The sequence below is a fragment of the Geobacillus uzenensis genome, from assembly GCF_002217665.1.
Taxonomy (GTDB): domain Bacteria; phylum Bacillota; class Bacilli; order Bacillales; family Anoxybacillaceae; genus Geobacillus; species Geobacillus subterraneus.
On sequence record NZ_NEWL01000001.1, the window covers coordinates 173,015 to 230,685 of the forward strand.

The 57,671-nt window shown below is 49.5% G+C and carries 54 protein-coding genes, 1 other RNA gene, 4 pseudogenes and 1 riboswitch (2 of these 60 running past the window's edge); of the genes and pseudogenes, 39 read left to right on the forward strand and 20 right to left on the reverse strand.

Annotation, left to right across the window (positions count from 1 at the left end; genetic code table 11):
• The 3 genes from B9L21_RS17815 to B9L21_RS00785 form a co-directional block, all read left to right on the forward strand.
• Positions 1-21, forward strand: partial view of a hypothetical protein gene (locus B9L21_RS17815; RefSeq protein ID WP_225995609.1) — the end only. 150 nt of this gene lie to the left of the window's left edge; only the last 21 of its 171 coding nucleotides appear in the window; the start codon falls outside the window, past its left edge; the stop codon is at positions 19-21.
• Positions 22-109: 88 nt separating this feature from the next.
• Positions 110-343 carry a hypothetical protein gene (locus tag B9L21_RS00780; protein WP_063164799.1) on the forward strand — a complete coding sequence of 78 codons (234 nt, stop codon included), beginning with the start codon at positions 110-112 and terminating at the stop codon, positions 341-343.
• A 101-nt stretch (positions 344-444) separates the two neighbouring features.
• Positions 445-1,944: a carboxylesterase/lipase family protein gene (locus tag B9L21_RS00785; RefSeq protein ID WP_063164800.1), complete on the forward strand. Its 1,500-nt coding sequence runs from the start codon at positions 445-447 to the stop codon at positions 1,942-1,944.
• Positions 1,945-1,976: 32 nt separating this feature from the next.
• Here B9L21_RS00785 and B9L21_RS00790 read toward each other — a convergent pair whose 3' ends face one another.
• Entirely contained in the window at positions 1,977-2,192 is a 216-nt protein-coding gene (locus B9L21_RS00790) for a hypothetical protein (protein ID WP_031407171.1), read from the reverse strand.
• Positions 2,193-2,637: 445 nt separating this feature from the next.
• Between B9L21_RS00790 and secG the strand changes: the two genes are divergently transcribed.
• From secG to ssrA, 5 genes are all read left to right on the forward strand, one after another.
• Entirely contained in the window at positions 2,638-2,874 is a 237-nt protein-coding gene (secG, locus tag B9L21_RS00795; RefSeq protein ID WP_063164801.1) for a preprotein translocase subunit SecG, read from the forward strand.
• A gap of 74 nt (positions 2,875-2,948) precedes the next feature.
• On the forward strand, positions 2,949-3,689 hold the full coding sequence (gene estA / locus B9L21_RS00800) for a carboxylesterase (RefSeq protein WP_063164802.1): 741 nt from the start codon (positions 2,949-2,951) through the stop codon (positions 3,687-3,689).
• Positions 3,690-3,712: 23 nt separating this feature from the next.
• On the forward strand, positions 3,713-5,983 hold the full coding sequence (rnr, locus tag B9L21_RS00805; RefSeq protein WP_063164803.1) for a ribonuclease R: 2,271 nt from the start codon (positions 3,713-3,715) through the stop codon (positions 5,981-5,983).
• A gap of 79 nt (positions 5,984-6,062) precedes the next feature.
• Positions 6,063-6,530, forward strand: a complete 468-nt coding sequence (gene smpB / locus B9L21_RS00810; RefSeq protein ID WP_063164804.1) for an SsrA-binding protein SmpB — start codon at positions 6,063-6,065, stop codon at positions 6,528-6,530.
• A gap of 223 nt (positions 6,531-6,753) precedes the next feature.
• Positions 6,754-7,105, forward strand: a transfer-messenger RNA (tmRNA) gene (ssrA, locus tag B9L21_RS00815).
• Positions 7,106-7,893: 788 nt separating this feature from the next.
• Here the strand turns inward: ssrA and B9L21_RS17820 are convergent.
• The 6 genes and pseudogenes from B9L21_RS17820 to B9L21_RS00840 all read right to left on the reverse strand — a co-directional run.
• Positions 7,894-7,992: pseudogene (locus tag B9L21_RS17820) on the reverse strand (transposase); the annotation flags it as partial.
• A gap of 248 nt (positions 7,993-8,240) precedes the next feature.
• A pseudogene (locus B9L21_RS00825) lies at positions 8,241-9,428 on the reverse strand (IS701 family transposase).
• Positions 9,429-9,636: 208 nt separating this feature from the next.
• Positions 9,637-9,879: a hypothetical protein gene (locus B9L21_RS17180; RefSeq protein WP_043968622.1), complete on the reverse strand. Its 243-nt coding sequence runs from the start codon at positions 9,877-9,879 to the stop codon at positions 9,637-9,639.
• Positions 9,880-10,559: 680 nt separating this feature from the next.
• Positions 10,560-11,519, reverse strand: a complete 960-nt coding sequence (locus B9L21_RS17825) for an RHS repeat domain-containing protein (protein WP_063164806.1) — start codon at positions 11,517-11,519, stop codon at positions 10,560-10,562.
• A gap of 163 nt (positions 11,520-11,682) precedes the next feature.
• Positions 11,683-12,636: a hypothetical protein gene (locus B9L21_RS00835; RefSeq protein WP_006324175.1), complete on the reverse strand. Its 954-nt coding sequence runs from the start codon at positions 12,634-12,636 to the stop codon at positions 11,683-11,685.
• Between the two features lie 242 nt (positions 12,637-12,878).
• Positions 12,879-18,584, reverse strand: a complete 5,706-nt coding sequence (locus tag B9L21_RS00840; RefSeq protein ID WP_082816510.1) for a DNRLRE domain-containing protein — start codon at positions 18,582-18,584, stop codon at positions 12,879-12,881.
• 292 nt (positions 18,585-18,876) lie between these two features.
• On the opposite strand from B9L21_RS00840, the gene B9L21_RS17830 reads away from it, so the two are divergent.
• Positions 18,877-19,221 carry a hypothetical protein gene (locus B9L21_RS17830; RefSeq protein WP_021321748.1) on the forward strand — a complete coding sequence of 115 codons (345 nt, stop codon included), beginning with the start codon at positions 18,877-18,879 and terminating at the stop codon, positions 19,219-19,221.
• Between the two features lie 139 nt (positions 19,222-19,360).
• Here B9L21_RS17830 and B9L21_RS00850 read toward each other — a convergent pair whose 3' ends face one another.
• The 3 genes from B9L21_RS00850 to B9L21_RS00860 all read right to left on the reverse strand — a co-directional run bounded on the left by B9L21_RS00850 (position 19,361) and on the right by B9L21_RS00860 (position 21,078).
• Entirely contained in the window at positions 19,361-19,810 is a 450-nt protein-coding gene (locus tag B9L21_RS00850) for a staygreen family protein (protein WP_025039239.1), read from the reverse strand.
• A gap of 245 nt (positions 19,811-20,055) precedes the next feature.
• The gene (locus tag B9L21_RS00855) at positions 20,056-20,472 is read right to left on the reverse strand and encodes a DUF6114 domain-containing protein (RefSeq protein ID WP_225995603.1); all 417 of its coding nucleotides are present in this window, start codon (positions 20,470-20,472) and stop codon (positions 20,056-20,058) included.
• A 15-nt stretch (positions 20,473-20,487) separates the two neighbouring features.
• A complete protein-coding gene (locus tag B9L21_RS00860; RefSeq protein WP_063164807.1) occupies positions 20,488-21,078 on the reverse strand; it encodes a DUF6230 family protein in 591 nt (196 codons plus the stop codon).
• Positions 21,079-21,676: 598 nt separating this feature from the next.
• Between B9L21_RS00860 and B9L21_RS00865 the strand changes: the two genes are divergently transcribed.
• From B9L21_RS00865 to B9L21_RS00880, 4 genes are all read left to right on the forward strand, one after another.
• On the forward strand, positions 21,677-22,678 hold the full coding sequence (locus tag B9L21_RS00865) for a TAXI family TRAP transporter solute-binding subunit (protein WP_063164808.1): 1,002 nt from the start codon (positions 21,677-21,679) through the stop codon (positions 22,676-22,678).
• Positions 22,679-22,755: 77 nt separating this feature from the next.
• Positions 22,756-23,256, forward strand: coding sequence for a DUF1850 domain-containing protein (locus tag B9L21_RS00870; RefSeq protein WP_063167272.1), 501 nt, complete (start codon positions 22,756-22,758; stop codon positions 23,254-23,256).
• The gene (locus B9L21_RS00875; RefSeq protein ID WP_063164809.1) at positions 23,249-25,201 is read left to right on the forward strand and encodes a TRAP transporter permease; all 1,953 of its coding nucleotides are present in this window, start codon (positions 23,249-23,251) and stop codon (positions 25,199-25,201) included. Before B9L21_RS00870 ends, B9L21_RS00875 begins: the two co-directional genes overlap by 8 nt.
• A gap of 660 nt (positions 25,202-25,861) precedes the next feature.
• Positions 25,862-26,329: a flavin reductase family protein gene (locus B9L21_RS00880; RefSeq protein ID WP_063164810.1), complete on the forward strand. Its 468-nt coding sequence runs from the start codon at positions 25,862-25,864 to the stop codon at positions 26,327-26,329.
• A gap of 180 nt (positions 26,330-26,509) precedes the next feature.
• Here B9L21_RS00880 and B9L21_RS00885 read toward each other — a convergent pair whose 3' ends face one another.
• Positions 26,510-27,073, reverse strand: a complete 564-nt coding sequence (locus tag B9L21_RS00885) for an FAD-dependent oxidoreductase (protein WP_063164811.1) — start codon at positions 27,071-27,073, stop codon at positions 26,510-26,512.
• 410 nt (positions 27,074-27,483) lie between these two features.
• Here B9L21_RS00885 and B9L21_RS00890 point away from each other — a divergent pair, with 410 nt between their 5' ends.
• The 6 genes from B9L21_RS00890 (at position 27,484) to B9L21_RS18020 (ending at position 32,944) form a co-directional block, all read left to right on the forward strand.
• Complete coding sequence (locus B9L21_RS00890; protein ID WP_063167273.1) at positions 27,484-29,280, forward strand: pyruvate kinase; 1,797 nt, start codon at positions 27,484-27,486, stop codon at positions 29,278-29,280.
• 479 nt (positions 29,281-29,759) lie between these two features.
• The gene (locus B9L21_RS00895) at positions 29,760-30,323 is read left to right on the forward strand and encodes a biotin transporter BioY (protein WP_063164812.1); all 564 of its coding nucleotides are present in this window, start codon (positions 29,760-29,762) and stop codon (positions 30,321-30,323) included.
• A 6-nt stretch (positions 30,324-30,329) separates the two neighbouring features.
• Positions 30,330-31,046: a dethiobiotin synthase gene (bioD, locus tag B9L21_RS00900; RefSeq protein WP_063164813.1), complete on the forward strand. Its 717-nt coding sequence runs from the start codon at positions 30,330-30,332 to the stop codon at positions 31,044-31,046.
• Positions 31,036-32,415 (forward strand): adenosylmethionine--8-amino-7-oxononanoate transaminase, encoded by a 1,380-nt coding sequence (gene bioA, locus B9L21_RS00905; RefSeq protein WP_063164814.1) that lies wholly within the window; start codon positions 31,036-31,038, stop codon positions 32,413-32,415. The genes bioD and bioA overlap by 11 nt, the downstream gene beginning before the upstream one ends.
• A gap of 116 nt (positions 32,416-32,531) precedes the next feature.
• Complete coding sequence (locus B9L21_RS17500; protein ID WP_168157865.1) at positions 32,532-32,708, forward strand: hypothetical protein; 177 nt, start codon at positions 32,532-32,534, stop codon at positions 32,706-32,708.
• A gap of 101 nt (positions 32,709-32,809) precedes the next feature.
• A complete protein-coding gene (locus B9L21_RS18020; RefSeq protein ID WP_020961144.1) occupies positions 32,810-32,944 on the forward strand; it encodes a hypothetical protein in 135 nt (44 codons plus the stop codon).
• Positions 32,945-32,989: 45 nt separating this feature from the next.
• Here the strand turns inward: B9L21_RS18020 and B9L21_RS00915 are convergent, their stop codons facing one another.
• The 5 genes from B9L21_RS00915 to B9L21_RS00935 form a co-directional block, all read right to left on the reverse strand.
• Positions 32,990-34,057, reverse strand: coding sequence for a Ger(x)C family spore germination protein (locus tag B9L21_RS00915; protein WP_063164815.1), 1,068 nt, complete (start codon positions 34,055-34,057; stop codon positions 32,990-32,992).
• Positions 34,054-35,142, reverse strand: a complete 1,089-nt coding sequence (locus B9L21_RS00920) for a GerAB/ArcD/ProY family transporter (RefSeq protein WP_063164816.1) — start codon at positions 35,140-35,142, stop codon at positions 34,054-34,056. Before B9L21_RS00920 ends, B9L21_RS00915 begins: the two co-directional genes overlap by 4 nt.
• Positions 35,143-35,163: 21 nt before the next feature.
• Positions 35,164-36,633: a spore germination protein gene (locus tag B9L21_RS00925; protein ID WP_063164817.1), complete on the reverse strand. Its 1,470-nt coding sequence runs from the start codon at positions 36,631-36,633 to the stop codon at positions 35,164-35,166.
• A gap of 89 nt (positions 36,634-36,722) precedes the next feature.
• Complete coding sequence (locus B9L21_RS00930) at positions 36,723-37,058, reverse strand: spore coat protein (protein WP_063164818.1); 336 nt, start codon at positions 37,056-37,058, stop codon at positions 36,723-36,725.
• A gap of 15 nt (positions 37,059-37,073) precedes the next feature.
• A complete protein-coding gene (locus B9L21_RS00935) occupies positions 37,074-37,331 on the reverse strand; it encodes a hypothetical protein (protein ID WP_063164819.1) in 258 nt (85 codons plus the stop codon).
• Between the two features lie 164 nt (positions 37,332-37,495).
• On the opposite strand from B9L21_RS00935, the gene B9L21_RS00940 reads away from it, so the two are divergent.
• Positions 37,496-38,413, forward strand: a complete 918-nt coding sequence (locus B9L21_RS00940) for a proline dehydrogenase family protein (protein ID WP_063164820.1) — start codon at positions 37,496-37,498, stop codon at positions 38,411-38,413.
• A gap of 87 nt (positions 38,414-38,500) precedes the next feature.
• On the opposite strand, the gene B9L21_RS00945 is transcribed toward B9L21_RS00940, so the two are convergent.
• Positions 38,501-38,650: a YuzL family protein gene (locus B9L21_RS00945; RefSeq protein ID WP_082816511.1), complete on the reverse strand. Its 150-nt coding sequence runs from the start codon at positions 38,648-38,650 to the stop codon at positions 38,501-38,503.
• A gap of 184 nt (positions 38,651-38,834) precedes the next feature.
• Here B9L21_RS00945 and B9L21_RS00950 point away from each other — a divergent pair, with 184 nt between their 5' ends.
• From B9L21_RS00950 to B9L21_RS01005, 12 genes are all read left to right on the forward strand, one after another.
• Positions 38,835-41,222, forward strand: coding sequence for a 3-hydroxyacyl-CoA dehydrogenase/enoyl-CoA hydratase family protein (locus tag B9L21_RS00950; protein WP_063164821.1), 2,388 nt, complete (start codon positions 38,835-38,837; stop codon positions 41,220-41,222).
• 28 nt (positions 41,223-41,250) lie between these two features.
• On the forward strand, positions 41,251-42,423 hold the full coding sequence (locus B9L21_RS00955; RefSeq protein WP_063164822.1) for an acetyl-CoA C-acetyltransferase: 1,173 nt from the start codon (positions 41,251-41,253) through the stop codon (positions 42,421-42,423).
• A gap of 75 nt (positions 42,424-42,498) precedes the next feature.
• Complete coding sequence (locus B9L21_RS00960) at positions 42,499-44,283, forward strand: acyl-CoA dehydrogenase family protein (RefSeq protein WP_063164823.1); 1,785 nt, start codon at positions 42,499-42,501, stop codon at positions 44,281-44,283.
• Positions 44,284-44,416: 133 nt separating this feature from the next.
• A complete protein-coding gene (locus B9L21_RS00965; protein ID WP_063164824.1) occupies positions 44,417-44,794 on the forward strand; it encodes an arsenate reductase family protein in 378 nt (125 codons plus the stop codon).
• A gap of 93 nt (positions 44,795-44,887) precedes the next feature.
• Positions 44,888-45,271 carry a glycine cleavage system protein GcvH gene (gene gcvH, locus B9L21_RS00970; protein ID WP_063164825.1) on the forward strand — a complete coding sequence of 128 codons (384 nt, stop codon included), beginning with the start codon at positions 44,888-44,890 and terminating at the stop codon, positions 45,269-45,271.
• Between the two features lie 75 nt (positions 45,272-45,346).
• Positions 45,347-45,583 (forward strand): YusG family protein, encoded by a 237-nt coding sequence (locus tag B9L21_RS00975; protein ID WP_063164826.1) that lies wholly within the window; start codon positions 45,347-45,349, stop codon positions 45,581-45,583.
• Positions 45,584-45,677: 94 nt separating this feature from the next.
• Positions 45,678-46,037 carry a toprim domain-containing protein gene (locus tag B9L21_RS00980; RefSeq protein WP_063164827.1) on the forward strand — a complete coding sequence of 120 codons (360 nt, stop codon included), beginning with the start codon at positions 45,678-45,680 and terminating at the stop codon, positions 46,035-46,037.
• Positions 46,034-46,348, forward strand: a complete 315-nt coding sequence (locus tag B9L21_RS00985; RefSeq protein ID WP_063164828.1) for a thioredoxin family protein — start codon at positions 46,034-46,036, stop codon at positions 46,346-46,348. Before B9L21_RS00980 ends, B9L21_RS00985 begins: the two co-directional genes overlap by 4 nt.
• 152 nt (positions 46,349-46,500) lie before the next feature.
• A complete protein-coding gene (locus tag B9L21_RS00990) occupies positions 46,501-46,848 on the forward strand; it encodes a sterol-binding protein (protein WP_063164829.1) in 348 nt (115 codons plus the stop codon).
• A 73-nt stretch (positions 46,849-46,921) separates the two neighbouring features.
• A riboswitch (SAM riboswitch) is annotated at positions 46,922-47,031 on the forward strand.
• Positions 47,032-47,121: 90 nt separating this feature from the next.
• Positions 47,122-48,150: a methionine ABC transporter ATP-binding protein gene (locus B9L21_RS00995; RefSeq protein ID WP_063164830.1), complete on the forward strand. Its 1,029-nt coding sequence runs from the start codon at positions 47,122-47,124 to the stop codon at positions 48,148-48,150.
• Positions 48,140-48,808, forward strand: coding sequence for a methionine ABC transporter permease (locus tag B9L21_RS01000; protein ID WP_063164831.1), 669 nt, complete (start codon positions 48,140-48,142; stop codon positions 48,806-48,808). Before B9L21_RS00995 ends, B9L21_RS01000 begins: the two co-directional genes overlap by 11 nt.
• A gap of 15 nt (positions 48,809-48,823) precedes the next feature.
• Positions 48,824-49,675, forward strand: a complete 852-nt coding sequence (locus tag B9L21_RS01005) for a MetQ/NlpA family ABC transporter substrate-binding protein (RefSeq protein ID WP_063164832.1) — start codon at positions 48,824-48,826, stop codon at positions 49,673-49,675.
• A gap of 174 nt (positions 49,676-49,849) precedes the next feature.
• Here the strand turns inward: B9L21_RS01005 and B9L21_RS01010 are convergent, their stop codons facing one another.
• Positions 49,850-50,035: a hypothetical protein gene (locus B9L21_RS01010; RefSeq protein WP_063164833.1), complete on the reverse strand. Its 186-nt coding sequence runs from the start codon at positions 50,033-50,035 to the stop codon at positions 49,850-49,852.
• A gap of 238 nt (positions 50,036-50,273) precedes the next feature.
• Between B9L21_RS01010 and B9L21_RS01015 the strand changes: the two are divergent.
• Both B9L21_RS01015 and B9L21_RS18235 read left to right on the forward strand, forming a co-directional pair.
• A pseudogene (locus B9L21_RS01015) lies at positions 50,274-50,595 on the forward strand (transposase); the annotation flags it as partial.
• 14 nt (positions 50,596-50,609) lie between these two features.
• Positions 50,610-51,048 (forward strand): annotated as a pseudogene (locus B9L21_RS18235) (RNA-guided endonuclease TnpB family protein); the annotation flags it as partial.
• A 170-nt stretch (positions 51,049-51,218) separates the two neighbouring features.
• On the opposite strand, the gene B9L21_RS01025 reads toward B9L21_RS18235, so the two are convergent.
• Positions 51,219-52,310, reverse strand: coding sequence for a class II aldolase/adducin family protein (locus tag B9L21_RS01025; RefSeq protein ID WP_063164835.1), 1,092 nt, complete (start codon positions 52,308-52,310; stop codon positions 51,219-51,221).
• Positions 52,311-52,334: 24 nt separating this feature from the next.
• Entirely contained in the window at positions 52,335-52,589 is a 255-nt protein-coding gene (locus tag B9L21_RS01030) for a hypothetical protein (RefSeq protein WP_063164836.1), read from the reverse strand.
• A gap of 277 nt (positions 52,590-52,866) precedes the next feature.
• Here B9L21_RS01030 and sufC point away from each other — a divergent pair, with 277 nt between their 5' ends.
• The 5 genes in view from sufC to sufB are tightly spaced (at most 21 nt apart) and all read left to right on the forward strand, a layout consistent with a single transcriptional unit that may run on beyond the window.
• Positions 52,867-53,646: a Fe-S cluster assembly ATPase SufC gene (gene sufC, locus B9L21_RS01035; RefSeq protein WP_063164837.1), complete on the forward strand. Its 780-nt coding sequence runs from the start codon at positions 52,867-52,869 to the stop codon at positions 53,644-53,646.
• Positions 53,647-53,663: 17 nt separating this feature from the next.
• Entirely contained in the window at positions 53,664-54,977 is a 1,314-nt protein-coding gene (gene sufD, locus B9L21_RS01040; protein WP_063164838.1) for a Fe-S cluster assembly protein SufD, read from the forward strand.
• Entirely contained in the window at positions 54,974-56,194 is a 1,221-nt protein-coding gene (locus tag B9L21_RS01045; protein ID WP_063164839.1) for a cysteine desulfurase, read from the forward strand. The genes sufD and B9L21_RS01045 overlap by 4 nt, the downstream gene beginning before the upstream one ends.
• On the forward strand, positions 56,184-56,618 hold the full coding sequence (sufU, locus tag B9L21_RS01050) for a Fe-S cluster assembly sulfur transfer protein SufU (protein ID WP_063164840.1): 435 nt from the start codon (positions 56,184-56,186) through the stop codon (positions 56,616-56,618). Before B9L21_RS01045 ends, sufU begins: the two co-directional genes overlap by 11 nt.
• Positions 56,619-56,639: 21 nt before the next feature.
• A protein-coding gene (gene sufB / locus B9L21_RS01055; protein WP_063164841.1) for a Fe-S cluster assembly protein SufB crosses the window boundary here: on the forward strand, positions 56,640-57,671 show its 5' portion. Its footprint extends 366 nt past the window's final position; only the first 1,032 of its 1,398 coding nucleotides appear in the window; the start codon lies at positions 56,640-56,642; its stop codon lies off the right edge, out of view.

Consider the following 57,671-nt stretch of genomic DNA (forward strand, 5'->3'; position numbering starts at 1 on the left):
CAAAGAATAAGGATTGCTTGAAGCAGTCAAACTTCTTTGGAAGCCCCCACTTCAAATTTTCGCTAGAAAATTAAGTGGGGGTAGTTCACTAGGAAGAGTGAATAGTATTATGATGGCGATTTCAATGCTATCAACGCCAGTAGCCCAGTTTATTTTTGGGGTCAGTGTTGATTATTTCAATATAAAATATCTTTTCTTCATTGCAGGTGCTTTGGGTATAGTTACTAGTTTATGTTCGTTATTAATTAATGAGAGAAAAGGTGCGCCAAGAGAAACTGTAATGGTGCTGACGGTTTCGGCCGCGGTGATCTTTGCTTTTCGGCATGGGGCCTCTCTTTTTTAAGCGGCATGAGCCCCTCTCATGCGGGCGCAAAACGATGGACGTGGGAGGGGTGGTGGTTTATAATATTTCTTGAATCATTTGAATATTCAGGAGGTAGGGGGATGGAGCGAACCGTTGTTGAAACAAGGTACGGACGGTTGCGTGGGGAAATGAATGAAGGCGTTTTCATTTGGAAGGGAATTCCGTACGCGAAAGCGCCGGTCGGTGAGCGCCGGTTTTTGCCGCCGGAGCCGCCTGAGGCATGGGATGGGGTGCGGGAGGCGACATCGTTCGGGCCGGTTGTCATGCAGCCGTCGGATCCGATTTTCAGCGGATTGCTCGGGCGGATGAGCGAGCCGCCGAGCGAGGATGGGCTGTACCTGAACATTTGGTCGCCCGCGGCTGATGGGAAGAAGCGCCCGGTGTTGTTTTGGATTCACGGCGGCGCCTTTTTGTTTGGTTCGGGCTCGTCGCCGTGGTATGATGGCGCGGCGTTTGCGAAACGCGGTGATGTCGTTGTCGTGACGATCAACTACCGGATGAATGTGTTCGGCTTTTTGCATCTCGGTGATGCGTTTGGTGAAGCGTACGCCCAAGCGGGCAATCTCGGCATTTTGGATCAAGTGGCGGCATTGCGCTGGGTGAAGGAGAACATTGCGGCGTTTGGCGGCGATCCGGACAACATCACGATTTTCGGCGAATCGGCCGGAGCGGCGAGCGTTGGCGTGCTGTTGTCGCTTCCGGAGGCCAGCGGACTGTTTCGGCGCGCCATTTTGCAAAGCGGGTCGGGTTCGCTTCTTCTTCGTTCATCGGAGACAGCGATGGTCATGACCGAGCGTATTCTCGAGCGCGCCGGCGTCCGTCTAGGCGACCGTGATCGGCTGTTGTCGATTCCAGCCAACGAACTGTTGCAGGCGGCGATGTCGCTTGGCCCAGGAATCACGTATGGCCCGGTGATTGACGGACATGTGCTGCGCCGCCATCCGATCGAAGCGCTCCGCGATGGGGCGGCCAGCGGTGTTCCGATCTTGATTGGCGTGACGAAAGACGAGTACCATTTATTTACGTTGACCGATCCGTCTTGGACAAAGCTTGGCGAAAAAGAACTGCTTGACCGGATCAACCGTGAAGTCGGGCCGATTCCGGATGCGGCAATCCGCTATTACAAGGAAACGGCGGATGCGTCAGCGCCCGCCTGGCAAACGTGGCTTCGTATCATGACGTACCGCGTTTTTGTCGAGGGGATGCTGCGGACGGCGGACGCCCAAGCGGCGCAAGGGGCGGATGTGTACATGTACCGCTTTGACTATGAGACGCCGGTGTTCGGCGGCCAGCTGAAAGCATGCCACGCGCTCGAGCTGCCGTTTGTGTTTCACAATCTCCATCAGCCGGGCGTCGCGAATTTCGTCGGCAACCGGCCGGAGCGCGAGGCGATCGCCAATGAAATGCATTACGCTTGGCTCTCGCTTGCCCGCACCGGAGACCCGAACGGTGCTCACTTGCCGGAAGCATGGCCGGCGTATACGAGCGAGCGCAAGGCGGCCTTTGTCTTTTCGGCCGCCAGCCATGTCGAGGACGACCCGTTCGGCCGCGAGCGGGAAGCGTGGATGACGCGCGCATAAGGAAAAAGGAACGGCCAACCGCCGTTCCTTTGTTATTCGTTTGCTCCCGGTGAAGGAAGCCCGAACTGTTCCGCCAGCGCCGGGTCGCGGTCGATCGCCTCAAGCAGCTTCCGCATGACGTTGACGTCAAACGTAAAGTTCGCCCCGATCGGCGACGTGACGAAAATTTTCCCTTCCTTCGCCTCCCGCGCCCGTTTGAATTGATAGCCGTCAATCGCGATGACGACTCGTTCGTCTGGTCTTGCCATTGGAGTCCCTCCCGTCGTTGCCGATTTGCTTTCATTGTAACTCATTTCGGCTGCGGACGACAATGATCATACCGCGCCCGAGGCATGGAGCGTCAAGCAGATGGAGGACGAAGCGTTCCCCCATCTATGCAAAGGGGTAGGGGCGAAGAATTTTTTTGGCCCCTGCTCTTCGATTCAGCTGTCTTGCAAAGACAGGAAACGCAGTCTTTCCTTCAACACCGTTCCATTCTTCCGTTGCCACCAGGCCGATCAAGTCAGATACGTTGCGATTTTTGCCAAGCATTCGTCAATGATTTCATCGATTTCCTCCATTTCAGCATCTTCCGGATTTAAAAAAAGTGAATCTATGCCTTTCGGCGTGTTGAGACAGGCTCGCCAGTTGCCGCCAACGGCGATCTATGGTATAGTAAAACTATTGCAACGTAGGTCGTTGGAGGTGTCAAGCATGCATGCCTTGCTTGTGACGCTGCTTGTGATTGTGTCGATTGCGCTGATCGTCGTTGTGTTGCTGCAGTCAGGCCGAAGCGCCGGGCTGTCGGGAGCGATTACCGGCGGTGCCGAGCAGCTGTTTGGCAAACAGAAAGCGCGCGGGCTCGATGCCGTGTTTCAGCGCGTAACGGTCGTGTTGGCCATTTTGTTTTTCGTATTGACGATTCTCGTCACATATGTCCAACCATCATAAGCGAAAAGCGGGGGCGGTCCTGATAAGAAACGGGCTGCCTTTTCTATTTCATCCAGAGAGGAAGGAGAACGATGATGAAAATTGTTCCGCCAAAACCGTTTTTCTTTGAAGCTGGGGAGCGCGCCGTTTTGCTTTTGCACGGGTTCACCGGCAACTCCGCAGATGTCCGGATGCTCGGACGCTTTCTCGAATCAAAAGGCTACACGTGCCATGCGCCGATTTACAAAGGGCACGGCGTGCCGCCGGAAGAGCTCGTCCATACCGGTCCGGACGATTGGTGGCAAGATGTGATGAACGGGTATCAGTTTTTGAAAAACAAAGGCTACGAAAACATCGCGGTCGCCGGGTTGTCGCTTGGAGGCGTATTTTCCTTAAAATTAGGTTACACTGTACCTATAGAAGGCATTGTGACGATGTGCGCACCGATGTATATCAAAAGCGAAGAAACGATGTATGAAGGTGTGCTCGAGTATGCGCGCGAATACAAAAAACGGGAAGGAAAATCGGCAGAACAAATTGAACAGGAAATGGAGCAGTTCAAACAAACGCCGATGAACACATTGAAAGCGTTGCAAGAGCTTATTGCTGATGTGCGCGGCCACCTTGATTTGATTTACGCGCCGACGTTTGTCGTTCAGGCGCGCCATGACGAAATGATCAACCCAGACAGCGCCAACATCATTTACAACGAAATTGAATCGCCGATCAAGCAAATCAAATGGTATGAACAATCCGGCCATGTCATTACGCTTGATGAAGAAAAAGACCAGCTGCATGAAGATATTTATGCGTTTCTTGAGTCGTTAGATTGGTAACGGCGGAAAGGAGGAGATGGCTGATGGATCACGCATTGGCCGAACGAATTTTAACGTTTATGCGCGATGAGGCGTACAAGCCGCTCACCGTGGAAGAACTCGAAGAAGCGTTTGGCATTACGGATGCTGAGGAATTTAAAACGTTCGTCAAAACGCTCGTCGCCATGGAAGAGGAAGGGCTCGTCGTCCGGACGCGCAGCAACCGCTACGGTGTGCCTGAGCGGATGAACCTCGTGCGCGGCAAAGTGACGGGCCATGCGAAAGGATTTGCCTTCGTCACGCCGGAAGAGCCGGGAATGGATGATATTTTCATCCCGCCGTCCGAATTGAAAAACGCCATGCACGGCGACACGGTGCTTGTTCGCGTTCAGGCCGACTCCGCCGGAGCGCGCCGCGAGGGGACGATCGTCCGCATTTTGGAGCGCGGGGTGAAAGAAGTCGTCGGTACATACACGGAAAGCAAATATTTCGGCTTTGTCATCCCCGATGACAAACGGATCGTCAACGACATTTTCATCCCGAAAAACGCGGCAAACGGAGCGGTCGAAGGGCATAAAGTCGTCGTCCGGCTCACATCATACCCACAAGGGCGAATGAGCGCTGAAGGGGAAGTCGTCCAAATTCTCGGCCATAAAAACGACCCGGGCGTCGATATTTTATCGGTCATCTATAAGCACGGTTTGCCGCTGCAGTTTCCGGATGACGTCATCGAGCACGCCAACCGTGTTCCGGACGTCATTACGGAAAAAGATTTGGAGGGGCGCCGTGACTTGCGCGGCGAGATGATCGTCACAATTGACGGGGAAGATGCGAAAGACTTGGACGATGCGGTGACCGTGACAAAACTTGAGAACGGCAACTATAAACTTGGCGTCCATATTGCCGATGTGAGCCATTATGTCGAGGAAGGCTCGCCGATTGACCGCGAAGCGTATGAGCGCGGCACGAGCGTCTATTTGGTCGACCGCGTCATTCCGATGATTCCGCACCGGCTGTCGAACGGCATTTGCTCGCTCAACCCGAAAGTCGACCGGTTGACGCTGTCGTGTGAAATGGAAATCACCCCGCAAGGCGAAGTCGTCCGCCATGAAATTTTCCAAAGTGTCATCCGCACCGTCGAGCGGATGACGTATTCCGACGTCAATAAAATTTTGGTCGATAAAGACGAGGCGTTGCGTGAAACATACGCGCCGCTCGTGCCGATGTTTGAGCTGATGGCCGAGCTCGCCGACATTTTGCGGACGAAACGGATGAAGCGGGGGGCCATCGATTTCGATTTTAAAGAGGCGAAAGTGCTCGTTGATGAAAACGGCAAACCGTACGATGTCGTCTTGCGCGAGCGGTCGGTCGCCGAGCGGCTCATCGAAGAGTTTATGTTGGCGGCAAACGAAACGGTCGCCGAGCATTTCCATTGGCTGAACGTGCCGTTTATGTACCGCGTTCACGAAGACCCGAAACCGGAAAAACTGCAACGCTTTTTGGAGTTCATTACGAACTTCGGCTACGTCGTCAAAGGAACGGGCAACCAAATCCACCCGCGCGCCTTGCAGCAAATTCTCGAAGCAGTGCGCGGCGAACCGGAAGAAATGGTCATTTCGACCGTCATGCTCCGGTCGATGAAGCAGGCCCGCTATGACGCGGAAAGCCTCGGCCATTATGGGCTGTCGACCGAGTTTTACACCCATTTTACGTCGCCGATCCGCCGCTATCCGGACTTGATCGTCCACCGGTTGATCCGGACGTATCTCATCAACGGGCAGATGGATGCTGACACCCAGCAAAAATGGGCGGAAAAGCTGCCCGATATCGCCGAACACGCGTCCAACATGGAGCGGCGCGCCGTCGAGGCCGAGCGGGAAACCGATGATTTGAAGAAAACGGAGTTTATGGAAGACAAAATCGGGATGGAATTTGACGGCATCATCAGCTCGGTGACGAACTTCGGCTTGTTCGTCGAACTCCCGAACACGATCGAAGGCTTGGTGCACGTCAGCTATTTAACGGACGATTATTACCGCTACGACGAGCGCAGCTACGCGATGATCGGCGAGCGGACGGGGAAAATGTACCGCATCGGCGATGAGATTACCGTCCGCGTCATCAACGTCAACAAAGACGAGCGGATCGTCGACTTTGAAGTCGTCGGCATGAAAGGACGCCGCCCGTCGAAAGCGAAAGCCGCTCCGGTCGTCATCGAAGGGAAAAAGCAAAAGAAAGCAAAAGCAGAAGCGAAAAAGAATCACAACACGAATCGCGGCGCCAAAGCAAAAAAGAAGAAAAAGAAAAAACGGTAAGGGAAAGCCGAGCAGGCGGCTTTTCCTTCTTTTTCGTTTTTGGTACAATAAAAGCGCTACGATGAGGAGGAGGACGTGTATGCCAAAAGGGGAAGGAAAAGTGATCGCGCAAAACAAAAAAGCGCGCCATGATTATTTTATTGAAGAAACGTATGAAGCGGGTCTCGTTTTGCAAGGGACGGAAATTAAATCGATCCGCAACGGGCGCGTCAACTTAAAAGATTCGTTCGCCAAAGTGGAAAAAGGGGAAGTATTTCTCCATAATATGCATATCAGCCCGTATGAACAAGGCAACCGCTACAACCATGATCCGCTGCGGACGCGCAAGCTCCTCCTGCACCGCCGTGAAATCAACAAGCTGATCGGCTACACGAAAGAGCAAGGGTATACGCTCGTGCCGCTGAAATTGTACATCAAAAACGGCTTCGCCAAAGTGGAGCTTGGCGTCGCCAAAGGGAAGAAAAAATACGACAAACGGGAAGACATGAAACGGAAAGAAGCGCAGCGCGAAATCGAGCGGGTGTTCCGCGAGCGGCAAAAGCTGTAGGGAGCAAGCGACGTATAAAAAAGTCAAAACCGATGTTTCTCAAGTGGGGAAGCCTTGAAACATCGGCTCTTCTTTCCTAGCGAATTCCATCCTTTTGGAAAAAACCATTGGTTTTCACCGACGTTGAAAACATTCCCATTGAAAATGCGCAAAACCATGGTATAATAAAAAGTGCAACAGCCAGTTATCCATGGCTTAAGCTGTTCCGATCTCTTCGCACCGCGGGGACGATCCGGATTCGACAGGGGTAGGTCGAGCTTAAGCGGCGAGCCGAGGGGGACGTCCTCGTAAAAACGTCACCTAAAGATAACTGGCAAACAAAACTACGCTTTAGCTGCTTAATTGCTGCAGCTAGCTCCTCCCGCCATCGCTCGCGTGGCGTTCGAGGGGCTCATATGAAGCGGGCTACGCCCAAATCCGCCGCCTGAGGATGAGGGAAGAGACGAACCAGGCTAGCCGCCGGGAGGCCTGTCGGTAGGCGGAACGGACGGCGAAGCGAAATATACCGACTACGCTCGTAGATGCTTAAGTGGCGATGCCTCTGGACGTGGGTTCGACTCCCACCGTCTCCATTTCCAACATCCGAACGGTTCGGATGCGAAATCGTGAAACCCTTGATGCGACCGTGTTTGCGGTCGTTTTTGCTTTTACAAGAATCCGAAAGAAGCCAGCGAATGGGCGAAAATTTTGCGCGGATTTTGCACCGTGTTTTTTGCCTTGCATTGTATACAAGTTCGACAGTGACCAAGTAAACAAAATGCCTCTCATCCCTTGAGGCCAAAGGGACGAGAGGCATTTGGGCATTCTTCCGGCGTGTATCTAGGCGCGAGGATGGATGCCTACAATCTTCGGAGGCGGCCTCAACTCTAGCGCCGCCAAGAGCTGCACTTGTCTATTCTAACCAAGGAATCGAGTCCATGTCGCTTTTTTGGTTCGGCTGTAAATTTATGTTAGCGAATTTGCTCATCTACAGTAAGTAATACGGTATCGTTTTAAAAACAGATCCATGATGCCAATACTAGCATCATGGATACTCATTACTTAGAGAAATGGACGAGCCATTCCATATATTCCAACTACAACACATAATAATCCGCCAACAAAATACAAAATTTTAATAAGCCAAAAATTAAAAGATATAGGCAATGGGGTTATATATTTAAGACGACTAAAAGTTTTGCTATGAAAAAATCTTTGTCGTGTTGTGTAAAAAAACATCCAAATCCCAAAAATTCCAACTGAAAAATTAAATATAGACCAGTAAAAATCCTCCTCCATTAAATTCTACTCCTTTATTTCATTATATTTTATAACCATTTTTTATATTTTTCAGGTTCATCACCAAAAGATGTACTTGCACCTGTCATGAAAGTATGTTAGCTGTTTCCAGCCGAACCCGCAGTGCAAAACGCTGGATATTTCGGTATCCGTATCCCCGACGTTTCATCAGCTTGATCTTAGAGTACATGCGAATTTCCCTCCATGGTTTGGTTTGGTCACCTTTACCATACAGGAAAATTCGCATTTTTTGTACCCTCTATGCACACCTACCTTAAATGATCAAGTACAACTTGTGGTGAAGAGCCATTTTTCATATATTTTTTTTACATAAGGCTTAGCAGTTGCCCATAAAATTCCTACATTGTTACTGTAGATGAGCAATTTTCATTACAACATTTTCCATTAACAAAGAGACAAACAGGGTACCCCTTAGGCGACATGGAGCTGTTTTTTGACAACATCAATGGCAATATCTTGCTTCGCCGCGTTGTAAATGAACTCAATCAGGCTATGTCCTTTCCGAGTCCGAAGAAGGTCCAGCCCGGCAGAGATGTCTTTGTTGGGATTCCGCTATGCTGTACACGCAAGCCAACAAAACGGTCACCCCATACCGTTTCACCGCCCGAATGTGACGAACGCGGTATCCATCCAGCTTCAGTTGCTCTTTCGCCTGCCAGAAAAAGCATTCGATCGTCCAACGCTGGGCATCGTAACGCAAGATCTCTTCATCGCCTAGCTCCCGATCGGTGCTCAAGACGACATGGAAATGTTCCAGCGTCATCGGCTGATCCGACTTCCAAGACAGCAGCACCAATACGTCATCGAGGCCATGGATCGCCCCCTCATAGCGATACACGCGGTAACGCTCCTGACCCACCGTGACGAGGCGGGTGTCTTTTGGCTCGATATGGCGGGCAAACGACTTGGCTTGGACCCCGATGCCTTTCGGGTAGAGAATCCGGTTCGTCTTGAGCATCGCGATGACATGGAATCCCTGTTTCAGGCAGGCTTCGATGAGTTCCTGGACGGATACCATGAATCCATAAGCACATACACCGGACGAGCCCGTTTTCCTTTGAGCGAGGAAAGCATCTCGATCGCCAGGTCCATTTTGCTTGTTTCCGCCTTCTTGTCATACAAGCGGAACGCGAACGGAAACGCTTGCGTGAAGGTGTGCACCATCAGCCAAATGAGCGAATGCCCCCAGACCATTTGATGATCTTTATGGGAGTAATGCCAATCACATCCTTGAATGACGTGCGTGGCCCGTGACGAAGGCTTCGTTTTTTGGCAAATCGTATCATCAATTGAAAGGAAAAGGGGCTGATTCGTCCGTTTGGCTAGGCGTTCGATCTGGCGAAGAACCCACTCTTGAAGCTTCTCAAGCAGCCTTTCCTCGTTCCAAGGGCTTTTCGTGAAAAAGTGGCTGAGCGTGGTTCGATGATTCGGATGAAAACTCCAGTGATGGACATCGGTCAACGTTCCCGAAAATCTCTTGGTAGTCAAGGCATCGACAAGGTGAACGAGATGCTTCCAAACCGGTTTGGAGATATGCAAGGCCAACCCCAACATCATGAAAAACTTGTGGATTCCTTGATGATACGCTAATCTATTCATAAAACATGAACCTCCTTGTGGGTAGTTGGTGGCACATCTATTCTAACCAAGGAGTCTGGTTCATGTCTCCTTTTTTGTTTGATTGTAAATTTATGTTAGCTAATTTACTCATCTACAGTCAATATGTTATTTTAGGCGATTTTTCGATTTCTACTGCTGGATGGCGAATCTGCTGGCCCCCCTAATTACATCTATATAGTATCATCAGCTAGAATTCTAAAAACAGTAAATATATGAATCCAATTACAATACCTAATCCCAACAAAAATAAAAATATCCTTCTAATTATAGGAGGGAAAAGTTTATAAATCATCATAAGAAAAAAGTCAGAAACATCTGTTGGTGTTCCAGAGGAAGACTCTTTAATTTTTACATTAGATCCAAAAATAGATAGCCATATTAAAGACAACCCTATTAAAATAAAAATGATTGACATCAAGGTTAATTCCATTTTTTACACCATCCTTATGGCTAATTTATTTAAATCTAAAAATTTCAATCAAGGGGCATTTCAACCATTTTTAACTTAATCATAATATGGCACATTAAATTATTAGTTCATTAAATCAAATTCCACTTTGCGAACTAAGTGTGTTTCCTAAAAATTAAATATTCCGTTTTCTGAATTCAATTTACCTTCAAAGCACTTCTTTTTCTCAATCAAGAGATAGATCTACAAAAGTTCATGTGCTGGATGAGAAACTGACTATACCCGAACGCTTCTTTGTTACTCACACTTTACAAAATCACATTATAGTGTGTATAAAACATTCCTTCCCAAAATCATGGCAATATAAATTTAAAGATTATTATTTCCCTTGTACGTCAGCCAATCACTTTAATTTGGAATTTAACCTCCAAATTAGATGTATCCGTTTTACATGGAGTAGCGGACATGTTTGGTTCAATGCCTAGCAAAACAAGGATTAGTGCTCGCACCTTTCCCTAGAACACATGTCCGCAGTGGCTCCATATTAAGCAACCGAATGTTTTTTTCTGTAAACAGAAGGGAGGAAATTTGCATAATTCCGCAGATTTTTGCTGGATGAACGTGCAAAAATCCGTTTGGATTTGCAAAAAAATGACCATTCTATTCCGAATTAACTTGATAATTTACAATAATACCCGAATTTAATACCTAAATATTAGATTTGGAACTACCAAGCTCGTATAGAATATAGATTTTTTTGTCCAGTTATATCCTTTGGTTATTTTTTTAAATGCAGATTTTGAAAGCTTTTTTGCTAAATAGTTAACAACTTTTTCTGCTGCCTTAGTTAATATGATATTAGAAAGAACCGGGAATAGATACCAAGTCAAAACTTGTTTTATTACATAACTGGCGGCTAAACCTGCACCAAAGCCTATACCTGTACTTATTAAAAATCCAGGAGTTAAATTAATTGTTACAGATATTTCTTGCCAACCTATATTTACCTTAATATAACTATTGAACCCTAAATCAAGTCGCTTTGAGTAGTGACCATTTGGATCAATAGAATTAACAGGGTTATTTTTCGTATACGCATACTGATTCAAACTTTGCGGCTCATTTTCAAACCCATGGAACGTATCTCTTGTAATAAACCGTCCCATATTCGCCTCATAATACCGCGCCATTAGGTAGTATAGCCCGGTTTCCTCATCGTAATAATAGCCGGCATAACGGTATGGGTTCGCTGTTGCCAGCGCACCGGTTTTGGACAGAATGTTACCCCATGCGTCATACTCGTATTGGGCGACGACATTTCCGCTTGCATCCGTCAATGCAACGACATCTCCATGACCGTTCAAATGATAGTAGTAAGTGGCTCCGGCTTTCGTCATCGTGACCGGGCGGCCCAATGCGTCCCACGTATATTCCGCTGTGATGTTGTTGTTGGCGTCTGTTTCATACAACAGACGAATCGAGTCGCCATCGTAGTGATAGTAAGTCGTACCGCTTGATGTTGTTTTGCTGATGCGTCTTCCTTGATGGTCATACGTATAGGTTGCGATCGTAGTGCCCGATGCGTTTTTTACTTGAATGAGACGGTTTTCGTCATCATACACAAACGTTTTGTTGCCGTTGTTCGTTAAATTCCCGTTCACGTCATATGTGTATGCCTGTCCGTTAACGGCTGTTAGTTGGTCGGCGGCGTCATACGTGTATGTTGTGGTAATCGTCGTCGTTCCATTGTTTACGATTTTCTTCGTACGGTTCCCGACAGCATTGTATTCGTTCCATGGGAGAGGACATGTACAGATACCAATTCTAAAAATATTCTAGTAAGTTGTTCTCTAAAACGTACCCGTTCTCCCAAGTACCAACAAGTAAATATTGGTCATCGTTACTAAATTCAGCAAAACAAGCATATGGAATTTTTTCAATTAATATGGTTTTTAAATCCTCATATCTCAAGATAATTACACTTTCATTATAAGTCACTACAATAAACCTACCATCATTTGATTGATGAAGGTATTGGAAATATCCAATGTGTTCCATAGGAGAATCATTGTCAATGATGTGTCCTCTCTTCAAAATCTTTTTAAAGTCTGAGTCTACTAAGATTATTTCATAACCGTTTACCAAGATGTAGACGTCATGAATGGAGTCGAAAATGACAGAGTCCCAAATTAAAATTTCCGGGTGACTTTTTAACTCAATTGACTGCTTGTTAATTGGTTCCTTAACTTTAACAATTTTATTCTCTCTATAACCCGTTTCGTTATTTACATAACTTAATGTAAATAAATGATAATTTCTATTTTTGAGGAATTGATTATAGTAAATAAGTGTAATGGCGTTTTTAAATTCTGTGAGTATCGTGTATTCCCCTGAATGAATGTTAATAGTTCCAATTTGTTGCCCATCATTGGTTTCTAGAACAGAAAGAATCATTAAATTATCTTGGGTAAAATTAGTATCTCCTTCAACCAACTTAAAAGATTTTTTCGATTGGATCTTTTTTACCAACTGGAAGTTCGCAGTGTTATAAACATATATAGTACCTGTAGTGCTTTTAATTAATAAATATTTATTGTTTTCAGAGAACCTCATATCACTTGGATAATTAGGTTTGTTTAATTCAATAATTTTTTCCCAAGTCGTTAAATCATAAACAATCGTCTTACTATCCATATTATGACATAAAAATTTATTATCTCCTGACAGTCTTATACGGTAAGAAGTTTTTAGTTTTTTTATTAGATTCATTTGAAACATGTTTTGATCCCTCCTTAACCGAGGACACTAATAGTTTAAGTTTTGATTTAGGTATAATCTTTAACTTCTAAATGGTTAAGAATATAGAGATTAACATGGAGTAACGGGTATGATGGATTTTGTCTACTGACGTTTTTCTTTTCTATAGTCATACCTGCAGTGGCTCCACGTTAATCTCATTTGCATGGTTATGCTAATAGGCTATAATCGGCCCATTCTGAAAAATCAACCTAGTTTCACCATTAGAACGGTGAAAAGAAACTCTTTGTTTTTAACCATACTTTAATTGCATCAAGAGCTGCAATTACTCTTTTTCTGTTTGTTTTATAACTGTACTTTTTATTATAGGCATAATTCATGATGTTATTAATTGTTTCATAGTATTTATTTGTATGCAATCTTCTATGCAGCCCTGTTTTAATGCTAATTAAGTTTTGAGGATTATTTACATTGAGACCGACCTTGCTCAATACATTACGAGCTGGTTGTGCTTTTTTGGCCTTTTGTGCGACTATATGATGTAACTCATATTTAGATCTATAGTTCGGTTTTGTTTTTACTCTAGCAAAACTTTGATCAATTAATTCTCCCACAGCATCAAGTGCCTTAATTGCATAATAAACTAACGCAGTGCCTAAAACTGCCACTGCCGCAGCATAAGCTGCAGGAATGAGCATGGCAAATTGCCCATCAGGATCTATATTCACTACAGGGTTATTATTAGCATAAGCATATTGATTCAAACTCTGCGGATCATCCTCAAACCCATGGAACGTATCCCTTGTAATAAACCGACCAATGTTCGCATCATAATAACGTGCCATGAGATAGTATAATCCAGTTTCTTCATCATAACGATAACCAGCATAACGATATGGGTTAGACGAAGCCATCGTGCCTGTTTGCGAAATAATATTTCCCCAAGCATCATACTGATACTGTGCCACAACATTACCATTTGCATCGGTTAATGCCGTGACATCACCGTGACCATTTATATGGTAGTAATAAGTTACCCCACCCTTGGTCATTGTAACTGGGTTTCCTTGGTAATCCCACGTATACTCCGCCACGATGTTATTGTTGGCATCTGTTTCATATAGCACTTGGTTCGAGTCACCATCATAGTGATAATAGATGGTTCCGCTTGATGTTGTTTTGCTGATGCGTCTTCCAAGCTGATCGTACGTGAAAGACGCGATGGTTGTACCAGATACATTTTTTACTTCAATGAGACGGTTGTCATCATCGTACACAAATGTCTTATTGCCGTTGTTCGTTAAATTGCCATTGGCATCGTACGTGTACGCTTGTCCGTTGACCGCTGTTAATTGGTCGGCGGCGTCATACGTGTATGTTGTGGTAGTAGTCGTTCCATTATTTACAATTTTCTTCGTACGGTTCCCCACAGCATCGTATTCGTACGTGATGGTCGTCCCGTCTGCTAGTGTTTCTTTTGTCAACTGATTCAACGCATCATATTGATACGTGATCGTTCCATTGTTGGTTTCCACACTGGTAATGTTGCCATTGGCATCATAGCTGTAGTTGAAGTAATTTAAGACATTGCCGTTCGCGCCAAAGTTTTTAATCGATTTTAACTGGTTGGCATCATTATACTCGTAGGCGGTATAGGTGCCATTCGCATGGATGATGGATGAAATATTCCCTCGCTCATCGTACGTAAATCTCGCAAGGTTGGCGCTGTTTCTGGACAACACGACTAGCTGATCCAACGGGTTGTAGCTGTATCCGATGGTGTCGGTTGTTGTACCCACTGTGATGGAGGTGGACATCACGTTTCCGTTATTGTCGTAGCCATAGGCAATGGAATTAGATGCCCCTTTACTGATTCGTGTTGGACGATTATTCTTATCATACGTGTACGTGATCGTATTTCCACTACCATCCGTGACCGATGTCACGTTGCCATTGGCATCGTAATTCAACGTCCATTTCGTCAAGCCATTGTAAGCAATCGAAACAAGGCGGTTCAGCGCGTTGTAGCTATAGGATACCTTATCGCCATTGGCGTAGGTAACCTTTGTGAGATTACCGTTTTTATCATAGGCAAAGGACGTCGTTTGATTTAACGGGTTCGTGAAACCAGAAACCTGATTCAACTCATTATACGTATAGTTGGTTATATAATTCTTTGCATTCTTAACCGATGTACGATTTCCTACACCGTCATAACCATACGTCGTCACATTGCCGTTTGGATCCGTGACTTTTGTCAATTGGTTATTGGCATTATATTCATAAGAAGTCGTTTTTCCCTTTCCATCCGTTACACTTGTCTGATTTCCTACGGCATCATAACCGAAAGAAACCGTATCTCCTGCCGGATCTTTGATTTGGGTTACATAGTTTTTCTTCGCATCATACGTGTAAGAAGTATGGGAAGCTCCCACTTCTAAGCGCATCGCATCAAACCATGCGGTTCCGGTTTGATTAAAATAGTAGTAATACACTTCAATGTAATCAAACGCTTGTTTCGGCTTGACTTCCGCTGTCACATGCTGCCAGTCGGTCTTCGCCTTATCAAAGTCGTTTGCATAACCCCAATCGGTTGTACCATTCGTATAGTGGATTGCTACTTGCAAGCTATAGTAACCGCCGTTTGGATTGGCTCCTTCTTGTTTGGACCATCCAGACAACGTAAGTTTAGTGTTGCTGTCGCCAGAAATATTAATCCGTTGTTTAATATGCTTATTTTTCCCAGACTCTCCTGTGATTTTAAATGACTTGCTTCCAACATATATATTCGCAACTGTTGTATCTAGTCCATCATTTGTTGATAAATTGCCGCTTGTCGTCCAATTGTCAGGAATTCCATCACTATTCATATCTCGCTCGAAGCTGGAATTATCAACAAGATTATAGGCGCTGACAACCGTTCCTTTCTCTAATTGGATCCCGTCGAAATAAGCAGTCCCAGAACCAGCGTTTACACCGACAGATACCCGAATCGTCTGAGTTCCCGATGGAGCATTATCCGCGACGACATGAAGCCGAGTCCAATCGTTCGTTCCTGCCAACCCATAAGAAATTTTTTGATTTAACCAGTTTCCTTGCGCATCAAAATATTCAACTTTAATAAGAGCTCTGGCAGACATGGACGATGTTTTTACATAACCGCTTGCCACATAAACTCCACCATCATACGGCTGCTTATCAGAACTGACAATCGCCCATCCGGTCGAATTCGAAATGCTGATCGCTTTATTCCCAAATTTGCTTGTTGTCGTCCAACTGAATGTAGCGATTTTCCCTGATTCTACGGCCTTTGTCCAGTTGTCTGGCCAATTATCCGCATTATGATCGAATTCGAAGCTAGAGTTACTTACCAAGTTATCAGCTGTAGACATTGGATACGTCGAATACTGCAAATTTCCCAGATTATCGTATCGCTGTGAAACTGATTGTGTATAAGGATCGATCGCTTCGGTTTGATTGTTATTTTGATCATAATCAAATGTGCTGACGTTGCTGTTGAAATCCTGCTCTTTGATAAGATTATTTTGCAAATCATACGTATATTGTGCCGACTGATTTTCTGGCAATTGAACGCTGACAATATTTCCTTTTTCGTCATATTGATAAATGAACGCTGCGGTTCCATTCGCCTTATTTTCATTTGGTTCCACTACTCGGGTTAAATTATTGTTATTATCATAATCGAATGTTGTCACAGCCTTGTTTTGAGCATCTAAAGGATTTTCTGTGATTTGAATAATATTGCCGTTAGCGTTGTACGTATAATCTACCCGTCTCCCTTCGCCATCTGTGACCGACGTAACACCATTGGTTTTGTCATATGAATAATTTGTGGTACTATTTGTAAGTGCGCCGTTAATCGTAATAGGGCGTTCAATGCTTGTTACGCGGTCGAGTGTATCATAACCAATTGTCGTCGTAATATTTCGGGCATTTTTAATACTTGTTAGATTATGATCCGAATCATACGTAAAAATGGTCGCGTTTCCTTGAGCATCCGTAACTTTCGTTAGGTTGCCGGAAGCATCATACTCATAAGAGATGGTTCTGTTTGCTGGGTCGGTGATACTCGATACATATCCGTTTGTTCCATAGGCAATCGTCGTCGTTCTTGCTGATGCATCTGTAATTGAAGCTAATTTTCCGTTTGCATTATAATTCAATGTAGTCGTGTTCCCATTTGTATCGACCATGCGAGAAAGTTTGCCATTTGTATTGAAATAAAGTTTCGTACCATCGGTTTTGGTTATTGTATAAGTGCCGTCCCCATTTTTGATTAGATCGAGATAGACACCACCAGCAGCTTCGTATCCCCCGCCAACTTTTTCACCAAAAATATGACGAGTATTATCTCCATCAACAAACGTAACTGGTCCACTGCCTGCATCCCAAATATTCATTTCGAGATTAGACATCCATCCATAACCAAACATCCCATTCGATCCGGACTTTCGGCTATTGTATGTTCTCGTAAATTCAACATCTTCGCCTAGACCAGAAATAGCAAGATCCGTTGTTTGTAAAACAAGGTTTCCGTTTGCTGGATTCACCCCATCTTTAGTGGTCGTCCAGAAAGATTCTTGGCCGATTGGCTCTACCCAATAATTAATCGTAATGCGCGGCGTATTAACACTATTGTTTACCGTATTAAATGTGCGATATGGAGAAGACGATTCGTTCTGCTGTTTCAGCATCAAGCCGTAGTTCGGCTGAATACCATTGTACCAGTCCTTGACCAACTGAGTGATATCCCAGCTCCAGTACGTATTGGCCGTATTGTTTGTTGTCGTTGATTCTTTTGTGCTTCGAATAGAAGGCTGATTATTCCAGGTAACAGAAGAAGACCAATTGCTTGTAATTCGATGTAAATCAATAGATACTTGTTGACCATCGGCATTTGTTTGATAGGCATTAAATGTAGCGCTGGAAATGACACTATCACTCGGAAGACTCGGAAGGTAAAATCTCACTAAAGCACGAGTCGTTCCGAAATAACTGTTGTAACCTGTATGCATGTATGTGTTGCTCGAATAGACAGAATCAGGAAAATTATAGGCAATAAAATTATCCCGCAAAACATCCCATTCATTGATCGTAGGGTCAATCGTTACCGGATATATGGTGTCTGGATCTTGTAAAAAGCTCTCATCTACTATCACATCAATATAAGTTTTGCCGCTATTTTGACGTAAATGAAAGGCAACTTGATCAGAATACTTGTGGTTCGCATCGAACATATATGGCTTTTCTAAGTACCACTTAGGGTTCCCTTTTGAGTCTTCAAAGACGATCGTTCCGTCTTTTTTAGCAACAGCCTTTACCCCTTTTAGTTTCATCTCAAAAGTAAAAGCATTGCTGGAAGGTTTATTGTTAAGAATAATATCCTCTTTGACCGCATTGCCTTGAAGGCGATATCGCACATCGGTTTGTTCAAATAACCCTTTATAAATGATTTCATTATTTTTCGCAACACCTTGCACATTTTTCGCATTTATTGGGATAAACGAAAGGATTCTATCATTTTCTTTGATCGAAACAAGTTCAGGTTGACTCGATTGTTTTGCGAATGTTACTTTGAAGGCGTTAGCCGTATTCTCAAACATATCGGCCCCGTTGGGTTTTAGATCGTTATTAATTTTTTTCCATTTCTTATCAAGAGGATCTTGATAAAATTGGGGTTGCAGGTATATCTCTTCAGTAAAGCTTCCATCCGGATTCAAGTATCTTGTCGAATACTTTGTCCGTCTGCTCTCGAGCTCTAATTTTGATTTTGGCCGTTTCGTGGGAAGATCACCAATGTTAGCTTCAATATTTCGGCTTTTTTGCACTACGCGTTCCGATTTCCCAAGAGCAGCTTGTGCAAATGGGGGGACGACAATACTAAAAATTAAACAACATGAGAGAATCATAGCCACATAGCGATAGTTAAATATCGACTTTCCTTCCACCTTATTCCCTTCCTCTCAGGATATGTTAATCATCCGGATGTCAATAAGATTATAGCAACGAAATACAAAGATACGTAATGATCCAAATAATGTAAATTATCAATCGTTTAAGATGACTATAAAAACCCGCCCGCACTCTCATTCGTTTGCTATTGCCAAAAGTTTATCCATCACGATTTTTCTCTGAGTTTTAACGTCTGGAAAAAAGCTTGTCACCTCTGTTTTTCGGCCATCATGAAATAACTACATACTCAACAGCCCAAACATTGTGATGAACAAGGGGGAAGAGATGATGAGAATATCTGATTTTCTTAAAAGATATCATTTGCATGGGAGTTTAATTAATAAGGTAGAATATGATTCGACCACCAAAAGAGTATCTCTTGAAACTGAGTTATGCAAATGGCAACAATTCGATTATGACGAAACGAAAGATCCGGAAATGATTGAAGGATTCAATGTTTTTGAAGATGTAACATATTTTGAAACAGATTGCGTTAAAGACTTTGATGCTGATGAAATATTGGAAGTGGTGCTTATTTCCGCCACTTCATCGCTTGAAAAAGTTAAAATAGTCACCGACGGGGGGAACATCATCATGATTGAGGCGGGGAATGTAGAGTGGCACTCACTTTGAGTGCAATGCTTAAGGGTAATTCTTACAATGCGCGCAATACCGTTGGCCCGATATTTTAAGGTGTTGAGAAACAGGAAGAGGTTTGTTTGTCGACTGCTCAAAAACGCGGCGATGCATAGCCCCGTCACCGAAGCGGTTGTCAGCGATACAAATACGGAGTGCCATAATATTCCGTCCGGTTGAGCTCCGGGTATTCGGAAGTGAAATGAATGAAAATCGGGCACCAATCACAAAACGGGTACGTGCGAAAAAAATCGCGGTCGCCATAGCGAATAGCTTCGAGCGCCAACGGCAATTCTTTCTTGAATACGTTCGCTCGGCGCGCATTTTCTTGCCGGCCCATTTGCCGGTTGCCAACGAATACATAGAGAAACAATACTAGCTGTTGCCCGGCTTGTTTCCATTCACCGAGCACTTCATCGCGTTGAGAAGTGAGCTGATCAGTGACAAATGCGCGGGAGACAGTGAGGAATAAGGTGCCAGTCGTGTCCGAGTGGGTTAAGGTGTACAGACGGCCGTTCACTGGTGACAGCTGGGTGATTCCAGCGGTCTGGGTGACGTGCAGTCGCTCGGGAGAGAGGTATTTCATGGCGGTCCTCCTTCTTCTGTGGAAAGTGGTCGATCTCATTCATCTATATAAGTTGAAACTTTGTTTTACATCCAGTAGAGCGCCCACCGCATTCTATCAAAATGACTTGTTATGAAGGAAAACAGAATCGAACAATCGGAAAATCTTTATTGCAACTTATATATATGTGCCTTTATTGGCGGCGATGACAAAACAAAACCGAACGGGACGGTCGATCCGCGTTCGGTTTTGCTTCTCGCTTGATTTCATTGGGTGGTGGCAGTTTCTTTGTCTGCAGCCGCCTCGTCATGCGCCAGCGGAGCGTCAGTTTCAGCCCATTGCGGGCGCCAAGCAATGCAAAGCGCCCCGCCGATGATGCCTAAAATCGTGCCGATGAGAAAGCCGCCTAACGCGCCCATGATCGACAAGATGGCGCTGAACATGCCGATGATGCCAAACAGTGTCGACAGGCGCGGCATTGCGTAGGACAACGCGGCCATAAGCAACACCATCCCGCCGAGGAAAAAGCCGACGAAAACGGTGCTGCCCGGGACGAGCGAAATTTCGTATAAGTGCGCTGGAATCCATAGAATGATCAAGCCCGACAGCAAGAGAAGCGTCGCTCCCCAAAACGGCCGCCGCTGGCGCCAACGCCTGAACGTCTGCCAATAGGAACGGGTCATAGCAATCATCCTTGCTTATTTCAGTTTCTCAAAGTATACTTTCATGCCTGGAAGCGAAACTTTTTGCTGGAACAAATAAACGGTTTTTAAGTCCCCGTTTTCGATTGAAATGCTATCGGCTCCTTGGGTGAACTCTTGTGCTGCTTTTTGAACGGGATCTTGTACATCGCCTACATAGTTTTCTTTCATCGTCAAGCTGCCGAAGGTGATGTTGCCGTTAATTTGCGTTGCTTTTTGCACGAGCCCATCGATCGATACTGTTCCGCCGGCTTCAATGACGACGCGGAGACCGAGCGCTTCGAAGTCCTTGGAAATTTTGAGTCCTTGGATGCTGGCATTTTTGATTTCGTTGACAAATACCGGCGTTTGTTTCGTCTCTCCAGATTCCGCCATCCCCCCGTACATTTTAAAGCCTTGCCCGTTGAGCTTGTCAAATTGGACGGTAAATTCACCGACTCCGCCGAGCGGCAAGGCGTACGCGACCCCCGTGATCCCGAAGAGGGACAATAGGGCGCCGAGAAACAGAAACCCTGCGAGCAGTGCGGCGAGCAGCGGCTTTTTCGCCGTATGCCCCCCAATGATGACCGATTTTGTTGCCATTTCCATGGCTGTTCTCCTCCCCCTTTTGAATGAGAATGGTTGTAAGCGTTTTAGTAAATCTGTTTAAATTTTATGACAATTATTTTTCTCATTGAATCCCTATGTTTGTCGGATTTTTTTCTGCTCCTTCCCGGGTTGTGACGGTCAAAAGAAGGGAATGGGCAGCCACATGATGCAGAAGCCTCAGGAATTCGGAGGTGAAAGCGCATACACCGTGCGATTTTCGCCAAGTTTTGCCTGACTCCATTTCGGGCTCCTCAAAGAAACTCGGCACTCAATACCGGGTGGGAGGGGGGCCAATCGCTTGATGAAGTTTGGGGCAATAAAATATCAGCGCTGGAAGGAAACATTGGTTTCTCCGTCATTCTACGGGACTGCTGGTTTAAAGAAAAATGAGGCTCAATCATCCCGCTTCTCAGATCGGGAAGCTTACAAATGTTGCTCCTCTTGACACCCAAGAATCAGGAGAAATGGCTGTTTTCTCCTGGCCCTCTACAGGTCAATCGGAAAACAGAACTACGGAAATAATATGATGGTTGTGAAAATATGTTTGGTGCAATATAATCATAAAGGGAAACTGAAAATAGCAAAGGAGATGATGACGATGAAGAAGCGAAAGTGGTTTACGCGTGCTATGGCTGTTCTTTCTCTGTCGCTGTTGCTCGGCGCTTGTGGAAACGGTAACAACAATGGAGGGACAGAGCAAGAAGGGGCCAATGGGAAGCAAGGCGGCGACGTGAAATTCCTCAGCATTGCCACCGGCGGGACGGGCGGAACGTATTATCCGCTTGGCGGGGCGTTTGCCGATATTATCAAAGATGAAACGGGTATCGACGCTAATGCCATCACTTCGGGGGCATCGGCGGAAAACATGGCGATTTTGGATGCGGGCGATGCGGAAATTGCGTTTGCGCAAACTGACATCGCGACATATGCCACAGAAGGAAAGTTAATGTTTAAAGAGAAAATTGAAAGCGTGAAAGGGATTGCGACCCTTTACCCGGAAACGATTCAAATTGTCACCACGAAAAAATCGGGCATTCAGTCCGTTGAGGATCTAAAAGGGAAAGTCGTTTCTGTCGGGGAAGCGGGCTCGGGAACGCGGGCAAATGCGGAACAAATTTTGGAAGTTCACGGCATGACGTTTGATGATATTGAAGTGCGCAATTTGTCGTTTGATGATTCCGTCTCCGGCATCCAAGATGGCACGATTGACGCCGCTTTTATTACAGCCGGAACGCCGACGGGAGCGGTGGAAGGCTTGTCAGCGACGGAAGACGTTGTGATTGTGCCGATCGCTGAGGACAAAATCAATGCGCTGATTGAAAAATACCCGTACTATGCGAAAGATGAAGTGCCTCAAGGGACGTATAAGCTAGCGGAAGCGGTTCCGACGGTCGCCGTGCGCGCGATGCTCGTCGCTCGGGCGGACCTGCCGGAAGACACGGTCTACAACGTGACGAAAGCGATTTTTGAAAACTTGGATAAGGTCAAACATGCCAAAGCCCAGCAAATCAAGCTGGAACATGCGCTGGATGGCATGTCGATCGAGCTTCACCCAGGAGCGAAGAAATACTTTGATGAAAAAGGAGTTAAAGCGGAATAACGGTGTGGCAGGAAGGACTGGCCGGGGTCATGGCGCCAGCCCTTCCTTATTTCCGCGGCCGCGAAGGAGGGCGGCTGATGCGAAAACGGGTCATAGCGGTCAGTGTACTTCTGGCGGCGGCTGCCGTCTTCTTTCTCCCTTTCCGCCAGGTGGTCGCGTTTGAAAAGGATGGTCGGGTCGCTGCGTATATCCCGATTTCTCAAGGGGATACGTTCGCGATTCGCTATACGCATTCGATCCACCGTTCAGATGTCGAGGAAACGTATAAGGTGTTGGCTGACGGGACGATTGAACAAATCGCTCTCACTTATGAAGATACGGCGGTCGGGATGCCGGCGAACGCGGCGCCAGGGGAGACATTTACGCTTCGGAATGGAAAATACTATATTACCGGCATGGAGCGCAAATTTCCATCCATCTTGTTGAGCATTGGGCGGGTTGTCGCCAACCATCGCGTCGTTTATGAAGGGAAGACGGTGACGTTAAACACAGTCATCCCTCCCGGCTCCATTGTCCGCATCAAGGTGACACGACTATCATTGGTTCAATGCTGGAAGGGAGTGAACTTGTTTGACTGAGAAGTTTGAACAGCTATCCGCTGAGGAGCAGCAACAATTGCTGGAAAAATACGATCCGGAAGCAGCGACGCGCAAATTGAAAGGGCCGCTTGGCTGGATTGCCTTTTTCGGGCTGCTTTCCTTTTCACTCTTTCAGTTATATGCTTCGATTTTTCAAACGCTTCCAAAACAAATTTTATTGTCGATCCATTTAGGGTTTGCCTTGTCGCTTATCTTTTTATTGTTTCCGGCGCGGAAAAAACATCTTCACCGTTCCAGCGTCGGGATTGTGGATATCATTTTGTCGTTATTGTCGATCGGGGTGGGCGCATATTTGCCGCTGATGCTCGATGACATCGTCCAACGCATCGGCATTATGACGCCGCTTGACTTTACGGTTGGTTTGGTCGCCGTGCTGCTTGTGCTTGAGGCGACGAGGCGGGCGGTCGGGCTGCCGATTACGATCATCGCCTCGCTATTTTTGCTGTATGCGTATTTCGGGCCGTATATGCCGGGATTTTTGGCCCATCGGGGCGTTGATTTGGAAGGGCTCGTCAAAACGATGTTTTTTACGACGGAAGGTATTTTCGGTACGCCGCTGTACGTATCGGCGACATACATTTTCGTCTTCTTGTTGTTTGGCGCATTTTTAGTGAAAACGGGTGTCGGGGAGTATTTTAATGACTTGGCGCTCGTTGTCGCCGGGAAGCGAATCGGCGGTCCGGCGAAGGTGGCCGTGTTCTCCAGCGCGCTCCAAGGAACGATCAGCGGCAGCTCAGTAGCGAACGTCGTTACTTCCGGATCGTTTACGATTCCGATGATGAAACGGCTCGGATACGGAAAAGAGTTTGCCGGCGCTGTGGAGGCGACATCGTCCACCGGCGGCCAGCTCATGCCTCCGGTCATGGGAGCGGCAGCGTTTTTGATGGTCGAGTTTATCGGCGGCATTTCGTATTGGGAGATCGCCAAAGCAGCAGCGATTCCAGCGATTCTATATTTTGCCGGCATTTGGATGATGACGCACTTTGAAGCGAAGCGAATCGGGCTGCGCGGGTTGACAGAGGAAGAAATGCCGAACCGGAAAGAAGTGCTCGGAAAAATTTACTTGCTCATTCCGATCCTTATCGTTATTTTGCTGCTGATGAGCGGAATGAGCGTGATGCGGGCCGCGCTTTGGTCGATCGTTGCGATCATTGCGGTCAGCGCGTTGAAAAAGGAAACGCGGTTAGGATGGCGTGACATTATCGGCGCTTTGGTTGACGGAGCAAGAAGCGCGCTGTCTGTGGCGGCGGCGACAGCGGCCGCCGGGATTATCGTCGGGGTCGTGACGAAAACCGGCCTTGGCTTAAAAATGGCAAACGGGCTAGTGGACTTATCGAACGGGATTTTGATTTTAACGCTCTTTTTCACGATGTTGACATCGCTCATTCTCGGCATGGGGTCACCGACGACCGCGAACTATGTCATTACGTCAACGATCGCTGCACCGGCGATCATCGCTTCCGGTGTGCCGGAACTGGCGGCTCATTTGTTCGTCTTTTACTTTGGCATTATTGCCGATATTACGCCGCCGGTGGCGCTTGCGGCGTTTGCGGCGGCCGGCATTTCCGGAGGGAAGCCGCTACGGACCGGGGTGATTGCGTCGAAGCTAGCGATTTCCGCGTTTATCATCCCGTACATGTTTGTCTTTTCACCGGCGCTGTTAATGATTGATACGACGCTTCCATATTTGATATGGGTCGTCTTTTCCGCGTTTATCGGCATGTTGGCCATTAGTGCGGGGATGATCGGCTTTTGGTACCGGAAGCTCAACATTGTTGAACGCATCATTGCGGTTGCGACAGGGTTGCTGCTGATTTATCCGGAAACAATCAGCGATATCGTCGGATTGGTCTTATTTGCGGCCATGTTTGCCATTCAATATGCAGCCGGAAGACGGGAACGGACGCAGAAAACGGCATCATAAAAGTCCGATTTGAGCAAACCGAAAGGCAGGCGCTCATCTAGACGAGGCCTGCCTTTTGCTTGCGGTTGCGACGGGGCGGTGACATCATCTAGCGCTTTGCGGACAAGCTATTGCGTTTTCATCTATGGATGCAGGCCCGCCAGTTTCTTGCGCTGCCACTGAAGAAAAGAATAGCGTCAACAGCAAAGTCGGAGCTGCTTTTTTGGGCATCAAATGGGAACCCGGTTCAGGTGATGAAAAGGAACCGGCCGTGTTTGAGTACGGACATCTCCGACGCGGCAATGGCTGATGGCGCGTCGTCGTTGTTTCCTTGTTTTGTTTTTGCTATGATGGGGATAGATTTGGTTGGCTTTCACTATAGAAAACCGGGCAGCTTGCCTGAAACAGGCGCCTAAGCGGCTGAGAACTGCCCGCCTAGTGGGCCGGTGATTGAAAAAGGCCAATGTAAAAAGGTTTCCTTCATTGAGAACGTCTGTTTTTCTGTGAAAATGCGCCGCCTTAATGCGTCATTTTCATGCCAGGGTGGGGAGCAAGGCTTGCTCATGAATGTTTTTTTGAGCAATAAAAAATCATTGATGGAAGGACATCGCAGTTTTTCACCGGCCTTCTGGGAGCAGCAAACAACAGCTAGATGATGAAAAGGGAAGGATGGGAGAACGCATGGATGATCGCACATTTCGCAACGCGATGGGGAAATTCGCAACCGGCGTGACGGTTGTGACGACCGCGTTTCAAGGGGAAGCAAAAGGGATGACGGCGAACGCGTTTATGTCCGTTTCGCTTGATCCGAAGCTTGTCGTTGTCTCGATTGGTCATAAAGCACGGATGCATGACATCGTCAAGCAAACCGGGAAGTTTGCCGTCAACATGTTGACGCGCGATCAGGAGGATTTGTCGCGGTTGTTTGCCGGCCAGCTGAAGGAAGAGCGGGATGTGGCGTTTGAATGGGTCGATGGCCACCCGATTTTGCCGGATGCGATGGCGAATATTTTATGCAACGTGCACAGCTCGTACGTCGCCGGCGACCATACGCTCTATTTTGGCGAAGTGACCGATATTTTGATGAAAGAGGAACCGGGTGACCCGCTCTTATTTTTCGAGGGGAAATACCGAAGCATTGGCCAATAAGGATGGAGCAGGCGTACGGCAGCCCGCCGAGACATCGGTCGTTCGGTTCACATGAAAGCAAAGGGTGTCCCAAAAACAACGGGACACCCTTTTTCATGGCTGTCTATATGGGCAGAACGCTCCCATAAGGCCGTATTTTGCCTCTCTTGAGGAAAGGCGGCCTTTTCGGCCGGCCCTTTGTCATTTTTTCAACACATCGTGGTCGACGTACCGTTCGCCGTTCAGTTCGCTAATGACGTTAATGGCGACTTTCGCTCCGTCGCCGGCAGTGATGATCGTATGAACGCTGACGCCCGCCACGGTGCCAGCCGCCCAAATGCCGTCGATGTTCGTTTTGCCGTTTGCATCGACGGCGATGACGGTTTTGATGCGCGGTTCGGTCGCCGGTTTCGTGCGCAATCCGATTGTTTCCGCCAGATCGGTGGCAACGCCGGTAGCGAAAATGACGTGTTTTGCCTCATACGAACCGTTGTCGGTGTCAAGCCGGAATCCGCCGTCCGTTTTTTGAATGTCCGTTACTTGTGCGGTCACCAGTTCAGCCCCAAACTTGGCTGCTTGTTTTTTGCCTGTTTCGATTAAATCCGGACCGCTGATTTCCGGGACGCCGTAATGATTTTCCACCCAAGCGCGTTTGGTCATGCTTTTGTCGTTGTCCAATACGACTGTTTTTTTTCCTGCCTTGGCGGCGAAAATCGCAGCGCTCGCCCCTGCCGGCCCGGCGCCGATAATGGCAATGTCGTACATCGTAACAGCCTCCCTTTGTTTGAATATTGGCACTATGAATAGTGTAGCATAGGTGGAAACAAGGTCCAAATGATTTGATTTATAAAATGATATTTATTATCAAATTGTATTTACTTTAAATAATCGTGCGTGTATAATTAGGAAGCAGAGGGGATCACAAAGGAGAGACGAATCAATGAGCAAAGCCATTATTTGTGAACAATGCCGACATCCGGTACGGCGCCTGAAACATTCGTTGCTTTGCCGATGTGGAATGAAATTGGTCGTTCAAAAATAAGATGGTGAACAAAGATACAGTTAGGTTCAAGTGGGAAACCGGCGAATGGCGCCGGTTTTTTTCTGTCCTTATTTTTGTCGGCGGCGAATATATAGAAATAAAACCGCATTTTTGATGAGGGTTGGTGCCGCTGATGCACGACAAACGGGATTTAGGGGTCCGATTGGCCGCTTTTTACCGCGAGATGGCGGAATGGATCGGGCAAAAACGGAAACATTTTCCGCTTCCGTCTCATGAAGAAAGCCGGGATCAGTTGCTCGCTTATTTATATATGAAAGAGCATATGCCTCCTGATTTAATGGAAGCGCTGGAAGAAGAGGGATTGCTGCTTGGCGGGCAAGAGCCTCATCTCATCGCGACAGTGGAACAGTTTTTGACTTATTTGCGCACGCCGTTTGATCGTGGGGAGGAGATCCGAGCGGTGACAAGAAACGAAGCGAAACGGCTGCTTGACGAACGAACGGAAGCGATGTTTGGCCCATCCGGTCGTTCCCAGCGGACACGCATCATGGTGACGATGGACGAAGCGTGGGCCGATGAGCCGGATATCGTAGAGCGGCTTCTTTTGTACGGCATGGACATTGCCCGCATTAATTGCGCCTACGGTTCACCGGAAACGTGGGAGACGCTGGCGGCTGTCATCCGCCGGGCGGAAGAGCGCCTGCAACAACAACTGCTAGGGAAGCGATGCCGCATCTATATGGATTTGCCGGGCCCGAAAATTCGGGTTGACCGGCTTGCCGTTCATACAGGGCCGGTGAAGCTGACCGTGCCGAAAAATGAATATGGGGAACCGGTTCAACCGTTGGCCGGGATCATTTCTTTCGGTCCTTCGCAACCGCTTTCCCCGCTTCCTCATGATGTTTCGTTCATACTGCAGTTGACGGCCGAGGAGGAGGCGGTCGTGGAGCAAGGAGACGATCTGTTTTTTGCCGATGTGCGGGGGAGAAAACGAAAATTGAAGGTGATCGAACAAATGGGGCCGTCTTGTTTTAAAGTTCTTCTGTCACGGACGGCCTATGTGCAAAAAGGAATGAAATTGTGGCGTGGGTCGGCGCTGTTTACCCTTTCTTCCGCCTTGTTTATTCCGATGAAAGCGTTTGTCAAAACCGGGACACCGCTCTATATTTATTTCGATGACGCCCAGTTTGCGGCTGCAAAGGACGAACGCGGCGTAAAAATGACGACCACATTGGCAAAAGCATGGCGCAACGTGCGGGCGGGGGATCGGCTGTATTTAAACGACGGCCAAATTTTGGCCAGGGTCGTTAAAGTGCATGAACGGTGCGTGGAGGCAAAAGTCATCGCCGATGGAGGAAAGCGGAAAACGATCAAGCAAGGGACGGGCATCCATCTTCCCGATTCGTTCATCCATTTGACCGTTCCGCCGCTCACCGACCGTGATCTCGAAGTGATTCCGTTCATCGCGGAGCATGCGGATATGGTGGGATTGTCGTTTGTCCATACGCCGTATGACTTGCGAAAGCTTTATCGTTTGCTTTCAGAGCAAGGGGCTTCTTCCCTTCCGGTGGTTGCGAAAATCGAAACGAGGGAGGCGCTCCACAACTTAGCCCGCATTGTGCTTGAGGGGCTAAAGCTCCCGGCGTTCGGGGTGATGATTGCTCGCGGCGATTTAGCGCTTGAAGTCGGATTTGAACATATGGCCGCCGCCCAGCGCGAGATTTTAATGCTATGCCGGGCGGCCCATATTCCGGTCATTTGGGCGACGCAAGTGCTTGAACAGCTAGCGAAAAAAGGACTGCCATCGCGTGCGGAACTTTCGGATGTGTTTCTCGGCAAGCAGGCGCAATGCATCATGCTAAACAAAGGAGCGCATATCGCTGAGGCGGTTCGCTTGTTGGCGTTTTTGCTTGCAAACGAAGACAGCCACGTCGGGCAGTGGACGGATCGGCTCTCGTCTTTGGAGTAAACGGACTCTGGTATTCGAACGACCTAGATGTTTGGGGGCTTTCATGATCCGCACACACTCCATTCCAAAGATTCTCCTTCCTTCTTTTTTCGACATAAGCCCCCTAAACCCCTGCCTTGGCGTGTGCTTTTTCACCGGCCTTCTAGAAGGTTGGTGAAAAACCGCTGTTTGCCTTGATCGATGATTGAACGCGTGAACATAGAGGCTGATGTAACAAGTTTTTTCCACTTGGGAAACGATTCCGAGAAGCGGTTGCGCGAGTAAATCACCAGCCCGCTAGGCATGGGTGTGAAACGGTATCCGTTGGGGGCGATGGCGCGACTTGGAAATGGTGGCTTCGCGGAACTTGCCGTTGATCGACGGGGAGGGGAGTTCCCCGCTTTTTTGCGCCTTATATGTAAACCTTTTTTATAAATAAGGTTTACAAAATAGAAGCCGTTTCGATAAAATAGAAGCAATAATGGGAGAGGAGGGGAAAGATGCACATTCGTTCCTGGATTTGGGCGGCGCTGTTTGCGGCGTTGACGGCCGTGGGCGGAATGATCAAAATTCCGGTGCCGTATGTGCCGTTTACGTTGCAAATCGCGGCGGTGTACTTGGCCGCGTGCTTGCTTGGGCCGAAAATCGGTGCGCTCAGCCAGCTGTTGTACGTGTTGGTCGGATTGGCGGGGGTGCCGGTGTTTGCTGAAGGGGGAGGGCTCGGTTACATCTGGAAGCCCACTTTCGGCTATTTGCTTGGATTCATCGCTGGGGCGTACACAAGCGGGTGGCTGATCGAGCGTTTTCGTTGGACGAAAGGGGTGCAACTGTTTGCCGCCAATCTTGCTGCCTTGGTTGTCGTGTATTTATGCGGGGGCCTTTGGTTGTACGGCGCGATGAAATGGATCGTGGAAAAACCGTTGACCGTCGGGCAAACGATTTGGTTTGGAGTGTTGCTTCCGATTCCTGGGGATCTTATTCTTTGTGCGGCCTGTTCGCTTGTCGCTGCGCGCGTTTGGCCTCGCGTTCGGCCGGTCATGACAACAGAGCGGTTAGGGGGATGATCAACGATGGGAACGGCATTGTTCATAACGGGAACAGGGACTGAAATCGGCAAGTCGGTCGTGACATCATTGATCGTGTTGGCGTTAGAGCGTCTTGGTTGTTCAACTTGCGTGTTCAAGCCGGTCCAAACCGGGATGGCTGACGATGGAATTTCGTTTGCCGAGCAGCATTGGTATCAACAAGTGGTTCAGCTTTCGCATTTTGAAGGAATGTACCGCATGGAGCCGGCGATGTCCCCGCACTTGGCAGCGGCGCTGACCGGCACCTCCATCGAACCTGAGCGGATAGCTGAACGGTTGGCATCGCTGCGGCAGCGCTATGATGTCGTGCTTGTTGAAGGAGCGGGGGGACTGGCCGTTCCATGGTGCGAGCGCGGCGGACGATGGTACATGACGTGCGATTTTGTCCGCGACTATGAGCTGCCGGTGATTCTCGTGTCGCTTTCGGGTCTTGGCGCGATTCACCACGCGGTAACGACCGCAACATATGCCGAGACGCAAGGCGTCCGTGTGCTCGGTTTAGTATTTAACCAGTTTGACGAGCGTGAAGTGATTCATCGAAACAACATTGAGACGATCACGGCGATGCTCAAGCTTCCTGCCTTCGCTACGGTGCCACCGTTTTCGGCTGTTACGAGGGAGGAATTAGAGGCGTTTGCCGGGCAGTGGATTGAACGAAAGGAAGCGGCAGCGCTATGGGAGGTGCTTGCTGTTGAAGTATAGCTATGAGCAGCTCGAACAATGGGACAAGCAGTATGTTTGGCACCCGTTCACGCAAATGAAACAGTACGTCAACGAGCGGCCGCTGATCATTGAGCGCGGAAAAGGCAGCTATTTATATGATGTGAACGGTCGCCGCTATCTGGACGGGTATGCATCGCTTTGGGTCAACGTCCATGGCCATAACGACCCGGAGCTGAATGCGGCGCTTCGCGAACAATTGGAGAACATCGCCCATTCGACATTGCTTGGCTCGGCCAACGTGCCGTCGATTTTGCTGGCCAAAACATTGATCAGCTATTGGCCGGGGATGGCGAAAGTGTTTTATTCCGACACGGGAGCGGCAGCGGTGGAAATCGCGCTAAAAATCGCCTATCAATATTGGAAAAATATCGATCCGGTCAAGTATGCGAAGAAAAACAAATTTGTCTCCCTGAAGGAAGCGTACCATGGCGATACGGTCGGGGCGGTGAGCGTTGGCGGCATGGCAACGTTCCACCGCATTTTCGCGCCGCTTCTGTTTGAGCGAATCGAAGTGCCGTCGCCGTATGTGTACCGCATGGAGAAATACGGGAGCGAACAAGATGTTGTCCGCTATTGTTTGAATGAGTTGGAACGTGTGCTCGCCAGCCAGCACGAACACATTGCCGCCGTCATTGTCGAACCGCTCGTTCAGGGGGCGGCGGGAATCATTGTTCACCCGCGCGGGTTTTTGAAAGGAGTGGAGGCGCTTTGCCGCCAATACGGGGTGCTCCTTATTTGCGACGAGGTCGCCGTTGGCTTTGGCCGCACCGGAACGATGTTCGCTTGCGAACAAGAAAAGGTCGCTCCTGATCTTGTCTGTCTCGGCAAAGGGATTACCGGCGGTTATTTGCCGCTCGCGGCAACGCTCGTCACTGAAGAGGTGTATGCGGCGTTTCTCGGCGAGGCGGATGAAGACAAGACGTTTTATCACGGCCATACATATACGGGAAACCAGCTGACGTGTTCCGTGGCGTTAAAAAATATCGAGCTCATAGAACAGCGCGGCCTCATCAGCAGCGTTCAACAGAAAGCGCGCCGGCTGGCCGAACGGTTGGATGCGCTATATGAGATTCCGATCGTCGGCGACATCCGGCAAAAAGGGCTGATGTGCGGCATTGAAATCGTGAAAGACCGAAGAACAAAAGAAGTGTTTCCACGCGCCGCGATGGTCGAGCACCGCATCGTTCTCGAGGCGCGCCAAAGAGGACTGATCATCCGTCCGCTCGGACCGGTATTGACGTTCATTCCGGTTCTCTCCATGAGTGAAGCAGAAATGGACGAGGCGGTGCGCATATTGTTTGACTCGATCGCCTGTTTGTACGAACAGGTGCGTATGGAGCGTTTGTAAGTTGGGGCGGCTAGATTGCCGCCTGTTTCTTTTGGCCTGATTGGGTGCGAGCCTAGGCAACGGGTGTGTATCATACATACAGTGAGACTAAGGGCAGGCGGAAGGAGGGAAGCAAGGTGAACCATATCGATATGACGGATGCGCGCATCTGGCGGCCGTGGGGCTTTTGGCGGCCGTTCGGTTTTCCGTTTTTTGGCGCTCCGTTTTTTGGCGGCTTTTTAGGCGGGCTGCTCGGCAGCGCATTGTTCCCGCCGTTTTTCTATCCGTACTGGTATGGCCCGATTTGGTGGTGAGAAAGGAGCAAGGGTTGGGCGGACAGCCCACCCTCTTTTTTTGTTTTGTGCATATGAATAAAGTACCGCATCTTATCCATGAAGGAAAGGAGAAAGAAACGATGCCATTTCCAGGTTTGTTGTTTGGTGCCCCGTTCATCGGCGGGTTTTTAGGCGGATTGCTCGGCGGCGCCCTCGCTCCGCGCCCGTTTTATCCGTACCCGCCATATCCGCCGTACCCGGGCTGGTGGTATTGAACCTAGCCATGAAGAATAAGCATCCCGTCGGTGAAACAGGGATGCTTATTCGATGATTCCGGTGTCGCGGATCGTCACCTCGGCGGTGACGCGGATCGGAAGGTGGCTGTAGTTCTTATAAAAATCGCGGTGGCGAAACTGTCGGTAACGGCTCGCGGCCAGATCGCCGAAGCCGATCGGATCGATGTGTTTTTCTTGAAAACGGCGGAGAAGAGCCGCGGTTTTCGAACGAATTTGTTGTTCGAATGTTTTTTCGACAGACTTGCGGACATCGAATGTGAATGCCCCACGTTTGTATTCGCGTACGACTCCTTCAAGCGCAAGATGAACATGAATATGCGGGCGGGTTTTTGGTCCTGAAAAGGAAATGGTCCGCTTTGTTGAGATATTTTTAATGGATACGTAGTGTTGGCGATTCAATCGGATCGTATGGGTACCTTCACTGTAGGCATCGGCTGCGATTTTAAAGTAGAACATATCACTCCGCCCAATCGTATCGACCATCCGATCGTTGCGAAAGAGAGCAACACCGATCACTTGTACATCTTCACCCACCCGGCGTATATATGGCAAAAAAGGATCTTTTCCGTCCGCATAGTACGTTTTTAAAAATAAATGCAAATTTGTTTTGGGCAAATCGCGCTGCTCGATATTTTGTTTTAGTAAGTTCGAGAGATAAATGCCGCTTCCTTGCCGGCCGTAACGTCCTTCGAGCAAACGTTCAGCTGTCCCATCGACCACCGCCAAATACAGTCTCGTCCCGATGCTCGCATCGCGGTGGAATTGATCGACAAAGGGAAAAATCCCTCGTTTGGCCAGGCGTTTTCCGTACAAGGCGGTCTCAATGCTTCCGTTGACGAGCGGCTCAGATGTTTTATATTGCAGTTCTTCGAGCACGTCTTTTGCCGTGGGGGAAACGGCTGTCAACGTTTTGTTTGCTGTTTCTCCTTTTTTGTAAACCGGGATGAGAACGGTTCCCCGAATTTTCTCTTTTCCTGCTTCGTCAAACCCGACCGCGCTTTCAATGTTGATATCATCCAAAATTTCTTTGCGAAGACAGCCGCAAAGGATCGCGACGGTGAACCCGATCAACAGAGCGGTTCGTATGCTCATACGTTTCCTCTCACTTTCTTCACAATATATGTAATGCCTGCAAGACAAGGAATCCATATATAAAGGAAATAAAAGCCGACTCTGTTTAAAATGGTGTTAACGAAGTCTACTTCTTTGCGGTCATGAATGAGCAGCGTGCTGAAAAAACAAATGGCGGCAATGACGAGCAACGCAGTTTTTTGGCGGACCGGAAAAAGCTGCCTGCATATCCGTGAAGAACACCATAATCCTAAGCAGACGTTCGGCAAAATAATCAGCAGCCAGTTGGCGATGCCGATATATTCGAAGCGTTCAATGAACGGCAATTCCACCATTTTCCACATCGTTAACGTCGGCCAAATTTGCCGCTGCAGTTGTTTTTCGCTAAAATATGCCAATGTCAATACGGTAAGCAACGCATAAAACAATGTCGTCGTCAATAAGGCGGCATGCGCCCATTTGGCGGACTGGTTTCCGCGCTTGATAAAAGGGTAAAAGAGCAAAATCGTTTCGTATCCAAGCATCGTCAATGTCATTTGTTTCGCCGCCTTCACAATGGTTGAAGGGGGATGATCCAATATCGGAAGCAGCTGGTAAAAGTCAGTGTAATCAAGGACAAACCAAAAGGTAAACAACAAATAGCTCGGAATGATCAAGCAAAAAAAGCAAATGCCGACAACAACCCGGAATCCGCCAACGGTAATGTATAGACAAAGAAACAAAAATGCGAGTGAAAATTCCCATGTTTTCAAGTCAGGAAACATCCATACTTGAATCACTTCGATATATGTGCGCAGAACGACAAAGGCCATAGCGGCAAAGTAAAGGGCAAGCAATGACGAAAGGGCTCCTCCGACCCAGCGGCCGAAAAGGCGCTGATGAAGGAGGAGGAAATCGCCATCTGCCTGTTGCAGCAACCAGTATAGCACGATGAGAATCAGATGGGACGAAGCGCCGGCAAGCAGGACGGAAATCCAGGCATCATGTCCGGCTGTTTTCGCGATGACCCGCTGAAATCCGAGCACTCCGACACCGATTTGCATGGACACGATCACAAAAAAGGTCATGAAAGGTGAAACTTGTAGACGTTCGGCAACAGAAGCCATCGTCGTCCTCCTGTCGGTTTGTCATTCGTCGATGTCCCGTTTTTCTTTTGCCTTTTTCCTATTAAAGCGAATGGGCTGCTCGGGCCGCAATGTTTCCGGCCGTTTCGATTGGCTTGTAAACGGCAGGCGGATGAGCGCGTCTTTTAAATCCCGCCAACGGGGCGGATATAAAGGAGCAAGGAACGGACGACCGAGCGAAGTTAAGTAAAGCAGATGGGTCATGACAATACAAAAACAAAAAGCAACGCCAAGCAACCCCCACATTTCAGCGAACAGGATAAAGGGAAAACGCATCAAGCGAATGGTGTTCCCGATTTTATAAACGGGAGTAGTAAAGGAAGCCAGTGCGGCGAGCGCCACTAAGATGAGCAAAACATTGCTTGTCAAACCGGCTTCAACGGAGGCGGTTCCAATAACAATCCCGCCCACGATCCCGATCGTTTGGCCGACTTTCGTTGGGAGCCGCGCCCCGGCCTCCCTCAATAGCTCAATCGTTAGTTCGAGAAACAACACTTCCAAAATGGGTGGGAACGGAATTTCCCTTCTTGATGTAATCAAGGTGCCGAGTAAATCTTTTGGAATCAGTTCGTAATGATAGTTCAACGTCGCTACATAGATCGGCGTGATCAAAATGGAAAAGGTGACCGAAAACAGGCGGATGAGACGGAAAAACGATGCGATCGTCCAATTGAGAAAATAGTCTTCAAAGGATGAAAAAAATTCCACTAACGTCGTCGGACCAATCAACACGTGCGGAGATCCATCCACCATAATTGCTACTTTTCCTTCGGCCAGCACGGCAGCGACTCGGTCCGGGCGCTCCGTATCGAGCAGCTGCGGAAAGGGGGAGTGCCGGTTGTCCGAAATAATTTGTACGATATAAGAGCTGTCGATCATCTCGTCAAATTCCACTTGTTCGATGCGCTGAAGAACCGTTTGGACGTTGTCGGGATTAGCAATGCCATCAATATACACAACGGCGACTTTCGTTTTCGACAGCGTTCCGACCCTTGTCATTTTGACCGTCAAACGGTCGATCGGGATTCGTTTGCGCAATAAGTACAAATTTGTTTCCAACGATTCAATAAACGACTCCTTCGGGCCGACGACGCTAAATTCCACTTCGGGGATAGTGAGTGTCCGTTCCAATGTTTTTTGCGCCTTTATGAGCAGCCCGGTTTCGTCCGTTTCATGAAGGCGGATGAATAAATATCCCTCGAGCAGTTTGGCCTTTACATCATTTGGGTCGCTAGAGATATAGGCGTCGTCGATCGGAAGAGCTTGGCGTATATCTTCTAAAGATGAAAACGGACGATGAAACAAGTATGGGAAAATAGAGCGAGCGACAGTTTCTATATCAACCATCGGCTTGATATACGACACCCATAGATAGAGACCGGATGTGTCGTTCCGGTACACTTTCGTTTGGAAATCCATCGAGCTTCCTAATGTTTGCAGCGTCGCCCATACGGATGGCGGTGGAGCTGTCATCCCTCTCCCCCTTTGTGTTGAGACTTTCTCATTGTCAGACGAGAAAGAGGATGTCCGCGCGCACTAGAGGACATCCTCGTTTGCTTTCTTCACTGCAGTTGGTTTCCTTGATAAGGGAACTGGCTGGTATACCCTTGGAACTGCTGGTACGTTTGCTGGAGCTTTTGCGGATCAGCCGCTTCGAGCTTGTACCAGCCTTTTTTAAACATTAAATTGTACAGGTCGCGCTGGCAGTTTTGCGTTTCCGTAAAAATGTTCATCATATCTTGGTATAACGGTTGGTTGCTCGCCTCATGCAAAAACACGCTGTAAGAGAGCGTCATATATTTTTCCGTCGTCAACATATCGTTCAAAAAGTCGCGCTCATTCATTTGCGGTGTTTTCGGCACTTGCGTTTCCGGGTTTTGCACTTGTCTTGTGTTCATGCGGCTTTCCTCCTTTTACATGACCGGCGGTTGCGGCGGGTTTTGCAAATGGCGCAAAATCATGTTGTAATGGCGCTGGTGCATTTGCCCGGCGCGCTCGATCGCTTGCACCACCTCGGGATCGCGGCATTGCGAGGCGAAAAAGTGCGCTTTTTTCGCTGCGAGCAAGTTCCATGACATCATATCGGAAAAATACATGGCGTCTTTTGAGGACACCATTTGCGGCGGCTGCGGCATCGCCGCTTGCGGGTTCATTTGCGGTTGTTGCTGCATCGTTTGTCGCTCCTTTCACTCATTGTTCGCTTGTAGATTGTCCATCGGGTGGAAAATTATACACAAATAAAAAATAAACAGCAGGGAAAAAACATATTCAATGGAGCGGAAACATGGTACAATAAGGGTGGTGAATGCGTTTCCATACAAGGGGGCTTACAACTGTGGAGCAACTGATGCGAGACTTTTTCTTGTTCCTGTCGAAAAATAAAACGTTGACAAAGTTGGCGAAGCAATACGGCCTCCGCTTCGGCGCTTCGAGATTTGTCGCCGGCGAAACGATTGATGAAGCGGTGCGCGTCATCCGCCAGCTGAACGAAAAAGGGTTGGCCGTCACGGTCGACTACTTAGGGGAATTTGTGGACAATGAGCGGGAAGCAAACGAGATGGCAAGGCACTGTCTTGAGGCGATTGAGGCGATCAGCCGGGAAAAATTAAACTCGCAGCTGTCGTTGAAAATGACATCGATGGGGCTTGATATTTCCGATGACCTTGTGATGCGCAATATGCGCCGCATTTTAGAGGCGGCGAAACAGCGCGGCGTGTTTGTGACGATTGACATGGAAGATTACTCGCGCTGTCAAAAGACGCTCGATATTTTTAAGCGGTTGAAAACAGAGTACGATAACGTCGGCACGGTGCTGCAGGCGTATTTATACCGGACGGAAAAAGATATTGACGATTTAAAGTCATACCGCCCGAATTTGCGTCTCGTCAAAGGGGCGTACAAAGAATCGCCGGAAGTGGCGTTCCCGGACAAAAAGGATGTAGATGAAAACTTTAAAAAGATCATTAAACAGCATTTGCTGAACGGCAACTATACGGCGGTGGCGACGCATGACGACGCCATCATTGAATATACGAAGCAGCTCGTCAAGGAATACAACATTCCAAACAGCCAATTCGAGTTTCAAATGCTGTACGGCATCCGCCCGGAGCGCCAAATCGAGCTGGCGCGCGAAGGGTATACGATGCGCGTGTACGTCCCGTATGGCACGGACTGGTACGGCTATTTTATGCGCCGGCTGGCTGAGCGCCCGGCCAATGTGGCGTTCGTCTTAAAAGGGATGATCCGGAAGTAGGGGGAGAGCGGCGGCAGCGCCGCCTCCGCTTTCAAGGTCGGCTTGGGCGACCGTTGCGAATCAGCGGAGACGAAACGCCAGCGGCGTTTAGTCTCCTTGCATATTATGCTTTTTGTACTGCTGGTTTTGGCTTGTCCGCTTGCCGCCGCCGTCCGCCTCAACCGTCGGGCCGGCGTTTCCTTTCACGCTGGCTGCACTGACGCCGCCTTTGGACGGATTTTTTTTCACCCGAGCCATCGCCTTCACCTCCTTTTCCTAGTATGGACAAAAACCGGGTTGCGATGTGGGAAAAATGTGCGGCAAATATATTGCGAAAATTACCAACATACTATATATTTAAGTATAGAGAACGTTTTCACTTTTATTTTTTTCACCAAAAAATGAATGATGATTCATTCAATGGTGTGAGGGGGGAACCGAAATGGCAAAACGCATTCGGCGCGCTGCGGTGCTTGGATCCGGCGTCATGGGGTCAGGCATTGCCGCCCATTTGGCGAACGTCGGCATTCCGACGCTGCTGTTGGACATTGTGCCGCGGGAATTGACGAAAGAGGAAGAAGCAAAAGGTTGGACGCTCGAGCATCGACAAGTGCGCAATCGCCTTGCTGATCAAGCGTTGCAAAAATTGCTGAAACAAAAACCAGCGCCGCTTATGACGAAAGACAACATTACGCTTATTGAAACGGGCAACTTTGAAGATGACTTCCATCGGCTCGCCGAAGTCGATTGGATTATTGAAGTCGTCGTCGAAAACCTCGACGTGAAAAAAAGCGTCTTCGCCCGCGTGGATGAAGTGCGGACGCCGGGGACGATCGTCAGCTCGAACACATCCGGCATTTCGATCGCCGCGATGGCGGAGGGGCGTTCGGATGATTTCAAAAAACACTTTTTAGGCACGCATTTCTTCAACCCGCCGCGCTATTTAAAGCTGCTTGAAATCATTCCGACGGAGCATACCGATCCGGATGTGGTCGCCTATATGAAAACGTTCGCCGAAGACGTGCTCGGCAAAGGCGTCGTGCTGGCGAAAGATACGCCGAACTTCATCGCCAACCGGATCGGCACGTACGGACTGCTTGTCACCGTCCGGGAGATGATGGAAGGCGGCTATAGCGTCGGCGAGGTTGATTCGGTGACGGGGCCGCTCATCGGCCGGCCGAAAAGCGCGACGTTCCGCACGCTCGATGTTGTCGGGCTCGATACGTTTGTCCATGTTGCCAACAACGTGTACGAAAACGTCGAGGGAGAGGAAAAAGAAGCGTTCCGCGTGCCGGAGTTTATGAACACGATGCTTGACAACGGCTGGCTCGGCAGCAAATCTGGACAAGGGTTTTTCCTCAAGCAAGGAAAAGACATTCTCGAGCTGAACTACGTCACGATGCAATACGAGCCGCGCAAAAAGCTCGTCACCCCGGCGGTGGAAATGGCGAAGCAGGCGAAAGGAACGGCCGCCAAGTTGCAAACGCTCGTCTACGCCGATGGCGACCGCGCCGGCACGCTTCTATGGAACATCATCGCGCCGACGCTTCTATATACGTCCGGGCTTGTCGGGGAGATCGCCGATGACATCGTGGCGATCGACCGGGCGATGAAGTGGGGGTTCGGCTGGGAGCAAGGACCGTTTGAACTGTGGGATGCGATCGGCCTTGAAAAATCGGTGCGCAAAATGCAGGCCGAAGGGCGCGACATTCCGGCGTGGATTACGGACATGCTCGCCGACGGAGCGACCTCGTTCTATCAAACGAAAAACGGCCAGCGGTTCTATTATGCGCCCGGCGGATATAAAACAGTAGAAGAGAGCGAAAAAGTCATCCACATCCGCCGGCTGAAAGAAACGCGCGGCGTCATCAAGAAAAACGCCGGTGCGAGCCTCATCGACCTCGGCGATGACGTGGCGCTTTTGGAGTTCCATTCGCCGAACAACGCGATCGGTGCGGACATCGTTTTCATGATCAACGAGGCGCTTGAGGAAGTGAACCGCAACTACAAAGGGCTGGTCATCGGCAACCAAGGGAAAAACTTCTGCGTCGGCGCGAACCTGGCGATGATGCTCATGGAAGCGCAGGACGAAAATTTCTTTGAACTCGAGCTAGCAGTCCGGCAGTTCCAGCAGGCGCTTTTGAAAATGAAATACAATCCGAAACCGGTTGTTGTGGCGCCGTTTGCTATGACGCTCGGCGGCGGGGCGGAAGTGAGCTTGGCGGCTTCGCGCATCCAAGCGGCGGCGGAAACATACATCGGGCTCGTCGAAGTCGGCGTCGGCTTGATTCCGGGCGGCGGCGGCAACAAGGAGCTGTACATCAAACGGTTGAACAGCCTGCCGAGCGGGACGGATGTCGACTATGTCAAAGTGGCGGCCAAAACGTTTGAAACGATCGCCATGGCGAAAGTGTCAACATCAGCGGCCGAAGCGCGCGAGCTTGGCTTTTTAAATGACCGCGACGGCATGACGATGAACGGTGATCATCTTCTTTACGAAGCGAAACAGGCGGTGCTCGCCTTATATGAAGACGGTTATCGCCCGCCTGTAAGGAGAAAAGTTCCGGTAGCCGGTGAAAGCGGCTATGCAGCCATGCTGCTTGGCGCGCAATCGATGTTCCATTCCGGCTACATTAGCGAGCACGATTTGAAAATCGCCAAAAAACTCGCGTACGTCTTGGCCGGCGGCCGCGTGCCATACGGGACGGAAGTGGATGAACAATACTTGCTCGACCTTGAGCGTGAAGCGTTCTTAAGCTTGATCGGCGAGCCGAAGACGCAAGCGAGAATGCAGCACATGCTTGTGAAAGGAAAACCGCTCCGCAACTAGGGCGGACGAATGTTAAGGGGGGATTGGCGTGAGAGAAGCGGTGATTGTCGCAGGAGCGCGCACACCGGTCGGGAAAGCGAAAAAAGGGACGCTCGCCCATGTGCGGCCGGACGATTTAGGGGCGCTTGTCGTCAAAGAAACGCTAAAACGGGCAGGAAACTATGACGGGAATATCGACGATCTAATTATCGGCTGCGCCATGCCGGAGGCGGAGCAAGGGCTGAACGTCGCCCGCAACATCGGGGCGCTCGCCGGGCTGCCGTATACGGTGCCGGCGATCACGATCAACCGGTATTGCTCGTCCGGATTGCAGGCGATCGCCTATGCGGCCGAACGGGTGATGCTCGGCCACTCCGATACGGTCATTGCCGGCGGGGTCGAATCGATGAGCATGGTGCCGATGATGGGCCATGTCGTCCGCCCGAACGCGCGTCTCGCTGAAGAAGCGCCGGAATATTACATGTCGATGGGACACACGGCGGAACAAGTGGCGAAAAAATACGGCGTCAGCCGCGAGGACCAAGATGCGTTTGCCGTGCGCAGCCATCAGCGGGCGGCGAACGCGCTGGCTGAGGGGAAATTTGATGAGGAAATCGTGCCGGTGGAAGTGACGGTGCGCAAAGTCGAAAACAACAAACTCGTCGAAGAGAAAGTGGTCTTTACGCAAGATGAAGGGGTGCGGCCGGACACGAACATGGAGACGCTCGCGAAACTGCGCCCGGCGTTTGCCGTCAACGGTACGGTCACAGCGGGCAACGCCTCGCAAATGAGCGATGGGGCTGCGGCGGTGATGGTCATGGACCGCGAAAAAGCGGAGTCGCTCGGCCTGAAGCCGCTCGGCAAGTTCCGTTCGTTCGCCGTCGCCGGCGTGCCGCCGGAAGTGATGGGGATCGGTCCGGTCGCGGCTGTGCCGAAAGCGTTGAAACTGGCCGGCCTTGAGCTGTCCGACATCGGCTTGATCGAGTTGAACGAAGCGTTTGCGTCCCAATCGATCCAAGTCATTCGCGAACTTGGGCTTGATGAGGACATCGTCAACGTCAACGGCGGGGCGATCGCCCTTGGCCATCCGCTCGGCTGCACGGGGGCGAAGCTGACGTTGTCGCTGCTTCATGAAATGCGGCGCCGCAACGTGCAATTTGGCATTGTCACGATGTGCATCGGCGGCGGCATGGGGGCCGCGGGCGTCTTTGAACTGCTGTAATGCGAAGCCAACGGAAATGTAACCGGGCGGCCGCGCCGCCCGGGCAATCACGATATTTGGGGGAGGAAACGAACGATGGCAAAAACGGTGGACAATGCGATTCAAGGCGGCAGCTTTTTAATTGAGGACATTCCGGCAGCACGCGTATTTACGCCGGAAGATTTCACCGACGAGCATCAAATGATCGCCAAAACAACGGAAGAGTACGTCAACAACGAAGTGCTTCCGCAGCTTGAGCATCTTGAAAACCATGAGTTTGACCGTTCGGTGAAACTGCTTCGCAAGGCGGGCGAACTCGGGCTGTTGAGCGCCGACATCCCGGAAGAGTACGGCGGCTTGGGGCTTGACAAAGTAAGCTCCGCCATCATTGCGGAAAATATGGCGCCGGCCGGCGGCTTTGCCATCTCGCACGGCGCGCACGTCGGCATCGGATCGCTGCCGATCGTCTTGTTCGGCACGGAAGAACAAAAACAAAAATATTTGCCGTATTTGGCCACGGGCGAGAAAATCGCCGCCTATGCTTTGACAGAACCGGGATCGGGTTCTGACGCCCTTGGCGCGAAAACGACGGCGAAATTGAACGCTGAAGGGACGCACTACATTTTAAACGGCGAAAAACAATGGATCACCAACTCCGGCTTCGCCGATGTGTTTGTCGTCTACGCGAAAGTAGACGGCCAGCATTTCACTGCGTTCATCGTTGAACGCGACTTCCCGGGCGTCTCAACCGGTCCGGAAGAAAAGAAAATGGGGATTAAAAGCTCGTCGACACGGACGCTCATTTTGCAAGATGTGCCGGTTCCGAAAGAAAACGTGCTCGGCGAAATCGGCAAAGGCCATGTCATCGCCTTCAACATTTTGAACATCGGCCGCTACAAACTCGGACTCGGGGCGGTCGGCGGGGCGAAACGGGCGCTTGAAATCACGCTGAAATACGCCAACCAACGTCAGCAATTCAAACGGCCGATTTCGCAGTTTACGCTGACGCAAGAAAAATTTGCGACGATGGCAGCGCGCTTGTATGCAGCGGAAAGCTCCGTCTACCGCACGGTCGGCTTGTTCGACGAACGGATGGGCTTGCTCGATGCGGAAAAGGCGAAAGACGGCAGAGAAATTGCCAAGTCCATCGCCGAATACGCGATCGAATGTTCGTTGAACAAGTTTTTCGCGACGGAAGTGCTCGATTATATCGTTGATGAAGGCGTGCAAATTCATGGCGGCTACGGCTTTATGCAAGAATATGAAATCGAGCGCGCCTACCGCGATTCGCGCATTAACCGCATTTTCGAAGGGACGAACGAAATCAACCGCCTGCTCGTGCCGGGCATGTATTTGAAAAAAGCGTTAAAAGGCGAACTGCCGCTCTTCCAAAAAGCGCAGCAGCTGCAGGAAGAGCTCATGATGATGACGGCCGAAGAACCGGGCTCCGGCGTGCTTGAACAAGAGAAATATTTGGTGCGCAACGCGAAAAAGATCGCCTTGATGGTCGCCGGCCTGGCAGCGCAAAAATACGGCCAACGGATCGAGGAAGAACAAGAAGTGCTTGTCAATATCGCTGACATCGTTTCCAACATTTATGGCATGGAATCGGCGCTTTTGCGCACAGAAAAAGCGATTCAAGCGGGCGGGGAAGAGAAAAACAAACAAAAAGTGTTGTATACGCAAATTTTCTGCCAAGAGGCGTTCAATAAAATCGAAGCCGATGCAAAAGAAACGCTCGTTGCTGTCGAGCAAGGCGACACGCTCCGGATGATGCTCGCCGCTCTCCGCCGGCTGACGCGCCATACGCCGATCAACGTGATCGCGAAAAAACGCGAAGCGGCGGCCGCCCTCATTGAAGCGGAACGGTATATTGTGTGATAATAAGAAGTACCAGGGCTGTCCTGGTACTTTTTTCTGTCAGAGGCGAAGGCCGAAGTGTCGACAAAGAGGGGGAGGCGCCGATAGCGGCGGCCAAGGGTGAATCCGCGAACAGTTGTAAAGGAGGGTAGCTATGGCGCTGACGTTGTATTGGTATCCGAAATGCGGGACGTGCCGGAAGGCGAAACGGTGGCTTGATGAGCACGGGATCGAGGTGCAAACGGTGCACCTTGTCGACGAGCCGCTGACGAAAGAGGAGCTGGCCCGCTTGCATCGCCAAAGCGGACTGCCGCTTAAAAAATTTTTCAATACAAGCGGGATGAAATATCGCGAGCTCGGATTAAAGGACAAGCTTGACGGCGCATCGGAGGAGGAGATGCTCGAGTGGCTCGCCTCGGACGGGATGTTAGTGAAACGGCCGATGTTAACGGATGGCGAACGGGTCATTGTCGGATTTCGCGAGCAAGCGTATGAGTCGTTTTTCGCCGGGCGTCTGTCGGCAGAAAGATAAAAATTTTCACCAAAATGAAATGAACTCAGTGAGTTTTTGTCGAAAATCGGTTATGATGAAAAAGAATACAATTTGTCGCAATGGAGGGATTCGATGAACACGCCAAAAGAACTTCGCTATTCTAAAGAGCACGAGTGGGTGCGCGTCGAAGGGGACAAAGTGCGCATCGGCATTACCGATTTTGCCCAATCAGAGCTTGGCGACATCGTGTTTGTCGAGCTGCCGGAAGTCGGAACGGAAATTACGGCGAATGAGCCGTTCGGCAGCGTCGAGTCGGTGAAAACCGTTTCGGAACTGTATGCGCCGATCAGCGGCACGGTCGTCGAAGTGAATGAAGCGTTAAACGACAACCCGGAATATGTGAATGAATCGCCGTATGAAAAAGCGTGGATGATTGTCGTTGAACCGAACGATTTAAGCGAAGTCGACAACTTGTTGACGGCTGAACAATACGAGGCGATGGTCAACGAAGGATAAACGTTCCTGCAATCTCCGCCTCCGATTTCGGGCACTCTATACATACCGGAACTTGATTGAAAAGGGGTGCTCCCGATGGCGCTGCAACGAACGCGCATCGATATTACGGACCGGGTGACCGGCAAGCTGAACGGCCGCTCGTTGGACTTGTACGAGGAAGGGGAGCTCATCGGGCGCTTTCCGCTTCCGGCGGCCGTCCAGTTGAAAAATGGGTATACCGAACAGAACGGAAAAATCTACAAAGATGTGACCGCTACCGTTGAACCGGACCAAAAATATGTCGATTGCGACGGGGAGGCGGGATGGTGTTAAAAGGCAACGGTGGATGGCCGTTGCTTTTTTTTCAACCTTTTGCCGGCGCAGGACATACAATATGGTATCCTTTTTGAAGTTAGGTGGGTCGGACATGCGACGGGCAGAAAAAGTGATTATCGTAGAAGGTCGATCAGATAAACAAAAAGTGGCGGCCGTGCTGAACGAACCGGTCGTCATTATTTGCACGAACGGCACGATCAGTGATGCGCGCCTTGAGGAGCTGGCTGATGAGCTGGAGGGCCAGGATGTATACGTGCTTGCGGACGCCGATGAGGCAGGGGAGAAGTTGCGTCGGCAGTTTCGCCGCATGTTTCCGGAGGCGGAACATATTTATATTGACCGGGCGTACCGCGAAGTGGCTGCCGCTCCGCCTTGGCATTTAGCCCAAGTGCTGCTGCGCGCGCATTTTGACGTCCGCATCGACTCGTTAATGAGAGGAAGAGGCGAGTGAAACCGATTGAACGAATAGAGGTCCAACGGACGGTGAGTGAGCAGCCGCTTATGGCTCTTTATTTGTATACTCCGCTGTGCGGCACGTGCCAGCTGGCGAAACGGATGTTGACGGTGGTTGAAGAGCTGTTTCCGGCGCTGCCGTTTTACGAAACAGACGTGAATTATATTCCGGAGCAAGCAGCCGTTTGGAAAATTGAAAGCGTTCCTTGCTTGCTTCTTTTTGTTGGCGGAACGATGGCCGGCAAATGGTATGCGTTTCATTCCGTCCCTTACTTGTATGAGGAAATTCAAGCTCGGTTGCCGCGCTGACTACCTGCCTTTTTTTGACGCCATTTGACATATTTCTTTGGAAATGACAAAAATAGCGTTGGTTCGCCACAATGACTGTCGAGATTTTTGTAAAGGATTCCTCCCCCTCTGTATGGAAATAAAGGGAACAAAGGGAGATGGGGGGATGGTCAATGGAAGTGCGTCAGTTAGTGGGACAGTTCATGGAACGGATGCAAATGTTGCGCCATTTATTGCCGATTTTGCCGGATGAGCAATTGTGTGTGCGCTTTGAGAGTGAAGAAGGCGTCGCTTTGCTGACGATCGGCAAGGAGCCGGCTGCCGCAGCAAGCGAAAAGGACGAACGAAACACGTTAACGGTGCGCGGCTCAACGAAAGCGCTTGAGTCGTTGCTGAGCGGCGAGCTGAAGCTGCAGCAGCTCGTCCGGCTGCAGGAAGTGTACGTATCGGGAAGCTTTCGCCATATGTTGTTGCTGGAATCGCTCCTCCATTTGGCCAAGCCGTATCGTCATGTTGGGTAAAAAATTTGTTGACACTGTTCGACATCCAATGATACAATCACACTCGTAATCAATTGAATAGGCGATTGTTGCGCTCTTATCAAGAGAGGTGGAGGGATGTGCCCAATGAAGCCCGGCAACCGTCAGCGCGTCCGCTGAAAAGGTGCCAATTCACACAAAGCGGCCTGCTTTGGGAGATAAGAGACGGAATGGTAGATAATACCTTTCTGTTCTCTGCGGGCAGAAAGGTTTTCTTTTGCGCTCCGCCGCCTTGAGAGGAAGGAAGGTGAAACGATGATTACACTTGAACAAGTGACGAAAATTTATCATGCGGCGAATGGATCGGTGACAGCTGTCGACAACGTGTCGCTCGACATTCGTGAAGGGGAAATTTTCGGCATTATCGGTTACAGCGGTGCGGGGAAAAGTTCGCTCATCCGGCTGTTAAACGGGCTCGAAAAGCCGACGAGCGGCCAGGTGATCGTCGCCGGCCGCGATATGGCGCGCATTAAAGGACGGGAGCTGCGCAAGGCGCGCCAAGAAATCGGGATGATTTTTCAGCACTTCAACTTGCTTTGGTCGCGGACGGTGCGGGAAAATATCGCCTTTCCGCTTGAGATTGCCGGCGTTCCGAAAGACGAGCGGCAAAAGCGGGTCGATGAGCTCATCGAGCTTGTCGGGCTTGCCGGGCGGGAAGATGCGTATCCGTCGCAGCTAAGCGGCGGGCAAAAACAGCGGGTCGGCATTGCCCGTGCGCTCGCCAACAACCCGAAAGTATTGCTTTGCGATGAGGCGACATCGGCATTGGATCCGCAAACGACGGACGCGATTTTGGATTTGCTTGTCGATATTAACAAGCGGCTCGGACTGACGATCGTGCTGATTACGCACGAGATGCACGTCATCCGTAAAATTTGCGACCGCGTGGCAGTGATGGAGAGCGGCAAAATCGTCGAGCAAGGCGAAGTGCTGCACGTCTTCCGCAACCCGCAGCAGCCGATTACGAAACGGTTCGTCAAGCAGTTGGTCGAACCAGAGGAAACGGAAGAAGCGGTTTCCCATTTGTTTGGCCAATACCCGAACGGGGCGATCGCGCAGTTGACGTTTGTCGGCGAGGCGGCCGGCCAGCCGCTCATCACGCAAGTCGTGCGGCAGTTTGCCGTGGACATGAACATTTTGCAAGGGAAAATTTCACAAACCCATCAAGGCGCCTACGGCGTGCTGTTTGTGCACATCGACGGCGCGGCGGATGAAATCGCCCGGGCGCTTGACTATATTCGCAGCCAGCAAGTGGCGGTGGAGGTGATTCACGATGCTCGCTAACCTCCTGCCGAACGTGCAATGGGAGACGATGTGGGCGGCGACGGTTGAGACGTTGTACATGACCGGAATGGCGGTCGCGGCGACGTTCGTCTTCGGGGTCGTTCTCGGACTGCTTTTATTTTTAACGGCAAAGGGAAACCTATGGGAGAACCGGTTGGCCAATATGGTCATTGCTGCGTTTGTGAATATTTTCCGTTCTATTCCGTTCATTATTTTAATTATTTTGCTTATTCCATTTACCAAATGGCTCGTCGGGACGATGCTCGGAGCCAACGCGGCGCTGCCGGCGCTCATCATTGGCGCGGCTCCGTTTTACGCCCGCATGGTCGAGATCGCTCTCCGCGAAATTGACAAAGGGGTCATTGAAGCGGCGAAGGCGATGGGCGCCTCGACGTGGACGATCATTTGGAAAGTGCTGCTGCCTGAATCGCTCCCGGCGCTTGTCTCCGGGATTACCGTCACCGCTGTGTCGCTTGTCGGCTATACGGCGATGGCCGGCGTTGTCGGCGCCGGCGGGCTTGGGAACTTGGCGTATTTGGAAGGGTTCCAGCGCAGCCATAACGATGTGACGTTTGTCGCGACCGTTTTGGTGCTCATCATCGTCTTTGTCATTCAGTGGATCGGTGACTTTGTCACTTCGAAAATTGATAAACGATAAAGGAGGAAGAAACAAATGAAAAAATGGCTTGGCGCTCTGTTGGCCGCCCTCTTGGTGTTTGCGTTAGCAGCGTGCGGCGGCAACAACAATGATGAAAACGCCGCTGGCGAGGACAAAGGCGGCGGATTGGTCAAACTGAAAGTCGGCGCGTCGAACGTGCCGCATGCGGAAATTTTGGAACAAGCGAAGCCAATGTTGAAAGAAAAAGGCATCGATTTGGAAATTATCACGTTCCAAGACTACATTTTGCCAAACAAAGTGTTGGCGGACAAAGAAATTGACGCTAACTACTTCCAACACATTCCGTATTTAGAATCGCAAATGAAAGAGCATGGCTATGATTTCGTCAACGCTGGCGGCATCCATATCGAGCCGATCGGCTTGTACTCGAAAAAATATAAAAGCATCGAAGAGCTGCCGGATGGCGCAACGATCATTATGAGCAACTCGGTCGCCGACCATGGCCGCATTTTGTCGATGCTTCAAGAAAAAGGGCTCATTAAGCTGAAAGAAGGCGTTGACAAAACGAAAGCGACGGTCAACGACATCGTGGAAAACCCGAAACACTTAACGTTTAAAGCGGATGTCGACGCTGGATTGCTGCCGCAAATTTATCAAAACGGCGAAGGCGATGCCGTGTTGATCAACGCCAACTACGCGCTTGACGCCGGCTTGGATCCGGCGAAGGACCCGATCGCCGTCGAATCGCCGAAAGACAACCCGTATGTCAACATTGTGGCGGTGCGCAAAGGCGATGAAAACCGGAAAGAAATCAAAACGTTGGTGGAAGTGCTGCAGTCGAAAGAAATTCAAGACTTCATTAAGGAAAAATATAAAGGCGCCGTCATTCCGGCCGCTGGACAATAAGGCCGGCTGGAAAGACGCAAAATACAGCGGCTTTGATACGCAAGCCATAAGCAAAGAGGGTGTCCCGAAAGAACCGGGACACCCTCTTTCTTCACTATATATACGCACTGACTGCTTCTGCCGCACTATATGTTATGCCTATCTTGAAGGAAGACGACCTTTTGGGTCCGCCCCTTATTTTTTCAGCAGCCGCTCCAAGACGGCGGCAAGAAGCACGATGATGAGGCCGTTTTGGATCGCGATGACCGCTGCGGCGCTTAGCAGCCCGTCTCCTGATTCATTCAAGGCGTTGGCGATGGCGATCCATAGCAGAACGGAGCCGATGACGGTCAAAAGAAACAATGTCACCCATTTCCCCAACGAGTTCTCCCCTTTTCTTCCTTCTTTTTTATCTTAATTAGGCGAGAAGACTCCCACTTCAACGAAGCGAAGCGGAGTAAGTGGGAGATGAATCGCCTTAACTATATTTTGTTGAAAATAGGATAGATTCAGTAAAATATAGTATCATATAGTTAGATGGGAGGTGAAAACATGTATTTTTGTATCAAACAACAGCTAAATGGTTTGACCAAAGAAGAATACTTGACTCTTCGAGAACTCGATAACGATTCCGCCTGTGTTGCTGGACAAAAAGATTAAGCAGATTGAAATCATTCCTAAGCATCATGCCAGGTTCTTTGAGATTCAGTACAAATATGAAATGCCTGAAGATCAAAGAGAATTAAATGACCAAAAAGCACTGGCCTATGAATCGCAATAATAAAGTGAATGATTATATCAACAAGACTTGCCGTTACATCATTAACTACTGTATTGAAAATCAAATTGGCAAACTTGTCATTGGCTATGCGGAAACATTACAACGCAATATTAATCTAGGAAAAAAGACAAATCAAAACTTTGTCAATATTCCTCTCGGTAACATAAAAGAAAAATGTTGCTGGACAAAAAGATTAAGCAGATTGAAATCATTCCTAAGCATCATGCCAGGTTCTTTGAGATTCAGTACAAATATGAAATGCCTGAAGATCAAAGAGAATTAAATGACCAAAAAGCACTGGCCATTGCAACGCAATATTAATCTAGGAAAAAAGACAAATCAAAACTTTGTCAATATTCCTCTCGGTAACATAAAAGAAAAACTAGAATATCTTTGTGAATTTTACGGCATTGAATTCTTGAAACAGGAAGAATCCTGTATTGAAAATCAAATTGGCAAACTTGTCATTGGCTATGCGGAAACATTACAACGCAATATTAATCTAGGAAAAAAGACAAATCAAAACTTTGTCAATATTCCTCTCGGTAACATAAAAGAAAAACTAGAATATCTTTGTGAATTTTACGGCATTGAATTCTTGAAACAGGAAGAATGAGTGTCTTATGCTCTAGCGGCGAAGTGGACACGCCTCAAAGAATAAGGATTGCTTGAAGCAGTCAAACTTCTTTGGAAGCCCCCACTTCAAATTTTCGCTAGAAAATTAAGTGGGGGTAGTTCACCAGTGAAGTTGTCGACGATTTCCTTCCCGATTCCACGGGCACGCTACGACATCGGCACTTGCGGGATGATTTTCCCTTCAATGCGTTCAAAAATGTCTTCCAGGCTGGGCCCGGTGATCGTCAACCCATGGTTTTTCAAGCCGATGACCGCCCGCGAAGGCTGTTCTGACTCCCGCACAAGTCTAGCGACGGTTTGGGCGAGCTCAATCGTTCCGCACGGGTAGTTGATTTCCGTCGCTTTCACCCCGTCCATCCAGGCGTGAATGTGGACGATGGCCCCGACTTCCGGGTGTTCGCGGTAAATCATCCAATGTTCGATCGCATCGACCGATGCCCGTTTTGGCGTGATATTGGGCGGGACGCTCACTCTCATGGCGTTTTTCTTATCGTCATATCCGCGGATTAAGAGAAAGTCTTGTCCCACTTTCTTCATATCCGCCTTATTAATCCCGCTTGCGCTCATCCAAAAGCTCTCGCCGTCCCGCCGGGCGCTCAAGTTGCCGTAGCTGAGGCCGCCGATCCCGTAAAGCTTTTTCAGGTGGCGCAAATCGCGAGGGGTAAGGTACTCCTCGAGCGGGAACGGGGCAGGAAGCAAATTCATGCGGTCGAGTTTTTTGCCGGCCTCGCTTAATGAGTTTGTCACGTCATCGCCGTTCCACAGTTCCTCGGGAAGGTCGTCGTAAAAATCGTTGTCGATGACGAGCCGCGAGGCGGCGAGAGGCTCCAACCGCTCGTATATGCGCCGGAAAAGCGCCTCTTCTTCCCCTTTTTGATAAGTCAGTTTGTAAAACCCTTGTTCAGGGGTGAGAAAATAAATGTCCGTCGTCCCGTCGCTGGTGTGTAAAATATAAAGTAAATGGTTGGCCAACGAGCGAATCAAATACGGGTAAGCGGACCGATGAACGTCGTCCGGCGTTTCCTTCGCCTCCATCACGGAGACGACGAACGTTGCCTGCGCCTTTCTCCGGTAAGGGCGAGGCCGTTCGGGGTCGATGAAATGAAACACGACTTTAACGAAGTCTTCGGGGATGCAAGCGTACGTATAGCCGTTGGCGATAAATGTTTCCTTCATTCCGTCCGCAAGCCAATGAAGGAAAGGAGTTGGCTTCTCTCCGCTGATCGTAAATGTCTTCATGTTTCCTCCTCCGACGATGGCATATTATGGTTCGAACACTGCTTTGATGACCGGCCCTTTCCCTTTGTAAATCACCGTCCGCAGCGCCTCTTGATAGTTTTCCAATGGAAAGCGATGGGTGATTAACGGAGACAGATCGACTTTCCCTTTTTGCATGAGGTTGATGGCGATTTGCAACGTTCTCCTTTTTCTTCCTTCGTATTCGTCGACTCCATAAGCAAAACTCCCTTTGACATTCAGTTCGTTCAGCCAGACGGTGACGCTCGTGCAAGAATGCATCCGCGAACTGCGGACGACTCATTAGGCTCCGGCAATGGGGTCTTTTTTCTTTGTAAAAGCTCGTACAAACAGGCCGTTTTCGTGTAAAATATAAAAAGCGCTGTCCATTTCCCGCCTTTTTAGGTTTATTGCATGTACATAGTGGAAAAGGCAGCAGAAAAGTTGCGAATACTTTTCATTTGTTATAAGATTATAATGAGAATAAAATGAGAATGGACGATCGCTAGGGCAAAAGCGAGCTGACATTATTTTTATGCAAAAACTGGAGGTATGCTTTATGGCCGTATTAACGATTCAAAATCTCCACGTATCGGTGGAAGGGAAGGAAATTTTAAAAGGGGTTGACTTGGAAGTTAAAGGCGGGGAAATTCACGCCATTATGGGTCCGAACGGAACGGGGAAATCAACGCTGTCATCGGCCATTATGGGCCATCCGAAATATGAGGTGACGGAAGGGACGATTACGCTCGACGGCCAGAACGTTCTCGAGATGGAGGTCGATGAGCGGGCGCGCGCCGGTTTGTTTTTGGCGATGCAATACCCGAGCGAAATCAGCGGGGTGACGAACGCCGACTTTTTGCGCGCTGCGATCAACGCCCGGCTTGGCGAGGGCAACGAAATTTCGCTCATGAAATTTATCCGCAAGCTCGATGAAAAAATGGCGTTTCTCGAAATGAACCCGGATATGGCGCACCGTTATTTGAACGAAGGGTTCTCGGGCGGGGAGAAAAAGCGGAACGAAATTTTGCAGCTGATGATGCTTGAGCCGAAAATCGCCATTTTGGACGAAATCGACTCCGGGTTGGATATTGACGCGTTAAAGATCGTCGCCAAAGGCATTAACGAAATGCGCAGCAGCGAATTCGGCTGTTTGATCATCACCCACTACCAACGGCTGTTAAACTACATCACTCCGGACTATGTGCACGTCATGATGCAAGGGCGCATCGTGAAATCGGGCGGTCCGGAACTGGCGCAGCGGCTTGAGGCGGAAGGGTACGACTGGATTAAAAAAGAGCTCGGCATCGAAGACGAAACGGTCGGACAAGAAGCGTAAGCGTTAGGAGGAGGACTATGGCGACAGAAACGAAAATTCCATTCGATGAAACATACATCCGCACGTTCTCAAGCGAACGCGGCGAACCGGACTGGCTGACCGAGCGGCGCCTTAACGCGCTCGCGCAGGCGGAACAGTTGCCGCTGCCGAAGCCGGACAAAACGAAAATCGACAAGTGGAACTTTACCGACTTCTCCCGCCATGCGGTCGACAGCGCACCGTATGCCGGTCTTGATGACTTGCCGGAGGCGGTCAAGGCGCTCATTGAAGCGGGCGAAGGAACGAAAAATTTATACGTGCAACGCAACCATACGCCGGCTTACGTTTCGCTCTCTAGCGAGCTGAAAGAAAAAGGGGTCATCTTCACCGATATTTTCACGGCTGCGAAAGAGCACGGCGATTTGCTGAAGAAGTATTTCATGACCGATGCGGTCAAACCGGATGAGCACCGCCTCGCCGCGCTTCATGCCGCGCTGTTTAACGGCGGCGTGTTTGTGTACGTTCCGAAAAACGTTGAAATTGAAACGCCGCTTCAGGCTGTTTACATTCAAGAGGAAGACGACATCGCCTTGTTTAACCATGTCATCGTTGTCGCGGAAGACAACAGCCGCGTCGTGTTCGTCGAAAATTACTTATCGGCGGGCAATGAAGGGAAAGCGGTCGTCAATATTATCGCCGAGGTGTTTGCCAATGCGAACGCGCGCGTCTTTTTCGCGGCCGTCGACCATTTGGCCAAAGGCGTGACGACGTATGTCAACCGGCGCGGCATCGCCGGGCGCGACGGGCGGATCGAATGGGCGCTCGGGCTGATGAATGACGGGAACACCGTGTCGGAAAATATCACTCGCCTCATCGGTGACGGATCGTTCGGCGATACGAAAACGGTTGTCGTCGGCCGCGGCGAGCAAGTGCAAAACTTTACGACAAGCGTCGTTCATTACGGGAAGCATACGGAAGGCTACATTTTAAAACACGGCGTCGTCCGTGACAGCGCCACCTCGATTTTTAACGGCATCGGCAAGATTGAGCACGGCGCGTCAAAATCAAACGCCGAACAAGAATCGCGCGTGTTGATGTTAAGCGAAAAAGCGCGCGGCGATGCGAACCCGATTTTGCTTATTGACGAAGACGATGTCATGGCTGGCCACGCGGCGTCGGTCGGGCGCGTCGACCCGATTCAATTGTATTACTTAATGAGCCGCGGCATTCCAAGAAACGAAGCCGAACGGCTGATCATCCACGGCTTTTTGGCGCCGGTCGTTGAAGCGATTCCGCTTGAAGGCGTGAAAAACCAATTGATCGAAGTAATCGAAAGGAAAGTTCAATCATGAACGTGAAAGAAATTCGTTCGTTGTTTCCCATTTTGCATCAACAAGTGAACGGCCATCCGCTCATATATTTCGACAGTGCGGCGACATCGCAAAAACCGCTGCCGGTGATCGAGGCGCTCGACCGCTACTATCGCGAGTACAACTCGAACGTCCACCGCGGCGTCCATACGCTCGGCACAAAGGCGACCGACGCGTATGAGGGGGCGCGCGAAAAAGTGCGGCGGTTTATCAATGCCCGTTCAGTGCAAGAAATCGTCTTTACGCGCGGAACGACGACAGCGCTCAACTTGGTTGCCTCAAGCTATGCGCGCGCCAATGTGAAAGAAGGCGATGAAATCGTCATTACGTACATGGAGCATCATAGCAATTTAATTCCATGGCAACAGGCGGCGAAACAGACCGGAGCGACGTTGAAATATATTCCGCTGCAAGAGGACGGAACGATCGATCTCAACGATGTCGAGGCAACGGTGACGCCGGCGACGAAAATCGTGGCCATCGCCCACGTATCGAACGTGCTCGGCACGATCAACCCGGTTCGCGAGATCGCCCGCATCGCCCATGACCGGGGCGCTGTTGTCGTTGTTGACGCGGCGCAAAGCGCTCCGCATATGAAAGTGGATGTTCAAACGCTCGACTGTGATTTTCTCGCGTTTTCGAGCCATAAAATGTGCGGACCGACCGGAGTTGGCGTATTATATGGAAAAAGAGAACTGTTGGAGCAAATGGAACCGATCGAGTTTGGCGGTGAAATGATCGATTTTGTCGAGCTGTATGATTCAACATGGAAAGAGCTGCCGTGGAAGTTTGAAGGCGGCACGCCGATCATCGCCGGGGCGATCGGCCTCGGGGCGGCGATCGATTTCCTCGAGCAAATCGGGTTGGATGCCATTGCCGCTCATGAGCACGAACTGGCGCAATACGCGCTCGAACGGCTCGCTGACATCGATGGCGTCACGGTCTACGGACCGAAAGAGCGGGCCGGGCTGGTGACGTTTAACATCGAAGGGGTGCATCCGCACGATGTGGCGACGGTTCTTGACGCGGAAGGAATCGCCATCCGCGCCGGCCACCATTGCGCCCAGCCGTTGATGAAATGGCTGAACGTGACCGCAACCGCCCGCGCGAGCTTTTATCTTTACAACACAAAAGAGGAAATCGATGCGTTTATCGCCGCATTACAGAAAGCGAAGGAGTACTTCAGCCATGTCTTCTAATCATCCGTTAGACCAGCTTTACCGCCAAGTCATTATGGATCATTATAAAAACCCGCGCAACCGCGGCGTGCTTGAGGGCACGAACGTCGATATCAACATGAACAACCCGACGTGCGGCGACCGCATTCACTTGACGATGAAAGTAGAGGACGGAAAAATCGCTGACGTCAAGTTTGAAGGGGAAGGCTGTTCGATTTCGATGTCATCTGCGTCGATGATGACGCAGGCGATCAAAGGGAAAAACGTCGAAGAAGCGCTTCGGCTCGCCCATATTTTTTCGGAGATGATCCAAGGCAACGAGTATGACGATTCTGTGGATCTTGGCGACATTGAGGCGCTTCAAGGGGTTTCGAAATTTCCGGCCCGCATTAAATGTGCGACATTGGCGTGGAAAGCGCTCGAAAAAGGGCTGCACGACCATTAAGATGGAGGAAGGTGAACGACGATGGCGAAAAAAGCACCGGAAATCGGCGAATATAAGTATGGTTTCGTCGATAAGGACGTCTCCGTCTTCCGCGCCCAGCGCGGGCTGACGCGGGAAGTCGTCGAAGAAATTTCGCGCATGAAAAACGAGCCGCAATGGATGCTCGAGTTCCGCTTAAAAGCGCTTGATATTTTCTACAGCAAGCCGATGCCGCAATGGGGCGGCGACTTGTCGAGCTTGGATTTTGATGAAATCACATATTACGTCAAACCGGCTGAACGCTCGGGCCGTTCGTGGGACGAAGTGCCGGCGGAAATTAAAGCGACGTTTGATAAACTCGGCATTCCAGAGGCGGAGCAAAAATATTTGGCCGGCGTTTCGGCGCAATACGAGTCGGAAGTTGTCTACCATAACATGAAAGAAGATTTGGAAAAACTCGGCGTCATCTTTAAAGACACCGATTCGGCGTTGAAAGAAAACGAAGACTTGTTCCGCGAACATTTTGCCAAAGTGGTGCCGCCGACGGACAACAAGTTCGCGGCGTTGAACTCGGCTGTTTGGTCGGGCGGTTCGTTCATTTACGTTCCGAAGGGCGTCAAAGTCGAAACGCCGCTGCAGGCGTATTTCCGCATTAACTCGGAAAACATGGGGCAGTTTGAACGGACGCTCATCATCGTCGATGAAGGGGCGCACGTCCATTACGTCGAGGGCTGTACGGCGCCGATTTACACGACGAACTCGCTCCATAGCGCGGTCGTTGAAATCATCGTCAAAAAAGGCGCGTACTGCCGCTACACGACGATCCAAAACTGGGCGAACAACGTCTTCAACTTGGTGACGAAGCGCGCCGTTTGCGAAGAAAATGCGACGATGGAATGGATCGACGGCAACATCGGCTCGAAGCTGACGATGAAGTACCCGGCTGTCATCTTAAAAGGCGAAGGGGCGCGCGGCTTGACGCTGTCGATCGCCATCGCCGGCAAAGGCCAGCACCAAGACGCCGGGGCGAAAATGATTCACTTGGCGCCGAATACGTCTTCGACGATCGTCTCG

Coding starts and splice junctions, on each gene's coding strand:
- sufU (WP_063164840.1), top strand. CDS start 56,184: ATGTCTTCTAATCATCCGTTAGACCAGCTTTACCGCCAAGTCATTATG.
- B9L21_RS00855 (WP_225995603.1), bottom strand. CDS start 20,472: ATGACCCGTTCCTATTGGCAGACGTTCAGGCGTTGGCGCCAGCGGCGG.
- B9L21_RS00835 (WP_006324175.1), bottom strand. CDS start 12,636: ATGTTTCAAATGAATCTAATAAAAAAACTAAAAACTTCTTACCGTATA.
- B9L21_RS00995 (WP_063164830.1), top strand. CDS start 47,122: ATGATTACACTTGAACAAGTGACGAAAATTTATCATGCGGCGAATGGA.
- B9L21_RS00890 (WP_063167273.1), top strand. CDS start 27,484: ATGCACGACAAACGGGATTTAGGGGTCCGATTGGCCGCTTTTTACCGC.
- B9L21_RS00880 (WP_063164810.1), top strand. CDS start 25,862: ATGGATGATCGCACATTTCGCAACGCGATGGGGAAATTCGCAACCGGC.
- sufD (WP_063164838.1), top strand. CDS start 53,664: ATGGCGACAGAAACGAAAATTCCATTCGATGAAACATACATCCGCACG.
- B9L21_RS00915 (WP_063164815.1), bottom strand. CDS start 34,057: ATGAGCATACGAACCGCTCTGTTGATCGGGTTCACCGTCGCGATCCTT.
- B9L21_RS00885 (WP_063164811.1), bottom strand. CDS start 27,073: ATGTACGACATTGCCATTATCGGCGCCGGGCCGGCAGGGGCGAGCGCT.
- B9L21_RS00930 (WP_063164818.1), bottom strand. CDS start 37,058: ATGAACACAAGACAAGTGCAAAACCCGGAAACGCAAGTGCCGAAAACA.
- smpB (WP_063164804.1), top strand. CDS start 6,063: ATGCCAAAAGGGGAAGGAAAAGTGATCGCGCAAAACAAAAAAGCGCGC.
- B9L21_RS00980 (WP_063164827.1), top strand. CDS start 45,678: ATGCGACGGGCAGAAAAAGTGATTATCGTAGAAGGTCGATCAGATAAA.
- B9L21_RS00935 (WP_063164819.1), bottom strand. CDS start 37,331: ATGCAGCAACAACCGCAAATGAACCCGCAAGCGGCGATGCCGCAGCCG.
- rnr (WP_063164803.1), top strand. CDS start 3,713: ATGGATCACGCATTGGCCGAACGAATTTTAACGTTTATGCGCGATGAG.
- B9L21_RS00965 (WP_063164824.1), top strand. CDS start 44,417: ATGGCGCTGACGTTGTATTGGTATCCGAAATGCGGGACGTGCCGGAAG.
- B9L21_RS00920 (WP_063164816.1), bottom strand. CDS start 35,142: ATGGCTTCTGTTGCCGAACGTCTACAAGTTTCACCTTTCATGACCTTT.
- B9L21_RS00975 (WP_063164826.1), top strand. CDS start 45,347: ATGGCGCTGCAACGAACGCGCATCGATATTACGGACCGGGTGACCGGC.
- B9L21_RS00785 (WP_063164800.1), top strand. CDS start 445: ATGGAGCGAACCGTTGTTGAAACAAGGTACGGACGGTTGCGTGGGGAA.
- B9L21_RS01025 (WP_063164835.1), bottom strand. CDS start 52,310: ATGAAGACATTTACGATCAGCGGAGAGAAGCCAACTCCTTTCCTTCAT.
- sufC (WP_063164837.1), top strand. CDS start 52,867: ATGGCCGTATTAACGATTCAAAATCTCCACGTATCGGTGGAAGGGAAG.
- B9L21_RS00960 (WP_063164823.1), top strand. CDS start 42,499: ATGGCAAAAACGGTGGACAATGCGATTCAAGGCGGCAGCTTTTTAATT.
- B9L21_RS00850 (WP_025039239.1), bottom strand. CDS start 19,810: ATGAAATACCTCTCTCCCGAGCGACTGCACGTCACCCAGACCGCTGGA.
- bioD (WP_063164813.1), top strand. CDS start 30,330: ATGGGAACGGCATTGTTCATAACGGGAACAGGGACTGAAATCGGCAAG.
- secG (WP_063164801.1), top strand. CDS start 2,638: ATGCATGCCTTGCTTGTGACGCTGCTTGTGATTGTGTCGATTGCGCTG.
- B9L21_RS00925 (WP_063164817.1), bottom strand. CDS start 36,633: ATGACAGCTCCACCGCCATCCGTATGGGCGACGCTGCAAACATTAGGA.
- B9L21_RS01045 (WP_063164839.1), top strand. CDS start 54,974: ATGAACGTGAAAGAAATTCGTTCGTTGTTTCCCATTTTGCATCAACAA.
- B9L21_RS00865 (WP_063164808.1), top strand. CDS start 21,677: ATGAAGAAGCGAAAGTGGTTTACGCGTGCTATGGCTGTTCTTTCTCTG.
- B9L21_RS18020 (WP_020961144.1), top strand. CDS start 32,810: ATGCCATTTCCAGGTTTGTTGTTTGGTGCCCCGTTCATCGGCGGGTTT.
- B9L21_RS00945 (WP_082816511.1), bottom strand. CDS start 38,650: ATGGCTCGGGTGAAAAAAAATCCGTCCAAAGGCGGCGTCAGTGCAGCC.
- B9L21_RS00790 (WP_031407171.1), bottom strand. CDS start 2,192: ATGGCAAGACCAGACGAACGAGTCGTCATCGCGATTGACGGCTATCAA.
- B9L21_RS01000 (WP_063164831.1), top strand. CDS start 48,140: ATGCTCGCTAACCTCCTGCCGAACGTGCAATGGGAGACGATGTGGGCG.
- B9L21_RS00870 (WP_063167272.1), top strand. CDS start 22,756: ATGCGAAAACGGGTCATAGCGGTCAGTGTACTTCTGGCGGCGGCTGCC.
- B9L21_RS17180 (WP_043968622.1), bottom strand. CDS start 9,879: ATGGAATTAACCTTGATGTCAATCATTTTTATTTTAATAGGGTTGTCT.
- B9L21_RS00895 (WP_063164812.1), top strand. CDS start 29,760: ATGCACATTCGTTCCTGGATTTGGGCGGCGCTGTTTGCGGCGTTGACG.
- B9L21_RS00950 (WP_063164821.1), top strand. CDS start 38,835: ATGGCAAAACGCATTCGGCGCGCTGCGGTGCTTGGATCCGGCGTCATG.
- B9L21_RS17830 (WP_021321748.1), top strand. CDS start 18,877: ATGAGAATATCTGATTTTCTTAAAAGATATCATTTGCATGGGAGTTTA.
- B9L21_RS00860 (WP_063164807.1), bottom strand. CDS start 21,078: ATGGAAATGGCAACAAAATCGGTCATCATTGGGGGGCATACGGCGAAA.
- B9L21_RS01030 (WP_063164836.1), bottom strand. CDS start 52,589: ATGCATTCTTGCACGAGCGTCACCGTCTGGCTGAACGAACTGAATGTC.
- gcvH (WP_063164825.1), top strand. CDS start 44,888: ATGAACACGCCAAAAGAACTTCGCTATTCTAAAGAGCACGAGTGGGTG.
- estA (WP_063164802.1), top strand. CDS start 2,949: ATGAAAATTGTTCCGCCAAAACCGTTTTTCTTTGAAGCTGGGGAGCGC.
- B9L21_RS00990 (WP_063164829.1), top strand. CDS start 46,501: ATGGAAGTGCGTCAGTTAGTGGGACAGTTCATGGAACGGATGCAAATG.
- B9L21_RS00780 (WP_063164799.1), top strand. CDS start 110: ATGATGGCGATTTCAATGCTATCAACGCCAGTAGCCCAGTTTATTTTT.
- B9L21_RS01005 (WP_063164832.1), top strand. CDS start 48,824: ATGAAAAAATGGCTTGGCGCTCTGTTGGCCGCCCTCTTGGTGTTTGCG.